Annotated in this window: 51 protein-coding genes and 1 tRNA gene (2 of these 52 cut by a window edge); 19 read left to right on the top strand and 33 right to left on the bottom strand. The window is 50.5% G+C overall.

The window, feature by feature from the left end; translation table 11 throughout:
• From IE054_RS15025 to IE054_RS15005, 5 genes are all read right to left on the bottom strand, one after another.
• A protein-coding gene (locus IE054_RS15025; RefSeq protein WP_189407858.1) for a TonB-dependent receptor crosses the window boundary here: on the bottom strand, window positions 1-262 show its start. It extends 1841 nt beyond the left edge of the window; only the first 262 of its 2103 coding nucleotides appear in the window; it begins with the start codon at window positions 260-262; the stop codon falls past the left edge of the window.
• 307 nt (window positions 263-569) lie between these two features.
• Window positions 570-1082, bottom strand: coding sequence for an Ig-like domain-containing protein (locus IE054_RS15020; RefSeq protein ID WP_189407856.1), 513 nt, complete (start codon window positions 1080-1082; stop codon window positions 570-572).
• A gap of 10 nt (window positions 1083-1092) precedes the next feature.
• Window positions 1093-2673 carry a DUF4331 domain-containing protein gene (locus tag IE054_RS15015; protein WP_189407855.1) on the bottom strand — a complete coding sequence of 527 codons (1581 nt, stop codon included), beginning with the start codon at window positions 2671-2673 and terminating at the stop codon, window positions 1093-1095.
• A 126-nt stretch (window positions 2674-2799) separates the two neighbouring features.
• Window positions 2800-3495 (bottom strand): anti-sigma factor, encoded by a 696-nt coding sequence (locus tag IE054_RS15010; protein ID WP_189407854.1) that lies wholly within the window; start codon window positions 3493-3495, stop codon window positions 2800-2802.
• The gene (locus tag IE054_RS15005; protein WP_189407853.1) at window positions 3492-4022 is read right to left on the bottom strand and encodes a sigma-70 family RNA polymerase sigma factor; all 531 of its coding nucleotides are present in this window, start codon (window positions 4020-4022) and stop codon (window positions 3492-3494) included. The genes IE054_RS15010 and IE054_RS15005 overlap by 4 nt, the downstream gene beginning before the upstream one ends.
• Before the next feature lie 369 nt (window positions 4023-4391).
• Between IE054_RS15005 and cspE the strand changes: the two genes are divergently transcribed.
• Window positions 4392-4601 carry a transcription antiterminator/RNA stability regulator CspE gene (gene cspE, locus IE054_RS15000; protein ID WP_189407851.1) on the top strand — a complete coding sequence of 70 codons (210 nt, stop codon included), beginning with the start codon at window positions 4392-4394 and terminating at the stop codon, window positions 4599-4601.
• A gap of 87 nt (window positions 4602-4688) precedes the next feature.
• Complete coding sequence (locus IE054_RS14995; protein ID WP_189407849.1) at window positions 4689-5996, top strand: DEAD/DEAH box helicase; 1308 nt, start codon at window positions 4689-4691, stop codon at window positions 5994-5996.
• A gap of 42 nt (window positions 5997-6038) precedes the next feature.
• Here IE054_RS14995 and IE054_RS14990 read toward each other — a convergent pair whose 3' ends face one another.
• The gene (locus tag IE054_RS14990) at window positions 6039-6836 is read right to left on the bottom strand and encodes a substrate-binding periplasmic protein (protein WP_189407847.1); all 798 of its coding nucleotides are present in this window, start codon (window positions 6834-6836) and stop codon (window positions 6039-6041) included.
• Between the two features lie 12 nt (window positions 6837-6848).
• Window positions 6849-7970, bottom strand: coding sequence for a porin (locus tag IE054_RS14985; RefSeq protein ID WP_189407845.1), 1122 nt, complete (start codon window positions 7968-7970; stop codon window positions 6849-6851).
• Window positions 7971-8598: 628 nt separating this feature from the next.
• Between IE054_RS14985 and IE054_RS14980 the strand changes: the two genes are divergently transcribed.
• A complete protein-coding gene (locus IE054_RS14980; protein ID WP_189407844.1) occupies window positions 8599-8979 on the top strand; it encodes a hypothetical protein in 381 nt (126 codons plus the stop codon).
• Here IE054_RS14980 and IE054_RS14975 read toward each other — a convergent pair.
• Together IE054_RS14975 and IE054_RS14970 are read right to left on the bottom strand one after the other, a co-directional pair.
• The gene (locus tag IE054_RS14975) at window positions 8976-9932 is read right to left on the bottom strand and encodes a GlxA family transcriptional regulator (RefSeq protein ID WP_189407843.1); all 957 of its coding nucleotides are present in this window, start codon (window positions 9930-9932) and stop codon (window positions 8976-8978) included. The two genes, IE054_RS14980 and IE054_RS14975, sit on opposite strands and share 4 nt — an antisense overlap.
• Window positions 9929-10951: a DJ-1/PfpI family protein gene (locus IE054_RS14970; RefSeq protein ID WP_189407841.1), complete on the bottom strand. Its 1023-nt coding sequence runs from the start codon at window positions 10949-10951 to the stop codon at window positions 9929-9931. The genes IE054_RS14975 and IE054_RS14970 overlap by 4 nt, the downstream gene beginning before the upstream one ends.
• A gap of 245 nt (window positions 10952-11196) precedes the next feature.
• On the opposite strand from IE054_RS14970, the gene IE054_RS14965 reads away from it, so the two are divergent.
• Window positions 11197-12714 carry a phage tail sheath family protein gene (locus IE054_RS14965; protein WP_189407839.1) on the top strand — a complete coding sequence of 506 codons (1518 nt, stop codon included), beginning with the start codon at window positions 11197-11199 and terminating at the stop codon, window positions 12712-12714.
• Window positions 12715-12787: 73 nt separating this feature from the next.
• On the opposite strand, the gene IE054_RS14960 is transcribed toward IE054_RS14965, so the two are convergent.
• On the bottom strand, window positions 12788-13225 hold the full coding sequence (locus IE054_RS14960) for a baeRF12 domain-containing protein (protein ID WP_189407837.1): 438 nt from the start codon (window positions 13223-13225) through the stop codon (window positions 12788-12790).
• A 523-nt stretch (window positions 13226-13748) separates the two neighbouring features.
• Between IE054_RS14960 and IE054_RS14955 the strand changes: the two genes are divergently transcribed.
• Window positions 13749-14864, top strand: coding sequence for a DUF748 domain-containing protein (locus IE054_RS14955; RefSeq protein ID WP_189407835.1), 1116 nt, complete (start codon window positions 13749-13751; stop codon window positions 14862-14864).
• 80 nt (window positions 14865-14944) lie between these two features.
• Here the strand turns inward: IE054_RS14955 and IE054_RS14950 are convergent, their stop codons facing one another.
• The 6 genes from IE054_RS14950 to IE054_RS14925 all read right to left on the bottom strand — a co-directional run bounded on the left by IE054_RS14950 (window position 14945) and on the right by IE054_RS14925 (window position 21904).
• Window positions 14945-15580, bottom strand: a complete 636-nt coding sequence (locus IE054_RS14950) for an SDR family oxidoreductase (RefSeq protein ID WP_189407834.1) — start codon at window positions 15578-15580, stop codon at window positions 14945-14947.
• Window positions 15581-15651: 71 nt separating this feature from the next.
• Window positions 15652-16392, bottom strand: a complete 741-nt coding sequence (locus IE054_RS14945) for an endonuclease/exonuclease/phosphatase family protein (RefSeq protein WP_189407832.1) — start codon at window positions 16390-16392, stop codon at window positions 15652-15654.
• Window positions 16380-18566 (bottom strand): VTT domain-containing protein, encoded by a 2187-nt coding sequence (locus IE054_RS14940; RefSeq protein WP_189407831.1) that lies wholly within the window; start codon window positions 18564-18566, stop codon window positions 16380-16382. The genes IE054_RS14945 and IE054_RS14940 overlap by 13 nt, the downstream gene beginning before the upstream one ends.
• A gap of 584 nt (window positions 18567-19150) precedes the next feature.
• Complete coding sequence (locus IE054_RS14935) at window positions 19151-20620, bottom strand: sensor domain-containing diguanylate cyclase (RefSeq protein ID WP_189407829.1); 1470 nt, start codon at window positions 20618-20620, stop codon at window positions 19151-19153.
• A 44-nt stretch (window positions 20621-20664) separates the two neighbouring features.
• Window positions 20665-21180 carry a hypothetical protein gene (locus IE054_RS14930; protein ID WP_189407825.1) on the bottom strand — a complete coding sequence of 172 codons (516 nt, stop codon included), beginning with the start codon at window positions 21178-21180 and terminating at the stop codon, window positions 20665-20667.
• Between the two features lie 217 nt (window positions 21181-21397).
• On the bottom strand, window positions 21398-21904 hold the full coding sequence (locus IE054_RS14925; RefSeq protein ID WP_189407824.1) for an NAD/FAD-utilizing enzyme: 507 nt from the start codon (window positions 21902-21904) through the stop codon (window positions 21398-21400).
• 235 nt (window positions 21905-22139) lie between these two features.
• Here IE054_RS14925 and IE054_RS14920 point away from each other — a divergent pair, with 235 nt between their 5' ends.
• Window positions 22140-22613 (top strand): DUF6314 family protein, encoded by a 474-nt coding sequence (locus tag IE054_RS14920; protein WP_229805193.1) that lies wholly within the window; start codon window positions 22140-22142, stop codon window positions 22611-22613.
• 47 nt (window positions 22614-22660) lie between these two features.
• Here IE054_RS14920 and IE054_RS14915 read toward each other — a convergent pair whose 3' ends face one another.
• Together IE054_RS14915 and IE054_RS14910 are read right to left on the bottom strand one after the other, a co-directional pair.
• Window positions 22661-23527 carry a DMT family transporter gene (locus IE054_RS14915; protein WP_189407822.1) on the bottom strand — a complete coding sequence of 289 codons (867 nt, stop codon included), beginning with the start codon at window positions 23525-23527 and terminating at the stop codon, window positions 22661-22663.
• Window positions 23528-23596: 69 nt separating this feature from the next.
• Window positions 23597-25753, bottom strand: a complete 2157-nt coding sequence (locus IE054_RS14910) for a TIR domain-containing protein (protein ID WP_189407821.1) — start codon at window positions 25751-25753, stop codon at window positions 23597-23599.
• 424 nt (window positions 25754-26177) lie between these two features.
• Between IE054_RS14910 and IE054_RS14905 the strand changes: the two genes are divergently transcribed.
• Together IE054_RS14905 and IE054_RS14900 are read left to right on the top strand one after the other, a co-directional pair.
• Complete coding sequence (locus tag IE054_RS14905) at window positions 26178-26912, top strand: sulfite exporter TauE/SafE family protein (RefSeq protein ID WP_189407819.1); 735 nt, start codon at window positions 26178-26180, stop codon at window positions 26910-26912.
• Between the two features lie 170 nt (window positions 26913-27082).
• Complete coding sequence (locus IE054_RS14900; RefSeq protein WP_229805192.1) at window positions 27083-28027, top strand: sialate O-acetylesterase; 945 nt, start codon at window positions 27083-27085, stop codon at window positions 28025-28027.
• Here IE054_RS14900 and IE054_RS14895 read toward each other — a convergent pair.
• Window positions 28024-28932, bottom strand: coding sequence for a LysR family transcriptional regulator (locus IE054_RS14895; RefSeq protein WP_189407816.1), 909 nt, complete (start codon window positions 28930-28932; stop codon window positions 28024-28026). The two genes, IE054_RS14900 and IE054_RS14895, sit on opposite strands and share 4 nt — an antisense overlap.
• A gap of 116 nt (window positions 28933-29048) precedes the next feature.
• Between IE054_RS14895 and IE054_RS14890 the strand changes: the two genes are divergently transcribed.
• Together IE054_RS14890 and IE054_RS14885 are read left to right on the top strand one after the other, a co-directional pair.
• On the top strand, window positions 29049-30035 hold the full coding sequence (locus IE054_RS14890; RefSeq protein ID WP_189407815.1) for a zinc-dependent alcohol dehydrogenase family protein: 987 nt from the start codon (window positions 29049-29051) through the stop codon (window positions 30033-30035).
• 81 nt (window positions 30036-30116) lie between these two features.
• Complete coding sequence (locus tag IE054_RS14885; protein ID WP_189407813.1) at window positions 30117-30941, top strand: DUF4437 domain-containing protein; 825 nt, start codon at window positions 30117-30119, stop codon at window positions 30939-30941.
• Between the two features lie 101 nt (window positions 30942-31042).
• Here IE054_RS14885 and IE054_RS14880 read toward each other — a convergent pair whose 3' ends face one another.
• From IE054_RS14880 to IE054_RS14870, 3 genes are read right to left on the bottom strand one after another with little or no spacing between them, the layout of a single operon-like run.
• Window positions 31043-32005: a carbohydrate kinase family protein gene (locus IE054_RS14880; RefSeq protein ID WP_189407812.1), complete on the bottom strand. Its 963-nt coding sequence runs from the start codon at window positions 32003-32005 to the stop codon at window positions 31043-31045.
• Entirely contained in the window at window positions 32002-33534 is a 1533-nt protein-coding gene (locus tag IE054_RS14875) for a mannitol dehydrogenase family protein (RefSeq protein ID WP_189407810.1), read from the bottom strand. The genes IE054_RS14880 and IE054_RS14875 overlap by 4 nt, the downstream gene beginning before the upstream one ends.
• Window positions 33509-35263, bottom strand: a complete 1755-nt coding sequence (locus IE054_RS14870) for a purine-cytosine permease family protein (RefSeq protein WP_189407809.1) — start codon at window positions 35261-35263, stop codon at window positions 33509-33511. The genes IE054_RS14875 and IE054_RS14870 overlap by 26 nt, the downstream gene beginning before the upstream one ends.
• 412 nt (window positions 35264-35675) lie before the next feature.
• Between IE054_RS14870 and IE054_RS14865 the strand changes: the two genes are divergently transcribed.
• Both IE054_RS14865 and IE054_RS14860 read left to right on the top strand, forming a co-directional pair.
• Entirely contained in the window at window positions 35676-36338 is a 663-nt protein-coding gene (locus IE054_RS14865; protein WP_189407808.1) for an HAD family hydrolase, read from the top strand.
• 5 nt (window positions 36339-36343) lie between these two features.
• Window positions 36344-37315: a sugar-binding transcriptional regulator gene (locus tag IE054_RS14860; protein WP_189407807.1), complete on the top strand. Its 972-nt coding sequence runs from the start codon at window positions 36344-36346 to the stop codon at window positions 37313-37315.
• Between the two features lie 92 nt (window positions 37316-37407).
• Here the strand turns inward: IE054_RS14860 and IE054_RS14855 are convergent, their stop codons facing one another.
• The 5 genes from IE054_RS14855 to IE054_RS14835 all read right to left on the bottom strand — a co-directional run bounded on the left by IE054_RS14855 (window position 37408) and on the right by IE054_RS14835 (window position 42756).
• Window positions 37408-38682, bottom strand: a complete 1275-nt coding sequence (locus IE054_RS14855) for a hypothetical protein (protein ID WP_189407900.1) — start codon at window positions 38680-38682, stop codon at window positions 37408-37410.
• A gap of 703 nt (window positions 38683-39385) precedes the next feature.
• On the bottom strand, window positions 39386-40321 hold the full coding sequence (locus tag IE054_RS14850; protein WP_189407805.1) for an alcohol dehydrogenase catalytic domain-containing protein: 936 nt from the start codon (window positions 40319-40321) through the stop codon (window positions 39386-39388).
• 78 nt (window positions 40322-40399) lie between these two features.
• Entirely contained in the window at window positions 40400-41224 is an 825-nt protein-coding gene (gene dkgB, locus IE054_RS14845; RefSeq protein ID WP_189407804.1) for a 2,5-didehydrogluconate reductase DkgB, read from the bottom strand.
• Between the two features lie 22 nt (window positions 41225-41246).
• Window positions 41247-41450 (bottom strand): LLM class oxidoreductase, encoded by a 204-nt coding sequence (locus tag IE054_RS14840; protein ID WP_229805191.1) that lies wholly within the window; start codon window positions 41448-41450, stop codon window positions 41247-41249.
• A 115-nt stretch (window positions 41451-41565) separates the two neighbouring features.
• Window positions 41566-42756, bottom strand: coding sequence for an MFS transporter (locus IE054_RS14835; protein ID WP_189407802.1), 1191 nt, complete (start codon window positions 42754-42756; stop codon window positions 41566-41568).
• Window positions 42757-42945: 189 nt separating this feature from the next.
• Between IE054_RS14835 and IE054_RS14830 the strand changes: the two genes are divergently transcribed.
• On the top strand, window positions 42946-43833 hold the full coding sequence (locus tag IE054_RS14830) for a LysR family transcriptional regulator (protein WP_189407801.1): 888 nt from the start codon (window positions 42946-42948) through the stop codon (window positions 43831-43833).
• 217 nt (window positions 43834-44050) lie between these two features.
• Here IE054_RS14830 and IE054_RS14825 read toward each other — a convergent pair whose 3' ends face one another.
• Entirely contained in the window at window positions 44051-44803 is a 753-nt protein-coding gene (locus IE054_RS14825) for a type 1 glutamine amidotransferase domain-containing protein (protein WP_189407800.1), read from the bottom strand.
• A 236-nt stretch (window positions 44804-45039) separates the two neighbouring features.
• Between IE054_RS14825 and IE054_RS14820 the strand changes: the two genes are divergently transcribed.
• The gene (locus tag IE054_RS14820; protein ID WP_229805189.1) at window positions 45040-45954 is read left to right on the top strand and encodes a LysR family transcriptional regulator; all 915 of its coding nucleotides are present in this window, start codon (window positions 45040-45042) and stop codon (window positions 45952-45954) included.
• Window positions 45955-46062: 108 nt separating this feature from the next.
• Here IE054_RS14820 and IE054_RS14815 read toward each other — a convergent pair whose 3' ends face one another.
• From IE054_RS14815 to IE054_RS14805, 3 genes are all read right to left on the bottom strand, one after another.
• Entirely contained in the window at window positions 46063-46782 is a 720-nt protein-coding gene (locus IE054_RS14815; protein WP_189407798.1) for a glutathione S-transferase family protein, read from the bottom strand.
• 87 nt (window positions 46783-46869) lie between these two features.
• Window positions 46870-47244: a hypothetical protein gene (locus IE054_RS14810; protein ID WP_189407797.1), complete on the bottom strand. Its 375-nt coding sequence runs from the start codon at window positions 47242-47244 to the stop codon at window positions 46870-46872.
• A 43-nt stretch (window positions 47245-47287) separates the two neighbouring features.
• Window positions 47288-47884 carry an NAD(P)H-dependent oxidoreductase gene (locus IE054_RS14805; RefSeq protein WP_189407795.1) on the bottom strand — a complete coding sequence of 199 codons (597 nt, stop codon included), beginning with the start codon at window positions 47882-47884 and terminating at the stop codon, window positions 47288-47290.
• Window positions 47885-48025: 141 nt separating this feature from the next.
• Between IE054_RS14805 and IE054_RS14800 the strand changes: the two genes are divergently transcribed.
• Entirely contained in the window at window positions 48026-48397 is a 372-nt protein-coding gene (locus tag IE054_RS14800) for a winged helix-turn-helix transcriptional regulator (protein WP_189407794.1), read from the top strand.
• 442 nt (window positions 48398-48839) lie between these two features.
• Window positions 48840-49346 carry an acyloxyacyl hydrolase gene (locus IE054_RS14795; RefSeq protein WP_189407793.1) on the top strand — a complete coding sequence of 169 codons (507 nt, stop codon included), beginning with the start codon at window positions 48840-48842 and terminating at the stop codon, window positions 49344-49346.
• Between the two features lie 95 nt (window positions 49347-49441).
• Here the strand turns inward: IE054_RS14795 and IE054_RS14790 are convergent, their stop codons facing one another.
• Window positions 49442-51289: a TonB-dependent receptor plug domain-containing protein gene (locus IE054_RS14790; RefSeq protein ID WP_189407792.1), complete on the bottom strand. Its 1848-nt coding sequence runs from the start codon at window positions 51287-51289 to the stop codon at window positions 49442-49444.
• Between the two features lie 572 nt (window positions 51290-51861).
• Between IE054_RS14790 and IE054_RS14785 the strand changes: the two genes are divergently transcribed.
• Window positions 51862-53559 carry a protein adenylyltransferase SelO gene (locus IE054_RS14785; protein ID WP_189407790.1) on the top strand — a complete coding sequence of 566 codons (1698 nt, stop codon included), beginning with the start codon at window positions 51862-51864 and terminating at the stop codon, window positions 53557-53559.
• A 271-nt stretch (window positions 53560-53830) separates the two neighbouring features.
• Window positions 53831-56389, top strand: coding sequence for an excinuclease ABC subunit UvrA (locus tag IE054_RS14780; protein WP_189407788.1), 2559 nt, complete (start codon window positions 53831-53833; stop codon window positions 56387-56389).
• A gap of 444 nt (window positions 56390-56833) precedes the next feature.
• Here IE054_RS14780 and IE054_RS14775 read toward each other — a convergent pair.
• Window positions 56834-56918 (bottom strand) — tRNA-Leu (locus IE054_RS14775).
• A 229-nt stretch (window positions 56919-57147) separates the two neighbouring features.
• Here IE054_RS14775 and IE054_RS14770 point away from each other — a divergent pair.
• Window positions 57148-57671, top strand: the start of a protein-coding gene (locus tag IE054_RS14770) for a hypothetical protein (protein ID WP_189407787.1). Its footprint extends 1672 nt past the window's final position; only the first 524 of its 2196 coding nucleotides appear in the window; it begins with the start codon at window positions 57148-57150; the stop codon falls past the right edge of the window.

Genomic DNA, 57671 nt, shown 5'->3' with positions numbered 1-57671 from the left:
GAGTCGCGCCATCAACTGAGACACTGATGCGGTCGCCCATTAGCCCGTTGATTACCGGTAGCGCCGACACGCCTCCAGCTTCAGAAAATGTTACGCCACGCTGGTTTAGCAGTTCATCGACAGCGCCATGCACTTCCTGCTCGTGCGCGTGACCAGTGATTTCGATATGCTCAAGCTCACTGTCAGCGATATTACTGGCGAGTACGGTGGGGACAGAAACCAATAGTGAAACGGGTAATAGCAATGGGAAACGTAACAGCATAACAACCTGACTAATAAGAATTTAATTCGGATAATAACAACCAAATTCAAAAGCCGGGATGCGGCAAATTGTCGCACCACTTAGTAACCCCGCACAAAGGCGCGTTTAATTAATGAAGGGGAGAGATTTTGGGTGATAGCAGAAATGATTGCCAGCCTGTCTGACTGCGCGACGACAACGTACAGGTGTCGATGTTGTGATGAACAGAAAAACAGCCACAGCCAGTCGTTGTGGAAACCAGGATCAGGGTTCTGCGCCTGGCTGTGGTCTGTTTTAAACTAAAAACACCGTCCCTGGCGAAAGTGGATTACTGATCCATCAGCAGATCGTCGAATGCACCATCATCAGCATCATCGGTAAACGTTCTGCCGTTCACCGGTAATGGCGTATCGGTTGCATCTTGCATAAACGCCTCCCGCGTATAGCTGGTCAGCGAGACCTGCTGGTCTTCGATGGTGATTGAGACCGTTGCGGTCACGGCAGCATTGGTGCCGTCAGATACCGAAAACACAAAGCTGTCCATGCCAGTCACCTGCGCCGCAGGCGTATAGGTGAACTCGCCGCTGTCCATGACCTCAACACTGCCCATCGTGGGCTCCTCTTCCAGTGCATAGGTCAGCGTATCACCATCCGGATCAGAAGCATCCAGCATCTCGGTAAAGGCGGTGTCTGCCTCGGTAGTGAATGACGCGTCCGTCGCAGTCGGCGCTGCATTTTGCATACCGTCCTGATTGTCGTTGTCGTCATCATCACTGTCGAAGCAGCCTGACAGTGAGCCTGCCAACCCTGCTACAAGCAGCAGTTTTATTGAATGGTTCATGTCAAACCTCCTATTCTGAGCCGGCAAGTGGCGTCTTCAGGTAAGGAAAGCTGCTGTCAACCATGGACGCATCCACGGGGGCACCATCTGTGAAGGGCACGTTGCCTACACTCGCATCCTCTTCTTCACAAAGACCCAGCGCGGTGTCTTCACCATTGATTGGAATGGGATAACACAGCCGACCCATGACAACGCGCAGGGCGATATCGACGACGTCATCACCTGGGCGACGTCCGTTAGGGAACCCGGCTAAATCGTCTCCTGCCACACCAAAGGCAGACTGTTGCTCTGCAGGGGTGGCGTCAATAGCTGTATTAAGACGCAGCATTTCCGACGCAGTAACCGAGCTTTGCTGGTTCACACCTTCAAAACCGGTCAAAAACGCCGTGACCAGATCGTTACGTGGGAAATTGGTGGGTGCCAGCGTATCAATAGATGTACCCAGCGTGTCATTGACGGCATCTCTGAACAGTACGTTCAGAAGCTCGGGCAACACCGGATGGGTTACATAATCAGCGAACTGACCATCTTCACTGGGGTGAGAGGTTGAAAAGGTGTCTTTATCACCAATACCAATAACCAGTTCGTTGACCAGTGGGTTACCCAGGCGTGATACCTGTGTCATGGCACCGCCATGCACCTCGGGTTTCTCAAACGTAGCGTCAGGGTTCAGGATGCGAGCCTGCGGTAAGCGAGCAGTTGTCCAGCTACCAATGACACCATTGCCATCACCGGTCACACAACTCGCGGGTACTTCAATGGCCAGCGATGTCACATTTTTATCTTTCAGGTCGTCATTGGCGCTGTCCTGTGTGATACCGCCGGGGAAACCGCCGCCATCACCGGCACCAGGTGCACTGTCACCCTCAACTGGCACATAATTGACCAGGTCGAAGGTTTCGCCCAGATTTACAACAAAGGGGTCTTTACGCTGGCCGACAAACACGCGTCCCATATCACTACAGCCCGGAACCGAGATGTCATAAACGAAGGTATCCGCGTAGCGCTGATATTCTTCGCTGCTGGTAAAGGTTTTGTTACCGATATAATCCAGCGGTTTTTTGAACATACCGCCTGCGGCAGGGGTTATTTCAGTGCGTGTACCACTTTGCATGTCGCCACTGACTACTTCCAGCGTATACATTTCAGAGAAGTTGGCGGCACTGCTGTCTTCTGCAGACACAGGCCCAACATTCTTAAGCGGCACTTTAATCATCTTCTGTGCGTCATCAGGGCCGACCGGCAATGCCACACCTTCATTATCCGAGGGCAGCATTTGCGAGAAATTAAACACAAAGCTCATGTCCTCGGTCGCATCGCCGTCGCTATCGATGTGAATAACGTATTCCGCATAGGGGTCCATCGCATAGTAATTGGGGCCACCGTAAGGATCTTGCAGTGGTATATAGTTGGCGATAAAGGTGACATACCCTTCGCGGCCAGGCTCATAACTACTGAACGCGTAAAAGTCGGTACTGTCCAGCGTAGGGTGACGCGTAATGTTGGGAGCTTCACGGTGACTTGATGCCATAACACTACTGGCAACAAGTGCAACCGAAGCGGTCAACAATGTCGATTTTTTCAAGAGCATGATGAATTCCTTGTGTTGTGTATTCATCAAGCCTTACGGCAGGGAAGTGCTGCTAGATGCAAAAAATGTAAAATATTTTTAAATTTAATGAAAAGCCGGCAGTGTTGCCGGCTTTGAGACGTGTGCTCAGACTTTAAACAATGGTGCGATATAGAGCACTTCAGACGGACTGCCGGTTGGCGAGCCACCTGGCGGTTCTTTACTGACGGCCAGTGCTTTAATGTTGTCACTGAACAAAAAGTCAGGTGCAGCGGCAAGCAGACTGCCCGATTCTGGTAGTAAACCCAGGGAAATCGGGGCGGCATCATTGGCCGGCACCATCCATAACTCATAATCTGTATCAGGCAACGGGGCGAGTGCATCCGTCACTCTGACCTTAATTGATTCACGGGATACTTCAACAATCCACAGTGGCTGGTTGTCATTGTCACTGACAATGGCCACCTGCGAGACCGGTAACTCAGCTGTTTTTTGTGGAACGATCAAAAACAACGCAACGATCACGGCCGCGGCTAACCCTGTCAGGGCTGTCCATTGCCATGGGTTACGCGATGGTTTGGCGGGTTGATCGGGAACCGCCTGCGGTGCATCAGCATGCCCTAAGCGTCGCTGAATTTCGGCCCACACTTTAGGTGGCGGGGTAACCGGTGCAACTGAATGGTTCAGGCCTTCAAGGTATTGCTCCCAAAGACAGGTTGCATCGTGTATTGCCTGATATTGCATCATCAGTTTTTGAAAGCGAATTCGGGCTTTGCCGCGCAATGTGCCAATCACGTATTCTGCGGCCAGCGCGTTATAGCGTTCTTCAATTAAATAATTCATAGTGACAAACACCGCTTCAGACTTTGCAGACCCCGGCGGATCCAGCTTTTAATTGTGCCAAGTGGCGAGGACAAATGATGCACCACTTCCTGATGCGACAGCCCGTTAACGTAGGCAAGCTGAATTGCCTGGCGCTGTGACTGATCGAGTTCATCCATGCACTCTTCGAGTTTTTGCTGCTCTGCACTAAAGCGCTGAGCGTTATCAGGTTTATCGGGAATGGCCTCGGCTTCGAGGTCAACTTCATTTCTGACTTTGTGGTAGCGCATTAAATCCAGTGCGCGATAGCGAACAATACTGACCATCCAGGTCAGCACGGTCCCTTTGGCGCGCTGATAGTGACCCGCGTTATGCCATATTTTCACAAATGCATCCTGGGTCGCTTCATCAGCGAGGTCCGGCTTTTTGAGCATTTTTAGCGCAACGGCGTAAAGTTGTGGGCTGGTTATCTGGTAAAGTTTCGCAAAAGCGTTCTTGTCACCGCTTGCAGTATTGCATAATAACGGAAACAGCGTTTCATGTTCCATGAGCACCTCTGGCATGTTGTGAACCAAAGAGTGCAACATCGATTACCTCTTCGGCAGTTATCCATCCTGCTACATAAACGACCCAATTAGCAATATGGATGCAATATCGATATTGGCGCAGAGAAAAAACAATGTGCAATGTGTGAAAAATAAACTGGCACATGTCAAATAAGGGTGATACACTGCGCTCGCCTTTTGAAGGTTCTATTTAACTTTGATCCATGCTACATCCGTTAGTCCCTTGTTAGTCACCTCGTGCGATTCTCATTTCGACCTTTACTGATTTAGACCTGTTCCCAAGATTCGATAGCCCTTCATCGCAAATCGGGTGCGTAACCGCGCTCATCTATTATTTTTTAGGAGTTATCCATGTCTACAACAACAGGCACAGTAAAATGGTTCGACGAAGCAAAAGGCTTCGGTTTTATTTCTCAGCCAGATGGCGGTAAAGATGTATTTGTACATTTCCGCGCCATTAAGTCTGACGGTTTCCGTACACTGACAGAAGGTCAGAATGTACAGTTCGTCGTCGAACAAGGTAACAAAGGCCCGCAAGCGGCAGACGTAGAAGTATTATAAGTACTTACCTTTCAGCGGGCACATCATCGGTGCCCGTTCATTACACTATTCCCATCCCGTCTATTTTTCTGACCACCCGAGGTTGCCATGTCTTTTTCTAAGTTGGGCTTATCCGCGTCCCTGCAAAATGCTGTTTCTGCGCAGGGGTATACAACGCCGTCACCGATTCAGGAGCAGGCCATACCCGCGGTGCTCACAGGCAAGGATGTGCTGGCTGCCGCACAGACTGGCACCGGCAAAACCGCAGGCTTTGCTTTGCCTTTATTGCAACGTCTGAGCGAAGGCAGAAAGCCTGCGTCGAACTGTGTTCGGGCACTGATCCTGACGCCAACCCGTGAACTGGCTGCGCAGGTTGAACAAAGTGTGAGTGAGTACAGTCGTGACTTGCCATTGTCCAGTGCTGTGGTTTTTGGTGGGGTAGGCATTAATCCGCAAATGAAACGTCTGCGTCGCGGTGTCGATGTGCTGGTGGCAACGCCAGGACGGCTGCTCGATCTGTATCAGCAAAACGCTGTGAAATTTCATCAGCTGGAAATTCTGGTGCTGGATGAAGCAGACAGAATGCTGGATATGGGCTTCATTCACGACATAAAACGCATTTTAAAGTTGCTGCCTGAACAGCGCCAGACGCTGTTGTTTTCAGCAACGTTTTCACCCACGGTTACAGCGCTGGCAGAAACCATCACAAAGCAGCCTGTAAAGATTTCTACTGCGCCTGAAAACTCGACGGTGGATTCAGTCACACAGACATTGGTACCACTGGATAAAAATCGCAAAATCCCAGCTCTGATTTCGCTGATAAAACAAAATAACTGGAAGCAGGCGCTGGTATTCAGCCGTACGAAACATGGTGCAAATCGTGTCTCGAAAAAGCTCGATGCTGCCGGAATCCCAAGTGCAGCAATCCATGGCAACAAAAGCCAGGGCGCACGGACTAAAGCACTAAGTGCATTCAAGAGCGGCGATATTGATGTCATGGTCGCCACCGATATTGCTGCGCGCGGTATCGATATTAGTCAGTTACCGATTGTAGTTAACCTGGATCTGCCAAATACCGCCGCGGACTATGTTCACCGGATTGGCCGTACCGGTCGTGCCGGGGCGGAAGGCGAAGCCTGGTCGCTGGTTAGTGCCGATGAGCTGTCCCAGCTCAAGGACATTGAAACTCTGATCCAAAAGTTGCTGCCACGTCAGCACCTGGCTGGGTTTGAGCCAGCATTATCACTGGCTCCGACAAGTTTGTCTGCGCCCAAAAAGCCCAAGAAGCCTAAAAAACCAAAAGCGAATAGAACAAACGACGCGGGTCAAAAAGCATCACCGTCACGGCGTTCACGTCCGCGCCGTAACAATAAGCCTGATGCAGGGCGTAATTCGGGACAGGCCTACACACAGTAGTCCTGTGGTTTGCAGGCCGGGTTGGCCTGCAAAAAGGTGACGCTAGCGGCGGTCGTAGTTGATTTGCTCGCCAGGATGCTGGTAGAAGCCGTCACGCAGTAATTGCTTAAAGCGCTTCATTTCACCCTGCAATGTGAGTTGCTCAAGCCCTTTATTGAAGAGTGCCAGCACCAGTCTGTCATCGCCTTTGCCTTTCGGCACCAGCAGGTGCGTGGTAACTGTAGAAATGCGAGGTTCGAGTAATGAAACCTCCTCGCGTTCACCGCTGGAAAAGTTCTGCTGTAACAGATACCAGCCGGTAAGTTCATCAATGGGGAAGATATCGGTTTCACCCTCAATGAGCGCCTCTAAGTTAGCGTTATCGCTCTCGTAAGTTTTCGTGGTTGACGTATTTTTTATATAATCCGCCAGCTCATCTGAATAGAGATACTGCTCGGTGACACCCATTTTGTATTCTTTCAACTCTGACAGCGACGACCAGCGTTTGGGGCCTGATGATTTATTAACATAAAACACCAGGTTTTCGGCAGAGATAGGATCGCTGTGCCAGAACTCGTCTTCTCGTGAGCGGACAAAGTTACCATACGATACCGCATCGTATTCACCTGAACTTGCCGCCTCAATCGCGTCTTCCCATGACATGGACGTAAACTCTACGATGACACCGGTCTCCAGAAATGCCCGGCTGATTATATGGTTAATATAGCCATTGTGCTCCATGTCGGTTGAGGTATATGGAGCATACTCGGTGGTGGCAATCTTAAGTTTCAGCCAGGCATGAGCCAGCGCCTGGCCCGGTGAAAGCATTAAAAATAATCCAATAAATAATAATGTGCGCATAATGACTCTTATTTAGAAGTAAACACCAAGACTAATGTTCAGTCGCTTTGTTGTCTGTTGTCGGCCACCCAGATCGAGCCCCAGGCCCGGTCCGCCGGAAAACCACATGTTCTTACCCTGTATGGTATCAATGTAAACGTACAATTTGCTCCAGCCAAAACTACATCCGTTAACCCATTGTGAGGAGGGCCGTGACTGGGGGCCATCAGGATCAATTTTGCTGTATTCGCTGTAGCATTTTATTGGGGTGAGTTCTTTAAACTTGTACGGCAACGTATAAACAAAATTGCCAATATAACTGCGGCCTTCGCTGGCCATCATCACCGGCGAGCCGAAACCAGAAAATGCCAGCCTGTCCCGGCGCTGGCCGCTTGGTGCCTTCAAATCGTAGTCATAATCGGTGTACTGTAGTTCAACTTTAACGTCGCCCTGCTGATGCCGCAGGTGTACTGCCCAGGCGCGCATGTCGCCCTCATCGACGGTGTCGAGGTTCAGCACCTCAGTTTGTTGCAACGACATCCCAATGTCTGTTGTCGCGCCACGGATGATGTTATCGGAGTAATTGACCCTGAGGTTATACTGGCCATCTTCTTTATTTCGAAATTCGCCGTCATCCGCCACATCAAAGGAGTAGCGGTCAAATTCGGCGGCGTCGTTATACTCGTCGTTTAAAAAGTAACCGCCGTGTATGCTCCAGTTACCACGCTCGTAATTCACTACCGCGCCTGCGTCATAATCATCTTCGAAGCCAATATAGTAGTTAGCGGAAAACCAAAAATTATTGGATGCAAAGGGAAGGAGTCCAAACGGGACTTTGGTGATGCCGCCCGTCACCTGCCAGTATTCATCATGGGTGTAGGTCACATCTGCGTAGCGAACGGTATTAAAACTGACATTCTCATACCAGCGATATTCCGCCTTATAGCTGAATTTTCCGTAGTCACCGGAAAGGTTGAGTCGTAAAGATTCGAACTCAAGGCCGTCCCGAAAAGCAGACTCCTGCCAGTCAATGTAACTGTAATTGGCGCGAACATGGCCGCCAATTTCAACCGGCTTGTCTTCCTGGGCGAGTGCGGGGCTGGCAATCATAATGGGGATCACCAAATGAAAGGGTATGAAGCGCGTTCTGTTCATCCAGCCTTCCTTATATGTAAATGGCTTAGAAAAGGGGCGGGCATTGATTTTGCTTTTAAATCCATCACATATACCGAGACGGACCTGAACATTATCGGCCCCAATTAGCCCTCTTGTACCATCGCTGCCAGTGTATGGATCAGTGTGTGACCGCGACAGTGGGAGACTGTGTTTCATTTATAACACAGTTCGGCAAGGTTATGGACGATGCGCACGGGAGGAGGGCGGGATGAGCCAGCCGTAATAAAGAGAGAACAGAAGGCGTTTATGGCTTTTTTATGAGGTAACGTTGCACTTCAATATTGCCAGTAACTAAAGTAATATCAATGGTATTGCCTGAAAATTGCACAGATGCACCTGCTAAGCTACCTTAAGAAGAAGTGGATGCAGCAATCAGCGCGCTAACGGTAAAATTGTACGCTGAAAAAACCGGATTGCGTGCAGAAGAACAGGCAGTAATTGATTACAGGTAACTAAGTACCTCTGCTGAAGTGTTTACGTTGAAAACAGAGTGTCGTTCAAACTATTTTGCGCAGTACTAGTTGAGTATGTGTTTTGTGAACAGGCGGCAATGCCGGCCTACAGTAGACGGGAGAAGACGAAGCTAAATAGAAGAGGTCTGAGACTCATGGGAAGGCTTATAGGCGTATTGTCAGTATGTGTCGGCGCAGCACTCGCTGCGGCACTTTGCGTTTTTCTGCTACAGGGGATGCAGGAAAAATCTACACCCGCAAAAACGACTCAGGTTAATGTAGCACCTGAAGTGGTGCCTGATGAAACTGAGGACGTGGACGCGAAAGCAATGAGTCCGGAAGAGCGAGAGGTGCTTATTGAGCAGACCCGTGTACAGATTGACGCACTGATGGAAGACTACGAGAACCACCTGAAAAACCGTGAAAAGCGGCAGGAACTCAAGCAACAAATTGATATTCTGGTCAATAAGTATAACAAACTTATACTGCCGGTCGCGCTGACTGATGTGACCATTCGCGCGCGAGGAAGACGCTAACGGGTAAAGCGCAATCGGTATGCGTTTGGTGAAAGGCCAAAGCGCCGCGCGAAGGCCCGTCGAAACATGTCCGGGTTGCTATAGCCACAAGCACCACTTATCTGGCTCAGTGGCCAGCTATGCGCCACCAGTAGCTCCCGGGCATAGTCCAGTCTGAGATGCTCAACATAGCGCCCGGGTGAAGTACCGACCCGTTGCTGGAAACGACGGCAAAAATTGCGTTCACTCATTCCACAGTGGTTCGCCAGATGCCGGATACTCAGTTCACTGCTTAGATTATTCAGGATCCAACCGGTCAGGTCAGCAAACGGGCTCCCGGCCTTTATCTGATACTGCAGCGGCACAGAAAATTGTGCCTGGTCACCGGCGCGTCGCAAATGGACGACCAGGTACCGGGCTACGTCGGTCGCGACGGTCGTGCCCAGGTCGTCGTCAATCAGTTTCAGCGCTAAATCGATACCGGAAGTGATACCGGCTGAAGTAGCTATATTGCCGGTATCGACATACAGCGCATCGGCGGCCAGTGTTATTGAAGGGTATGTTCTCACCAGTTCATCAGTAAAGGCCCAGTGAGTGGTGGCTTTTTTGCCATTTAACAAACCACAGGAAGCCAGCAAAAATGCCCCCGTACAAATACTGACCATACGTCTGGTGCTTGTGCTGATCGCTGCCAGCCACGGACTTAGCAGGCGCTGATTTTCTGTGCTGCGTGAGCCACTGCCTCCCGGTATGATCAGCGTATCCAGTTTGCCGCACGCATTCAGGCCGACCCCTGCTGTCATTTGCAGACCTGATTCAGATGTAAACGTACTGGCGTCAGGTCCGATAAAGACCAGCTCATAAGGCGAGTGTGGGCAGACATCCGCGACAGTATGAAACGTTTCCATCGGACCTGTGAGATCAAGCGCATTCATTCCCTCAAACAATAAAAAGCCGATCTGTCGGGTGATCATAAAGCGGCCTTATTCTGGTGCTGTTCGATGATCAGGGAGATATGATAGGTATTATTGTGTTCTGATGCCTCGATGCGTACCGCATGCAGCCAGCCTTTATGGTCACCACCGCCGACCCATCTTAGCGTGTTGGGAGCTTCGGCTTGGGCAGGCTGCCAGTCGTTGTGGGCCGACATGGCGGCTTTGTACACGGCCAGCAGGTCGGCCGCGGAGGCGTCAGTACGGGCTCTGTAAACGGTTTTCCAGGCAGACTCATCGCCCACAGAACTTAGCTGGTTAAACAGAATTCCTTCAGGCCATTGGTATGTGTTATCCGGAAAGTGCCGATCTGCCATGGCGGCCCGAACAAAATTGCCTTGAGGATCCCAGTCATATTCGATGTGCAGCGCGACCGACCGGGCTTTGTTAATCCCGCGTATTTTACTTACCAGGTGCAGTGAGGCATCAATACCGGATGACAGACCGGCAGACGTGATAATCTGGCCATTATCCACAAAACGCTTATCGGCCTTTACGGTTATATCAGGGTAATCAGCGGCGAACCCCTCCAGCGCATTGTGAAAGGTTGTTGCCGCGAGCGAGTCCAGTAAACCTGACTCAGCAACGATGTGAGACCCGGTGCAGACCGACAGAATGTGATCCACCTGTTGCTGTTGTGCTTTGAGCCAGGTCAGTATGGTTTCATTGTGCATGGCGTCGTGGACGTCGCCTCCGGGGACCAGAATCGCATCGGCCTCAGGCATTGTTGTAAAGGCGTGGGCCGGGTTAACCGAAAGCCCCATGGCTGTGGTCACGGTTTTTCCATCCTGGGACACGGTGAAAACATCAAAATCAGCCTGACCAAACACTTCATACGGCGCAGCAAAGTCGATAATCTGCACATCATCAAACAACAAAATTGCGACCGTGAAAGGCTTTTCCCGGGGCGTTTCAGCAAAGGCTATGGTGCTTGTAAAAACAAGAGCAATAAGGCTTATCAAGGTGGTAAACAATCCGTAACGTTGCGCGTTCGCTGGCATAAAGGGTCCTTGTTTGTGAATGACAGCGATAGCATAGTCTACCGAAGGAATTGGCAAAATGACAAAGAAGCGTCAAATCTTGCCAGTTAGTGACATGTCTATGAACGAGCTGGCGCTACAGTCATCTTGCAAATCGCCATTAGAGACTTGCCGAGTTTCCCGTCTCTGCTATGTTAATAACGGCGTGGTAAGGGCAATTTCATTCACTTTTGATGCTTGTGCATCCCGTTTACAGGGCAATGCTGATGCCTACCTATAAAGCACCCGGCGTTTATATTAAAGAAAATGCAGCGTTGCCGACATCGGTCGCTGCGGTCGAAACTGCGATTCCTGCCTTCATTGGCTATACCGAAAAGGCCGTGAAAGGCGGACAGTCTGTGACGGGGTTACCTGTTCGCCTTACCAGTCTGACAGAGTTTGAGCATATCTTTGGTGGTCCCCCGGTATTGCAATTTGGCCTTACTCAGTCAGCAACGAGCCAGAATACCGGGTTTGCGCATGCGGGGAATCACTTTGGCTTGATCAGGCCCTCGCCTTATTTTCGGCTTTACCGCAGCATGCAGCTTTATTTTAGTAACGGTGGCGGCGCCTGCTATGTTATCTCTGCCGGTACATACAGCGAGAAAGAAATAGCACGGGCTTCACTGCAAAACGCACTTGACCGGCTACTTACAGAGCCCCTGCCTGCAATGCTGGTGATCCCTGAGGCAGTCAGTCTGAAAGAGCCTGATTGCCTGACACTCCAGCAGTCTATGCTTGAGCATTGTGCAATTCAGACGCAACGCCGAATAGCGATTTTGGATATTTTCAATGGCTTTGAACCTATCACTCACAGTGTGGCTGCATTTCGTAATCAAATTAATACCGCCACGACGGGGGGATTTGGCGCGGCGTATTATCCCTGGTTAAATACAGTGCTACTTCGCAGTGACAGACTCACTTATACCATTTTTGATGCGCCTGCCAGAGCGTTGCTGCAGCGTATTATTGCGCACGAACTGGGCAGGCTTGATCGGCAAACCCGCGCACTGCTTGATGCGCTCACTGAAGACAGCACGTCATATCACACAAAGCAAAAGCGGCCACCGCGACAGCACAGGCGAAGTCCAGACACTGTCGACAAAGCGTTTCGTTCGTTAAGTCAGGTCTATGTTTCGGCAATTAACGCCTGTGCACAGGAGGTTAACCTGCTGCCCCCGTCTGCCGCATTGGCCGGAATATATGCAAAAACGGACATGACGCGTGGCGTATGGAAAGCGCCGGCCAATGTCAGCATCAACGGGGTTGTCGCGCCTGCCGAAACGGTATCAGAAGGAGAGCAGCAAATACTGAATGATGATCCTGACGGTAAGTCGGTGAACACAATTCGTGCGTTTGCCGGTAAAGGGACGCTGGTGTGGGGGGCTCGAACCCTTTGGGGAAACGATCTTCAATGGCGCTATATCAGCGTACGCCGCACCTGTATCATGCTGGAACAAAGCATTCAAAAGGCGTTGAATGCGTCGGTGTTTGAGCCAAATGATGAACAGGTATGGATGGCAGTCGAACACATGATCGGGCAATTTCTGAGCGGGTTGTGGCGACAGGGCGCGTTAGCCGGGAACACGCCAGATGAAGCGTTTTATGTCAGCTGCGGGCTGGGAAAGTCCATGACGCAGGCTGACCTGAATGCTGACAGACTAGTTGTACAGCTTGGCGTGGCGGTAACAAAACCCGCGGAGTTTATCGTGCTGACAATACGTCGCGACATGCATCAGCCGTAAGCATCATGCACTGTTTGCTGGCCCGGCACCAGCGTACTGGTGACGGGAAGAAACGGGGCTCAGCCCCCACGCTTTAGTCTTTGAGATACGCCAGAAGGCGATCTTCATCTGCATTTACAACGTCTTTGTCGACGACTTTTTCGACCAGCTCTTCCAGCTGCTTATTCATCTTGCCACGCAGTTTGCCTAAAAAACCGGACTCAGCAATGATATCAATATGATAAATTTTGCTGGTTTTGCGTTTATTATCAAGCCAGTCAATCACATCTCCTGCGAAACGCTCCGCCTCCTGCTCTGTGGCATCTTTACGGGGCATGCTGTCTCCCACGTGACCCTGTGCAGATGGGGCGGGCTGTCGACCGGGTTTATCCGTATAAATATCCTGGTCACTGGAATGCCCAAACCGGTTCGACCAGCTTTTCTCAAATTCCAGTGCGGTTCCCTTCTCCTGCAGGACAAAAACTTTGGCTTCACTGCGGTTTGCTACAAGTAAAAACGATTGACCAACCATACGTTTCCCCCTTGTTATTACTGGTAAGTTATTCCGGCTGTCACCCGGATGATTACGAGGCAATGTAATGCAAAACTACAACCCGTTATATTCATTATAAAAGCAAAATCGGCGCCAGCAATGCACCCACAGCCCAATGTATTGCGCAGGACAGGTCGTTGATGCGCAGGGGCTGGTTGTGAAATATTCGTGTGCGCCAGACGTGCATCACAAAACGCGCAACATTTTCTTAGTAGACTGAAAATTTTGCTGCCGAATGTGAGTGCCGACTGTCAGTGTAAATACCCCGGGGGCGAGCATTGCCTGTTGTTATTCAGTCTAACTGTCAGAGACAAAAGCAAATTAGAGGCGGTATGCGAGCACCGATACAGGTGAAGGGCAGCCTGGCGTGCTTGTTGCTGCAGTAAAGGTTACCCAACCGACTGTTAAGGAAACGGAATCATGCTACTTCGCCCGCTGCTTCCGATTATTATACTGTTTATCATTGGTTGTTACGCCTTGCGGCTATTGCTAGAGCGTTAACATGATGAGGCTTCCACGTTTACCGCGCTGGGCCATTGTAAGCCTGGCTCTGGTGGCCACCACAGGCTTTGCGGCCCGAATGTACGCGCCAACTTTTTTGCAACGTCAGATCAATCAGGCGATTGAGGAGGCGCCCGGTGTGGAAGGGCAGGTTGGTAATATTGACATCGCCTTATGGCGGGGCGCTTATCAAATCCATGAGATACAACTCTACAGCATTGGCGTGGATGAAAAAGTCCCGTTGCTGATTACCGATAAGCTGGATCTCTCCGTGCTGTGGTCTGCGCTTTTTCGTGGTCAGATTGTGAGTGAGATGCACTTTGTTCGCCCCCAGATCCATCTACGTGATACACCAGACAGAGCACCGATTGAAAATGAAGACGTCAAAGAGAAGGAAACCTGGATAGATCTGGCGCATAAACTGGTGCCCTTTGAAATCGATAAAGTTGATATTGAAAGTGGGGTTATAAAATTTGAACTGGCCGCCGGCAAAGAACGGAATCTACTGAGCCTGACAGGCGTTAATGGCAGCGTTAAAAATATTACAAATATCCGTGAGAAACGTCGCGAAGATTTCGCAACCGCGGACTTCGAAGGCACGATCCAGAATGAGGCCAAAATTGTTTTTCATGGTAGCTACAATCCATTTGAAGCATCGCCGACATTTGATACCGATGTCGAAATGCAGCGGCTGGATGTACGCTATCTGGATGCGTTTATTAAACACTATTTGCCTGTGGACTTCGAAGCTGGCGAGCTGGATATGGCCATGGAACTTAAGGCGAATAAGGGAAACGTCGAAGGGTATGTCAAGGTGGGGGTCTATGATCTGGATGTGTTCAGCTGGAAGCAGGACGTGGCCAAAGACGGCGACAACCCATTTAACCTCTTGTTTGAAGCGCTCACAGGCGGCCTGTCTGGGTTTCTTGAGAACGATAATACCGACATGGTGGCAACACGAATACCGGTTAACGGTGAGATAAACGATCCGCAGGTACCGACGTTAGATGCCATCGCCGGGTTATTCAGAAATGCACTTATTGAAGCCTATGACATGGACGTAGAAGAATTGTTTTCATTTAGTGACAGCGCCCCGGCCAACAAGGAGGATAAGTAACAACAATGCGCTGACAAGGGCATTCTCGTCGCAGCGCCAGGCGGCGATGAATACAGACATCGCCGCCTGGCAGACAGGTGTTATTCAACTAACTGCGAAACAGGTGTCTCACCTTTAAACAGGTAGGTGACGAGATTACTGCTGCTGGCGCGACTAACACTTTCAACAATGGCCGTTGCCACATCTTCGCGGGGAATAACCGCATCATCCATATTGGCGGGCATATCGCCGCTGACCAGGTGGGTGCCGGGCTCATTCAGCAGGCTGCCGGGTCGTAAAATGACATGAGAAAGGCCGCTGTGGATAAGGTGCTGGTCGGCCATATGCTTGGCAACCAGGTAGGGCTTGATGGCCGAGTCCACAGCATCAGGATCATCGGCGCCAATAGAACTGACCATGATAAAACGCGGCACCTGTGCTGCTTTGGCATATTCAACGGCATTTCTGGCGGCCCATAGATCAATCAGCAATGTTTTGTCCGGGCCGGTACCCGCTCCGGAGCCGGCGGTAAATACAACACAATCAACACCATCAAAATGTTCAGAAAAATCCTTTTCGTAATCCTGTTGCATAACCGCCAGATTCTGGTGCTCGATATCATCAAGTTTGTCAGGGTTTCTGACGGGGGCGCGCACATGGTGCCCGGCATCAAGAAGCTTTTTTGTCGCTTGCTTACCGATCTGGCCGGATGCGCCAATAATAAGAATGGTCGCCATAATTACTCTCCTGTGACATTGGGGTTAAAATAAAATCATCATAATGGGGGCGGTATTGCGTCAGGCTTCTGTCAGCGTGTTTGGTCCAGTAAGTCAAACTCAGAACTGCTTCGTGGCAGCGCAATATCGATTTGTACCGGCAAATGGTCAGACAGGACACGTGTCTGCGCATTTTTGAGCTTTTTAACCCCGCGCACCTGCACATCATTGGTGGTCCAGAGCCGGTCTAGTGAAAAAAGCGGGAAACGGCTGGGGAATGTTGGCCCAAGCCGGTACTGGATTAACGTGTCATTAAGGTGTTTGAAGGCAGAGGTAAAAAACTGCCATTCGTTGAAGTCGCCGCCTAACACCAGTGGCGTGGGCTGTTTTGCCAGTTGCGATTCAATATATTCGTGAAGCAGGGCAAACTGAGAACGGCGCTCATGCTTCTTTAGCCCTTTATGGGTATTAATGACTGTCAGCGGACCGCCGGGCGTGTCCAGCATCACCGCCTGAATATTTCGCGGCTGAAAGCCATGCTGGCTGACATCTACCGTTTCTTTGTGCAGAACCGGGTAGCGGGTTAATACGGCGTTTCCATACCAGCCCGTTTTCTCATACAGCGCTGGAGAAGACACCAGCTGATAGCAGTCTGCGGCACAGATGGCCGCGATATCCTGCTCAACGGTGCGCTCTGCAGGACGGGTATCCATTTCCTGTAACAGTACAATATCCGCTCCGCATTGTTTTAAAAACGAACCAATGCGTTGATAATCCTGCTTTTTATCGGTTCCAACACCGCTGTGAATGTTGTAACTGACTATGCGGCACATTCTTCGGACTCAGCCCTGCCTTTTTCTTTACGCTCCTGATACCAGTAAGCAAATTTCTGTGAGCCCCAAATCATAAGCCCCCACAATACAATACCACCCACCAGATAGGAGATGGTTTCAGGTGAGGGATTCTGAAAGATTTTGGTTATTGAGTCGCCCACCAGCCCTTTGGCGATCATCGGCGGAAACATGCCGAGAAACGTACCCATCAGAAACTGAAAGATACCTATAGACGAAATACCTGCGACTAAGTTGACCAGACTAAACGGGGCAATGGGCAGCATTCGAATGGCTGCCACGCCAACAATACCACTGCGTTTAAGCTTCTGGTCAACGGCCTCAACTTTCGGTCCGCCCACTTTTTTCAGACCGGCATTGCCGAGTAGCTTACCAATGCCAAACAACGTCGCGGAACTGAGCAACGCCCCCATAATGCCGTAAATGGGGCCCCATACAGGGCCGAACACGGCAGCGACGGCAATAGATAAGACGGTAACCGGGAAGAACAAAATACCTGCGACAAAATACACCAGCAGCACTGTCGGTAAGGCAAAGTACGTTCCGCGGCTCTCTTTTAAAAATGCGTCGATACTGTCAGCGCTTAACCATGAAATGGACTGACTCGCCCAAAACATCAGGCCACCGAGCAGCGCAATGACAAACACGCCAAGACCAACCATAATGGTGCGTCTGCGTGGATTTTTCACCGGCACGGATGTGCCCTCAAGCGTTGGGACTGCCACAAGCGGTTCCTCCGGATCGGAAAGTGAGCGAAACACATTGTCAGATGACGGATCGGTAAAGACTTCGTCATTGACCTGCGTCAGCATGTAACGGTGCGCCAACTGGCCTTCCATAATGGCGCGTGCGGGCTTCTCCGTTACCGTGAGTTTCGCCGTTTCGTCTACCTCCCTACCGCTGTGTTCTGCAAGCAAGTCATCGCGAACGCGCGCGATTTGGCTGCGATTGTGCTCGGAGTTGCCGTAGTAGATGGTATCAACTTCGGTATCGAGGGCCATTGAGCGGTTGCTGAGATTAGATGAGCCAATCACCAGGTATTTTTCATCAATGGTCATGACTTTTGAATGGAAGCGCTTGTAAGCCGTGCGGCCATTTTCATCGATGATGGACGAGTACGTCATGATAACGCGGTCGGGATCGATGCCCTCAAACAGCGCGTTCTTAAATTCGATGCGGCTTGCCCAGAATGCCTCGCACTCAAACCGGCCTTTCGGTTCGTAAGAGCTGACAATAATCACGTTAAGGTCCGGACAGGCTTTGAGCTGGCGATTCAGTGCTTCGGCAATCTCCAGACGACTGGTGAACTGGTTTTCAATGTAAATCAGTCGTTCTGCCTGAGCAATGAGATCCAGCAGCATATGCCTGACTTCCTGAACAGGCTCAACGTCATCCATCATCGGAATGGTTCGCGCCAGTGCACAATCAACGTTTTCAAACCAGGGCGGGTAGTCGTCAGGCCAGGCATCAGGAAGCCCGTCATCAAGTGCAATCTTGGCGTCTTCGCGAATATCGATGGGGTTGGATTCAGATGCACGCAGCCAGCGCCAGCGCACCAGATTGCCAAACTCTTTTACAACCGGGCCTGCATACACCGCATGTACATCATGCAGTGGGCCATACTCGCCATTAGGGCCATTTCGCTCTTCAGAGACAACCGGGTGATCACGCGTATCCCAGCGATTCACTGAAATATCCATACCGCCAGAGAACACCACTTCGTCATCAACGATGATCACTTTCTGATGCTGACTGCCGCCAACGGGAATGGTGTCATCAAGAATGGTTTCTACGTTGTCTGGAGTTTTTTCATCCCACACTTCCTTGGCCCACATTTCCCGCAGTGAAAAGAACGCAAGTGATGAGTCCCAGCGCAATAAATACACCTTAAGATCGGGGTTTTGTTCTGCTTTCCACGCCAACAACTCACTGATTACGGAGGGCGCTTCTGATTGCTCTTCGTCTTCCCCATGAAGCAGGCGAATACGGCTGTCTATATCCCAGCCCACAATAAAAATCGAATGCTTGGCCTTAACCAGAGAAGAGTGAAGCGCTTTATAGTAGTTTGCACAGTCAATGAGTGGGGCGGCATAGCTGGCTTTACTACTTACCCAGCAATTCTCTCCCTGCTGAAAAATCGATGCTGTTTCAGACATAGTGTCTCCTGACATTCAACGCGCCACAATTACAAATATTGATTACTATCGTTTACTACTGCAAAAAACGCTCCATGGATGACTTTACGTCCATGTTTGTTAACTCACGGAATTTATTTATGTTTTTATCAGATGCCTATTCACGCTCGGCGCCATGTACAAAAAGTGTGTGGATTTGGCCGACTGACTCTGTAGTTTTTTCCCAATCCGTAGTGTCCGCGAAGCAAAGGCAGGTCAGTGAACTGTGTCAGACAGCGGCTTACTAATTTCACATTGAGAATGTGGACTGAACCATACTAAAGCACTACCTCACGGTTGAAAGCTGCTTACTATACACTTGCTGAGCCCATCGCCGCTGATCTGCGAAAGCAGGCCGATGGTCGTCTGGTCAAGCTAAAACTCATTTGTAGATTCACTGGGCTCTCCCTTTATACCTTGGTTCAGCAGATAAGTTTTCCAGTGCGCGTCAGGATTGCCAGAAGGGCATGACAATACTGAACGATACGATGAGGCCCAATGCGGCATTTACACAACAGCTACAGGCAGTGTGTGATGATATTTATGCACACCAGTGAAGGACGTAACTACAGACAGGCTACCTGATTACGGCCTCCAGCTTTGGCCTGATAGAGGGCTTTGTCCGCCTGCGTGATAAGCTGACTGACCGTCAGAGACGGGCAACACACCGCGGTGGCGATGCCTATGCTTATGGTTAGCGGTACATTGTCTGCACTGTCTCCAAAGGTTATTCCAAGGCTGGCGACCGCTTGCATGACTTCATCGGCAACCTGCTGCGCCTGAGCTGCACTGGTTTCTGCAAGGATCACGGCAAATTCCTCTCCGCCGTATCGCGCGGCCAGATCATCACATCGTTTGCAACATCCGTCGATTGCCCGGGCAACCTCTTTCAGCGCGTTGTCACCGACTAAGTGGCCGAGCGTGTCATTAAACCGTTTAAAATAATCCACATCAATAAGCAGTAAACTCACTGGCTTACTGGCTCTGATACCCCGCGAAATAGTCCCGGAAAGGTGCTCATCAAACTGCCGGCGGTTGGCGATGCCAGTTAGTCCATCAGAGTTAGCCAGGTACGCGAGTTGTTGATTGGCTTCTTCTAGCCGACTTTTCATTGTCTGCAGTGATAAGCGGTTGGCGACGTTCTCCAGCGAATTACTGAGCATCTCGCCAATCAGTCTCAGGTAACGAATATCGTGCTCACGCCAGGCATAGGGACTGCCTATAATATCGCAGCCGACAAAACCAAACAGGTCATCATTGATGTGGACTGCAACACACAACACTGCCTGAATCCGTTCACGTTCGAACTCCTGCTTTTCCAGCGCAGCGTCGTCCGGTAAGTGCGCGACATTATCTATTTTAAATACATGCTCATGCTTGATGATTTTTCCGAAGTAAGGAAGATCGGACACATCCATGTGTTGCAAGTCATCTTTATAGGGCGCAATGCCAGGTGCGACCCACTCATGCGTGTTACTCATGCTGCGTTTATCGTCTGAAAACTGAAAAAGGTAACACCGGTCAACGCCACAAAAATCGCCAAACGCTCCCAGGCTTCGCTCAATCAGGCTATCTAAATGGTCAGTGCTAACATTAATCAGTTGCGAGGAGATCGCCGATAACAACCGGCTGAATGCGAGATGGTTTGCAAGTGGCGAATTGTCTGACTGAAAAATAGTGACGTCATTATCCTGGATATTGGTGATATGCAGTGTCACCCAGCGCTCGCCGTTCACTTTGATGAGTCGGCCGCTTACCGAGCAGTTCAGGCTTCTCGCTCTGCTCTTTATCCTGACAACAAGCCTTTGTGTAGTATCACTGGCGCACTGAGCGAACGGATGCTCGTCGCCTGCCAGCCGTTCCCGGGAATCAATATCGTAAAAAGACAGACTCGAGAAAAACTCAGAGAACTCTTCGCTGACTCCAAAAAGGGTCAGACAGGCTGGATTGGCGTAAATATCATCGTGATCTACGCGCTTACAAAGCAGGCTGACCGGTAGCTGATTGAACAGCTCCTCACATTCATTATTGCTCAAAACACATCCCTATATGCACCTTTGTAAACAATAGCATATCTTCGCTAGTGATGTTTTTTGAGAAAGTACTGCCATGCCATATGCTGTGCGCCTCTGAATACAAGGTAGGTGATCACGACAAAGAGCGCGCACTGCCAGATAGGGAAATGCGAGACATAATAGGCGGGCCACGACACTGCCTCTGCAAAATTGATATACTGTGCAACGAAAAAATTGACAAACATATTGATAAGACCGTTTAAGCCCGGGTGAGGTAAAACGGTGTCGATGCCCGGCCAGTGGGTAGCGAGTTCATGGGCCTGTGACAGTTCAATAGTGATAAGTTTCGCAAACGCGGTGATGCCATAGTAGCCACCGCCAAAGGTCAGCCACTTTTCGATCAGTGGGTGCGACGCTTCATCGTTTGATTCGTCCTCCTGCTCAGACGATAACGCGTGCTGCCCGGTGTCTTCGTCCCACTGTGACAACACCCCTTTCCGAAAAGCTAGGTAGTGCAGCAACGCACTGCCAATAAATATCAGGCAGCTATAAACAACTATTTCCCACAATATAGAGTGCATTCCCTGCTCCGGTTTTACCATGCTGCTTCAGGCAGCCCTTATTAGACTGTTTATTTTATACAATGAAAGCGGACAGTGGGGAAGAGGGTTGTAAAACCGGTCTGAGCCCAAAGACGTACTCGTCTCAGACACAGTCATGCCGTTTCAGTGACCAATATCGATAGTCAGTGAGCAGTGCCGCGTCAGTACGACAAGGCACCATAGACTGATAGCCTGGTCAGACTGGTGACGCCTGCTCGTTGCTAATTTCGCGCAAGCGGGGGTGCCGCGCTACAATACTTGCCAGGCTGGCTTCCTGCTCATCGCGCGTATCGACAAAGAATATGTGCTTGCCTTTTTTAAGTAGCTTCTGAAACCGTTTAAATTTCTGGTTTGGCACCTGTAGCCCAATCAGACCGCCTTCCCAGACGCAAAAGCCCAGAATGACAAGTGAACCAAAGACAAAAGGCAACCAGCCAACGGCTGTGCTATGCAGGTCCAGTACATATACAGCCCCCAGCAGTACACCAGCAATCACAACGCCAATAAACGCGCCTAATTCCGATGAGTGCACGACGTCCTGTTTTAAAAAAGGTGTGATAGCATGCAAATGATGCTGTTCGACCTCGGTATCATTGTCGCTTAATACGTGGATCTGACTTCTGGCCATGCCCTGTTGTTCCAGTTCTTTTTCGAGGGCTTCCAAATCATTAAGGTCATCACTGATGTAGTAATGTCGTGACATAACAACCTCCCGCTCGTCTTGTAAGTAAACGATACAGTGCCTGATACTGCGCAGGGATCGTTTCAGAAGTATAGAACAACTGGCTGAAAATGCGCCCGGCTACGCGTGCGGGTAAGTCAGAAAATAATCTGCTGATGAGTTCAGAGAATAGTGATAGCAGCCAGCGCCACAGTTGAAGCTTGCGTCGTAAAGGGCATACTTTTATAGTCCACACCCTTTGACGGTTAATAAAATCATGGTGAATACCTCCAGCAATCTCAACCAGATGACCAGCGCCGCAGGCGAATCGTCAAACAAAGTGAAACCTGAGCTTGCTGACTTTGCGGGCAAATGGCGCCTTATGCGTAAAATTGTGCAGCACAATGGCGACGTCTTTGAGTTCGCAGGAGACGCGGCCTTTTGCTGGCGCGAGGGACTGTTAATTTACAAAGAAACCGGGTTGGTGACCGCGCCTAATGGCACAAAAATGGATGCAGAGCGGTCCTATCTCTGGCGACGTGGAGCAGATAGCAAGATTGACGTCTTTTTCGATGACAACCGTTTTTTTCACAGCTTTTCACGACACCAGCCAGTCGCCCATCATCATTGTGGCGATGATCACTACAGGGTAAATTATACCTTTGACACGTGGCCAGTATGGCAATCCATATGGAAGGTAGACGGGCCCAGAAAAGACTACAAAATGACCAGTCATTATTATCCAGTCTGAGTCATGGGCTCAGGCTGCTGGCCATTCACCACCGGTGCCATAAATGTTCATATTGTCCGTTGCGCTTGTTTACTGCGTCTGTGAGATAACCATAACGCGCCTGCGATAATCCCGCCCCCCAATGCCAGCCGGCCAAAATCGGTGTCTTTTTGCCAGAGCACGAGGTTCACCAGCAGGCCGGCAGGGATAAGCGCATTGTTCATAATGGCGAGTGTGCCCGCCGTGACTTGCAATGCGCCCTGGTTCCAAAAATAATACCCCAGTCCGGAAGCGACGACACCCAGCCATACAAGTACTCCCCATTGCAGGGATGTAGCAGGAAGCTGACCGCTGTCACCGAACAGGAAAAAGGCGGGCAAGGCTACCGCCAGGGCGCCAAGGTAAAACCAGCCAAACACCTGATGGTGCGAGACTGACAATTGCATTGATGCTATCAGCTTTCGATAGCCTACCTGGCCCAGTGCAAAACAGAAATTAGCACCCTGAACAATAAAAAAACCCTCCCAAAAATCCGGGCTTACGCCCTGAAAACGGATCACGGCTGCCCCCGCCATCGCAAGACAGGCACAGACGATATGAAAAGGCGTGAACCGCCGGAACAGGGCGTCATTTAAAATAGCAACATACAGCGGTGTGATGATGGTGAATAGCAGCACTTCGGAGACAGACAAGTACAAAAATGAATGATAGAAAAAGATATACATCACACCTAACTGTATTGCGCCAAGAGCGGCAAGAATGAGTTTTTGTGGACCGGTTAGCACGGAGAACTTCAGTAGCGGAAGAAATACCAGCGCAGCAAGCAAAACGCGGGTGAGTACGGCGAAATAACTGTCGACATTCCCTGCCAGATATTCACCAATCAGTGAGAACGAAAACGCCCATAGCAGGGTCACGGCCACCAGTTTAATCACGTCACTACTCTCTTGTTTGTCAGGTGCGCCGTAACCTAGTGCATTTGACGTGTTGAATCAACCGCCTCCTCAGAGCGCCGATGCAGCCTGCCACTGCTGACATGCAGTCTGCATCGACATGTAGCGGGAGCAGGATTCTAAAGCACGGTATTGCGGCATGATAGCGATCGCCAGAAAACTGGCCGGGCCAAAGATGGTGGTTAGTTTTTCCAGGTAGGTCAGTGCACTGTCTGTGTCATTACAAAACAGGAACGCTGTACTGATGCTGTGGTAGTGGTATAGCGTAGCAAACTGATCCTGCTTTGCATGCGCATGATAGGTCTCCACCGCGGCACGCACGTCTTCCAGGTTGCCCATTAATCCCGGCAGCGTAACGGGGTAGTAGGCTGCTTCGGGAAGCCAGCCGCCAGGGTAGGGCTCATCCAGTGTGGCAAGGCGCTGCTGAATTTTGGGTAGGATAGTCTCCAGTTCGCGCTGCTGACCAAGTACTTTGTACGCCATCGCCCGATACAAACTGTAGGTTTCAGGAAACATAGGCGTACTCCGGAACTGCACTGGCCAGGTGGTAAACGATGACGCGATAAGCTGCGGGTCAGCCGTGTTCAGTGCGTGAAATGACCGGCGGTAATAATAAATAAAATCTTCGCGGTCTACCTTACTGCTGGCCGCCTCCCAGGCACGCTGCGCCTGGCCGGTTAAGTGAAACACATCGGCCGTGACAATGGCGGTAAAGTTAGCGTTGGGCGCCAGTTTTTGCACCCGATCTACCATGTCCAGCGCCTGCACGGTGTGACCAATGGCCCCCAGAGTGTTAGAGAGCTCCATTGGCAAATCGACAAGCATGGGATCTAAACGCATGGCTTTTTTCAGGGCAAATATCGATTCGGCAAAGCGCCCGGAGCGACGAATAACATAACTCTTGCATGCCCAGGCCTCGGTGTTTTGCGGGGCAGTCGTCAGCACCCGATTGAGAACCTGCTCCGCCCGCTCCAAATTTAACTCGCCCCAGTAGCAGTAATAGGCCTGCGCGAGAAGTGTTTCAATTGCGTTGGGAGCGAGCATAGCCGCCCGCTCAACCGAACGCTTTGCCATGGGTAGCCAGCGCCTGTCCCAGCCAAAAAACCAGTACAGCGTTAAGTAAGCGCGGGCCTTGTTGGCGTGAGGTTCTGCAAAATGCGGATCCACCGCAATTGCCTGGTCGAACTCCTCGATTGCCTGATGGAAATCGTCTTCTCCAGAGGCTTCCGAGCGCATCTTTTGCTTGCCCCGTAAAAAGGCATCGTATGCTGTCAGATTATTAGTTGGTGCGTCGGCGCTCAGCAGCAACTCATCTTCCGGCGACAGCGCGGCCTGCATAGCATCGGCGATCTCCCGGGTGATATCACTTTGAATGTCGAATATATTTTCAGGCGAGAGTTGCCGATCGTAGGTATCAGCCCAAACATTGGTATCGGTTTTGCCATCGATTAGTTGCACGTTGATGCGAACACGGTGACCCGCGCGTTGTACCGCACCTTCAAGAATCGCCACGGCGCCGAGTTCTCTGGCGATATCGGGAATGCTTTTAGTGCTGTCCCGGTAGCCCATTACCGACGTACGCGAAATGGCCTGAACAGCGGTTAGCCTGGAGATTTGGGTAAGCAGTTCGCCATGCACCCCGTCAGCGAAAAAAGCATCGTCAGGCTCAGGGCTACGATTCGTAAACGGTAATACGGCAATCACTTTTGCCAGTGATGGGACTGGATAGCTTGTCAGTGCGCTATCGGTTGAGCGACGGTGTCTGGTTGTCACAGTTGGTTGCGCGGACGCAGGCATGTTGGTGTGAACCGGCGGGAGGGGCGCAAGTCTGGCCTTGATGGCACGGGTAACATCGACGAAAGCCGGATCGTCTGTCTGTCCCTGCCAGTTTGAAAAGTCGACACAATGAAACTGCCTGAAACCAATGGGCGGATTGGAGCCATCAGTGGAAATGGCAATCAGTGTGCCCGCATCGGCCGCCACTGACGCTTCATCTCTTACCCACCGACTTTTTGAGCCGGACTGAGACCAGCCCACGATCACGGCTCTGGCGGCCATTAATTCCCGCTCGATATCATCGGCAAAGTTATCTCCGCTTAATAATTCGCGATCCCACCACACAGAAAAACCCTGGCTTTCCAGTGCCTGGGAAAGTCGCTTTATGAAAGGTTGATCAATGCGCGAGTAGGAAATGAAGATATCGGCCAACTGCGCTCTCCTGATAGTGCGGGACACGTCAAAGCTGTTGAGAAAGCGTAGCACAAAAAATAGTCAGCTTCAGAGGCGAGCCAAAACGGCATCTTCCCTAGTTAACACACCAGATTAGAGAAACCGGGTTTAAACGGGGGGTTGCAGATGTTGTGTCTGCCTCTTCAAAAGGAAACCGTAGTGGAAGCAAGAGTCTCAGCCTATGTGGTCTTTGAGTGAGTCGCGCCTGCAAGTCTTCAGACGTTTCATAAGGGGGGGGGAAGACATAATTTTCAACAATTTTATCGGTACGCTGTTACAGTGGTGGATATAACGCATTTTTCGATTCTGTGCCACGGTGTAGTACAGAGCGTGTGTCGCCACGTTTACTGAACAACGATTTTACTGATGGATAACTAACTTCATTCAGCCTTGTGAGCATGACATGTTTCTGGATTTTTCACTTATTCAACTGGCCGTGTTAACCCTTTGCGTGCTCATCACCGGCATTTCAAAATCTGGATTTGCCGGGGGCTTGGGTGTTATGACAGTGCCTTTACTGACGCTGGTTATGTCACCCACTATCGCCGTATCACTGATGCTTCCTGTGCTGTTGGTGATGGATATGATGAGTCTGCGAGTATGGTTTGGCAAACAGCACAACCGGTCACTATTGTTTCTTGTGCCTGCTGGCATACTGGGAGTAATAGTCGGTTACCAGACCTTTGCCGCGGTCAACGAAGACCATATCCGGATGATGCTGGGGATATTGTGTATTGCCTTTAGCGTAAACGGCCTGTCAGGTATCGTTAAGGTTAAGTCGTGCAGTAATATCTGGGGGGCGCTACTTGGCGGTCTTTCCGGCTTTACCAGTTTTGTTGCGCATGCGGGCGGTCCTCCGGTTAATGTCTACCTGCTTAGCAAAGGGTTGAGTAAACAAACCTATCTGAGTACCGCCGTGGTATTCTTTGCTGCCATTAACCTTGCAAAGGTTCCGCCCTACATCGCACTGGGGCAGTTTACTCAACAAAACATAATAACAGCGTTATTGCTGGTGCCGCTTTCATTGCTTGGTATCAGGCTTGGCGTAGTGGCGCAGCACCATTTAGATGAGAGAAAATTTTTCTTTATTATCTATAGTTTACTCTTACTCCTTGGCTTTTACCTGCTTCTGAAATGACCGGGTGTGAAGCAAGAAGTGAGGAAATACGGGATGCAGCCATACATTCTTTGTGTAAACCGGGTCCGAGGTACGGCATGTTGCAAACGTATTCACGTTGGCATTCTGGCAGTGATTGACGATACTGAAATTAACCGCCATTCGAGTATTTGATATCAATGAAATCCTGTTTGTTCGCCATCGTATTATTTTATCTGATAACACCGGCCTGCTATGGGGCTGAGTACCTCACCGTCTTTCTGGGCGGCCAGTCCAACATGGATGGTTATGGGTATGTCGGCGACCTGCCTGACAGGTTGAAAGGCGAGCAGAATGTGATGATCTTTCATGGCAACGGTGTCTTTGACAATAAACCCGGTGGTGGTGTGGGGATCTGGGCGCCATTGCAGCCCGGTCATGGTGTTGGATTTAAGTCCAATGGCAAGGCCAATGCTTACTCCGATCGCTTTGGTCCCGAGCTTAGCTTCGCGCATACTCTCGCAAACGCCTTGCCTGATAAAAAAATAGCCTTGATCAAGTACGCCGTTGGCGGCACAGGACTGCATGTGAACACGGGGTTTAGCAATTGGTCACCAGACTTTACCGACGGCATGGCGATGAATCAGTATGACTATGCGCTTAACACGTTACGGAATGCCTATGCCACCTCAGACATTGACAATGACGGTGAGCCAGACACCCTGATACCAGCTGCCATTATCTGGATGCAGGGAGAAGCGGATGCGCATGCCAGTGAGGTATCCGCGAATGCCTATCATCACAACCTTACCCGCCTGATGAATCTGCTCAGAGCGGCGCTGAGAAAAGATGATATTCCGGTCGTGATTGGCAGGATCACCGATTCAGAACAGGGTGACGAAGATATTATGCCGTATATCCACAGGGTGCATCTCGCGCAACAGCAGTTTGTTGCTCAGGATCCCTGCGCAGCCTATATGACACAAACCAATGCTTACCCGTACAACCCCACAGATGCCTGGCATTATGCCAGTGATGGCTATGTCCGCATGGGCAAAGATTTCGCCAACGCACTCATGCCGCTTTTAACAAAATCAGCAAAATGTGCGCCTCAAACCGGACAGTCCCTCACAACCGCTGCTGATAACAGCGACTAGCGAAGTGTCAGCGCAGAAAGGTGCTCCAGCTTTTCAACGAGAAAGTCTATCAACACACGCACCTTTGCCGTGAGCACATTGGATTTAGGGTAAACCAGCCATATGGCCGAGTTGTCTTCGATATGGTAATCCGGCAGGACACGCACCAGCCGCTTCTGTCTGAGCTCTGTCTCGATATTCCACAGTGAGCTCATACAAATGCCAACGCCCGCCTCTGCCGCGAGTCGCATACTTGCCCCGTCATCACAGGTGACCCTGGGATGGTTATTCGGCGGGAACACGGCATTATGCTGCCCATTTTGCCTGACCAGCTTTCGCGCTTTAGTGTGACCAAATACAATAAGCTGATGATCACGCAGATCAGCGGGACTGGACGGACAGCCAAACGTTTTAAGGTATTGAGGCGCAGCGCAAAGCACGCGAACATCATTGGCCAGCTTTCTTCCGATAAGGCTGCTGTCCTGTGCGGGATAGTTCCTCAGGGCTAAATCAAAGCCGCCTTCAATGAGGTTCGTCTGCGTGTCTGACAATGTAAGATCAATATTAATTTTTGGGTAACGAGCGAGAAACTCTGGCAAAAGTGGGGCAATATAGCGCTGCGCAAAGGTACTGGATGCGGCAAACCTCAGCGTCCCACTGGGCTCTACCTGCCCCTTGCCCAGTGCCGCGAGAGCCGCATTTTCCTGTGCAATGATTTCCCGTGCATAGGGCAGGAAAGCCTGCCCTTCAACGGATAAGCGTATCTTGCGTGTCGAGCGGTGAAACAGATCGGCCCCTACCATTCTTTCTAATTTGGCGAGTCGTGCGCTTGCAACGGATGCTGAGAGTCCCAGTGTCTGACCTGCAGCACCAATGTTGAGCTGCTCTGCAGCCAGTATAAATAAACGAACGGCGCTCGTATCCATTTATTATCCTTAAAATCAGAATTCTGATTGCTTATTTTATTCATTTATTTCGATTATCCAAACTACTAACCTTGTGTCACTGACGTCAATTAGTCAATGCAAAAGAGGAAAGCGTGATGAAAGCAATGATGATCAATGCCTATGGGGGCACAGATGCATTTGAACCGGCACAGCTACCGAAACCGCAGGTGAAGCCAGGTCATGTGCTGGTAAAAATCAAGGCCACCAGTGTGAATACAGTCGATACCATGATCCGCAGTATGGGGGCTGACCTGCCTTTTTCCCCTGCCACGCCTGCGTTACTGGGCATGGATTTCGCCGGTGTGGTGGAAGAGGTCGGTGAAGGTGTTACCCGCTTTACGGTGGGTGATGAGGTGTACGGATGTGCCGGCGGTCTCGGCGATTTACCCGGTACACTGGCAGAATATATCGTTGCAGATGCAGACCTGACAGCGCTGAAACCAACGAACCTTTCAATGCGCGAAGCCGCTGCGTTGCCGCTGGTGGGGATCACTGCTTACGAAGGGTTAAAAAGAGCCCAGGTTAAAAACGGGCAGCAAGTGCTGGTGCATGGTGGCTCGGGCGGGGTGGGGCATATTGCCATCCAGCTGGCGAGACACCTTGGGGCTGACGTGTACTCCACAGGCGGGGGCGAAGCGCAACGCGATCTGATCCGTACCCTGGGAGCGACGCCCATAAACTATAAAACCGAAGCGGTTGAACACTACGTTGATACACACACTCAGGGTGCTGGATTTGACGTAGTGTTTGACTCTGTCGGCGGCGAGAACATGGTGAATTCGTTTAACGCAGCGAAGCTCAATGGCCAGGTTGCCTCCACGGTGTCGTTAGTCGAGCTGGACCTGTCAGTGGCACACATGAAAGGGCTGTCTGTTCACGTCATCTTTATGCTTATTCAGATGATCCACGACACCCGTCGCAAAGAGCATGCGGATATTCTGGATGCGCTCACACAGATCGCTGAGGCCGGTGCGCTTAAGCCGGTTTTAGATGACAACCATTATACGCTTGAGCAGATTGGCAGCGCTCACGCCCGACTGGAGAGTGGTAAAGGGCTGGGTAAAGTGGTGGTCAGTATCTAGCAGCCATGCTGTCACCTGCTCTGGATGATGAAGCAAAGCCAGAGGCAGGTGACAGACGTTAACGACGAATCGGGAGGAACAATGAAATACTACAGAATACTTATTATTGTGCTTGGCGCGCTGATAACGATGACGGCTGCCTGTGCAAAGGAAGGTGCGTCGCAGTCTCAGGTTATTCAGGCCGAAAACGTCAACTGGGGGTATTTAAACCCGCTGCGTGGCGACAAGAGTCCGGCAGCCGCCGATCTTTGGGGAGACAGAACAAAGGATAAAGCGACAGGGATGCTTGTACGTTTTAATGACGGCTTTTCCTCACCGCCGCACATCCACAACATCAGCTACCGGGGCATTGTGATCCAGGGAGAAATGCATAATGACGACCCGCACGCGAGTCCAATGTGGCTGCCCGCTGGTTCATTCTGGACGCAGCCCGCTGGTGCATCGCACATCACTGCTGCGAATGCCCCGGCAAACATGATTTATCTTGAAATTGATTCAGGCCCTTATATGGTCAAGCCTGTGGAGGCGGAATTTGACAACGGCCAGCACCCTATCAATGTTCATGCCTCAAACCTGGTATGGTTAGATGCAAAAGCAAGCGAACTGATTGAAGGGGCGGGCATTAGCATTGCGCACCTTTGGCAAAAGAAAGACAGGACCCAGGGAGAAATGATCAGGCTTGCGGCAGACACCAGCGTTGCACTGAATACCGACACTGACACGCTCAAGCTGGTGGTAATCGCCGGACGTCCGGAATATCGCTCTGCGCAGGAGCAGGACGGTATCATGCTGGATCCCGGAAGCTTTGTGAGCTCCCAGGGTAAGGTCGAACACACGTTTACCACTGACAGCAAAACCATTTTATATGTCAGGAGCCAGGGGAATATTCGGGTCAAGGCGAAGTAACTTCGCCTTTAAGCATTTGTTTGCACAGGGCCGAATCGTGTCCGGGGCCTCGCAAGCGGTGTCAGCGTTGACCTGACCCCCTTGTTTTTGCTCTGAGCCAGTTATTCAGCGCTCCCCTGAAGCTGGGATAAGCGTGCTAATGCATGCTGTACCTCGTCCTGCGAGGGCGGGTGGCAGCCGACTTGCGCCACATTCAGACTCGCGGCCATAGCGCCATACTCAAGTGCCTCTGACAACGTTTCACGCGACGAGGTGTGGGAAAGGCCGCCGCGCTGCAATAAATAGGCAACCAGAGCAGAGAAATAAGTGTCGCCTGCGCCAACAGTGTCACCCATGATGTCTGGTGAAATCACAGGCTGTGTGAGGTGCATGTCATTGGTAAAAAGATGCGAGCCACCTTCACCCAGTGTCAGTACGACAATACCATCGGTCATGCGTTCGAGCATTGCCCGGGCATGAAATTCTGGCTTGCCGGTCAGGCCTTTAAGCTCAAGATCTTCATCACTTACTTTGACAATGTCGGCAAATTCCACAAACCGCCAGATGGCGGCAATGTACTGTTGATGATTTTCTTCCACTCCCTTTCGGACATTCACATCAATACTGATTTTAACGCCCTGGGATTTTAACTGCTTGATAACTGGTATCAGGGTATCCAGCATTTCCGGAACGAGTGCCAGAGAGCCGGTATGGAATAACGAAATATCAGAAGGCAATACAGACAATAATTGTGACGCGGTTGCATCCAGATCGGCGACGCCTTTGCGATACAGGCGGTAGCTGGGTTTACCCTGCGGGTCCTTGTACACCAATGCCAGTGAGGTGTTTTTCTTTGAACGGAAATCAGCCGGTATGCGGATCCCATCGTCCAGTGCAGACTGATATAGCGCGTCACCGAAATCATCGGTAGAAAACGGCGACAGATAGTGACTGACAAGGCCCTGACGCACAAAGCTGCGAGCCACGTTATATGGTGAGCCACCAATGTACGGCTGAAACAAACCGTCTTCAGTCTGGATCATATCAAATAACGACTCGCCAAATACGGCGACTGAGGGGGTCATGCTGTCGACTCCTTTTTTTCACTCACTGTCTCTGTCCCAGCGGGGACACTTGCCTGCTGCATAAGCCGGCTAACCGGTTCGCCGGCAAAAAGTGCGCTGACAAAGGTTTCAAATAACCGGGTAAAATCAGGCTGCTGCGCCAGATCGGCAAAGATGTCGGCCTGGTGTAAAAAAGCCAGCGGCTGCTGCCCGGATTGTCTGCCGGCCTGCTGTAACTGATCTTTAAGTGCGTCAATCACCTCTAACGCCTCGCCGCTTTGCGAGGTGTGGGTGGCACTGTAATAACACCATGCCGCGACCACCAGCGCACTTATTTCAAATGCGCCGTCCTGCTTGACATTCTCGCGAATGGTGGGTACCAGAAACGTCGCCACTTTCGATGAGCTCTCAGAGCAGATGCGGGTAAGGCTGTCTTTGATATTCGGGTTGGCAAATCGTTGCAGCAGTGTTTGTTTGTACACACCGAGATCAATACCTTTAACGGGCGCTAGTACCGGTGTCACTTCACTGTCCATAAAGACACGTAATGTATCAGTAAATACCGGGTCGCTGACCGCTTCATCGATGGTGCGATATCCAGCCAGAGAGCCCAGGACGCCCAGCACCGTGTGGCTGGCATTAAGCAAACGTATTTTCATGGTTTCGTAGGGGGTGACATCGGCAACAAACTGCACGCCACATTTTTCCCACTGGGGACGGTCACTGCTGAAAGTGTCTTCAATCACCCATTGATGAAACGATTCACAGGTGACAGGCCATTGATCAGTCAGCCCTGTCATTGTCTGCACGGCATGTATATCGGTAGACGTCGTCGCCGGGGTTATGCGGTCCACCATGGCATTCGGGAACGCCACCTCACTGGCGACCCACGTGGCCAGGTCTGGGTCGGCAGCGCGGATATAGGCTAACAGCATGTTACGGGTGACATCGCCGTTATGCTGAATATTGTCGCACGACTGCACAGTAAAAGGCGGCAGTCCGCTGTCGCGTCGCTGTTTGAGTGCTCTGGCGAGATACCCAAATACCAGGCGAGGCGCGTCGGGGTTAGCCAGATCATGCTGGACATCCGGGTTGTTAAAATCAAACTCGCCGGTCGACGGATTAAAATTGTAGCCGCCTTCGGTGATGGTCAGAGACACGATGTGGGTGTCCGGGTCCGCCATTTTACGTATAACTGCGCCCGGATCATCGCATCCCAGCAGGAAATCCGTCATGCAGCCGATCACCTGAGCGGACGCCGAGCCATCGGCTTTTCGCTCCAGGACGGTATACAGGAAGTCCTGCTCGGCAAGCAGTTGCTGCATCTTTCTGTCATTTTCGCGTAGTCCGACACCACAGACCCCCCAGCGAGTATCGCCGGTCGCGCTCATGTACGCATCGGTATAGACGGCCTGATGTGCGCGGTGAAAGCCGCCCACGCCCACATGCACGATGCCTGTTTTTAGCGATTGACGGGCATACCCTGGTTTAATGACGGATGCAGGTAAATCGCTTAAACGCTGATTACTTAGCATTTGAGTGTGTTGCATACTCTGGCTCCTGAACAGAAGAATTGGCGAGGTATTTTTTGCGTTGCATCGCCCAGTAAGCGGTGGCGAAGTAAAGCACTGTGCACGCAAAGCCAACATTGAAGAAGAATGAGCGATTTGCCTCATAATCACTCATGTTTACGGAGAAAAACATGGCATTGAGCGCGGCCGACAAACTGACCACCAGACTGCCAAACGCGGCTATACGTAGGAGCCGCGTGAACGCGGATGTGTCATCCTGCAGCACGGGTTCACGGGCAGCCTGTTTAGCCTGATGCGTTTCAACGCGCGACTCAAAAGCGGCAAGCTCAGCTTTTTCACGGGTAAAGTCTTCGCTCGCGCCGTACTTTTTAGCCAGCAGGGTATAAACCCCCATTGTGACTACCCAGGTCGGTAAAAACAGGTAGTAAAAAGAGATGACATCCAGCGCGTTCAGACCAAAGCCGAAGATAAGCCCGACTGCCCATGAAGCCACCGCCGGCGTGCTGTGAGATAAATTCTTGTAGCTTAACCAGTAGCGGCTCATCCCCAGGCGCGGAAACAGGAAATGCTCGGCAAACACGATGGCGCCTACCGGTACCACCAGTAATCCAGCGTAGGTCAGAAGTGGCAATAGTTTAGTAAAAACGAACGGGAAACAGGCAATCAGCACCGTAAACAGGCCCACGATAAAGGTTGTCCGGTTTCTCGAATGGTTGGTAAAGATAGCCTGTGCGGCCAGACCCGCGCGGTACAGATTCGCGTTCGCGGTAGTCCAGCCTGCAACAATAACAATCACCAGACCGGAGAGACCGAGCGCATGAAACGCCACATCACCAGGATCCAGCTCTACAATGGATTTCTCCACCAGCACCGCGGTGCCCGCCCCCATGATCCCGGCTGAAATCCAGGCGATATAATGACCGAATAACATACCGGCAGACGTGCACAGTCCGTAGCGCCGTTTTTTTGCGAAGCGCAGCAGTGCCATATCAATCAGACCGAAGTGCGTGATGGTATTGGCCGCCCACGAAAAGCCAATTACCTCGAGCAAGCCAATACCGGGTTCACCGCTGGCATCAAGGCCTGTCCACACGGAGGCGCTGCCAATTTGCATAAATTCCGACCAGCTGGAGATGCCCGTCTGGCCAATCACTGCATTAGCCAGCTCCGGCATCAACACCAGCGGGCCACATAAAAACATGGTAAACAGCCAGGGGGCACAGATACCTGAGAAATTCGACACTGCGTTAAAGCCGTACATGGCAACCAGCACAACAATGATCCCTACAGCCAGCACCACCAGCACGAATAATGCGTTGGTTGGGTACCAGTTCAGTTGTGCAGGTATATCAAGCGCAAACCTCACCGCTGTTGCAGATACCGTGATCATGGCAGCGGAAATGACAGTAAAAATTATCACGTTGGCCCAGTTGTATAACCGGGTCATCGAATCACCGGCTATTTTTTGCAGGTAGGTGTAAAGACTGAGCCGTGTTTCAACCGCAATCGGCGTCGTTATCAGTGTCCAGCTTAATACTGCAAGGATGTTACCTATCAACAAACCAATCAGAATGTCAGTCATTGAGGCACCCAGTGCGACAAACGTTGCGCCAAAAACAAACTCAGTGGCAGCGACATGTTCGCCGGCGTACAAACCAAGAAAATGACGCCAGCCTTTCAGTTTATGCTTTGCGACAGGAAGCTGCTCTTCTTCTACCTGATGAAGATCGACATTGGGATTGTGCATAATTTTTCGTCCACGTTTTCAACCTGCGAACTCTTCCATGGTTGGGCAGTTGTTCTGTTAGTTCTTCACATAGCGACTCACTACGACATTGTCTGTCTATGCGTGTGAGCATTGGCTCATGATGTTGGCAAATGCCAAGGCTGTGGGCATATTCTCAGTCATTGAGTGAAAAGTCAACAGTTCGTTAACAATATGCCGTGTCGTACGCTAAAAATTTTTGAAGTCATTTTAAAATATAAATAATATTCATATAAATCAGTGGTATAGGTGTTTGTGCTGGCTTCTGAATAAAACAACCTGTTTACATCGGCAGGCATTATGAGAGTTTGCTTAATGCTTGTTTAATTGCTCAGGGTGGTTATAGTGAGCAGTCTCAACCTGCATTATTGCCTGAACGTCAATGGAGTCTGAGGTGTCTGGTACCGATCATATAATTTTCGACTGCGATGGTGTTTTGATCGACAGCGAAGTCTTAAGTCTGCAGGTCTGGCAAGAGCTACTCGCCAGACATGCCATCACCCTTGACGCAGATTATTTTAGTCAACATTTTCTTGGGCGTAGTTTTGAATATGTAAAACACCGGGTTAAGCAGGATTTTGCACTGGATGTCAGCCCCGAGCTGGCAGCAGCATTCGCAGAGCGGCTTAAAGAGGTTTTCACCAGTGAACTGACAGTCACGCCTTTCTTATTAGACGTTCTTCCTAACCTGGCCGTGCCTTACTCACTGGCTACCAGCAGCAGCCCCGAACGAACCCGAAATGCGCTGGCCGTAACCGGCCTGGATGCGTTTTTTGGTGACGATCAGGTGTTCACATCGTCACTGGTAAAGCACGGGAAACCGGCGCCGGATTTGTTTTTGTATGTGGCTGCAACCCGCGATCTGGCCCCTGAAAACTGTCTGGTTATCGAAGACTCGAAACCAGGACTGCAAGCTGCGCAGCGGGCCAACATGCAATGGCTGCACTATACCGGTGGCAGTCATCTGCACGGTATAAAAAGTGACGATAGTCAATCGCTTAGTGACTGGCGCGAATTTGCCCGCGCCTTTCCACACTTACTCAACTCAACGGATTAATTTGTATGCCTACATTGCCTGCCAGTGAAGAACGAAAACTGGAAGATGCCGCCCGTGCCGGCTGGCTGTATTATGTTGCGGGTAAAACGCAGGACGAAATTGCCCGTCAGTTACACACCTCCAGACAATCCGCGCAGCGTCTCGTGGCGTTATCCATTTCTGCCGGGCTTATCAGAGTGCGGGTCGAGCACCCCATCCGCAAATGCATGGAGCTGGCAACTCAGTTGCAGGACAAGTTTGGCCTTAGTCATTGTGAAGTAGTACCTAGCGATGACAGTAACCCATCCTCAACAGCGGGTCTCGCCCAGGCGGGCGCGGCAGAAATAGAACGGCGTCTGAAGCAAAGCGAGCCACAAACCATTGCGCTGGGGACCGGGCGTGTACTGCGCGCCTGCGCTGATGAGTTACGATCGTTGCATTGCCCGCATCATCAAATCGTGTCGCTGGTGGGCAACATTGCCGATGATGGATCGGCGAGCCGTTACGATGTCGCCGTCCATGTGGCCGAGCGTGCTGGGGCTCCGTATTTCCCAATGCCGCTACCCGTAATAGCCCGTTCGACCGACAGTAAGGCGCAGTGGCACGCGCTGCCGCATGTTAAAAATGTTCAGCAGCTTGCAATGGATGCTACGGTCGCTTTTGTGGGTATTGGGAACCTTGGCACCGTATCACCGCTTCATGATGATGGGTTTATCGGTGATGCTGAGCTGGCAACATTGCAGGAGCAGGGGGCCACTGGGGAAGTCATCAGTTGGATCTACGACAAGCAGGGCCATATTATTGACTGCGAAATCAATCAGCGCGTAACCAGCGTGCCCATTTCGGGCTTTACGCGTACGCCGGTCATTGGTATCGCGGCCGGTGAAGAAAAAGTGGCCGCCATCCGTGGCGCATTGTTGTCCGGTTTGATCACTGGGCTTATTACCAACGAGTACACGGCAGGCAGGTTACTTGAGGGGGAGTCGTCAGGCGCATAAGCGCCGAGTCGCAGCATACCTGAAGGTTATAGCCCTGCCAGCCAGTGCGGTGTAATGCGGTGGTTCGGCATCATGTTGGTAGGGCATACCGCTTAAAAGCGGACGGAAATTTCCGACGTAATGCCGCTGAATCCCTGGCCAATCTGTCCCCCTGAATTGACTCCCTCATCCTGATCGACATATTCCACTTTCAGCAGTGTACGATTGTTTATCCAGTAACCCGCCGCGATCTGAAGCCGGGTTACCTCATTGTCGGTGTCGGCGATCAAGTCAGAGGTGTTCTTCGCTACCGCATAGCGGGTGGCCAGGAACAGTGTATCTGCCACAATATACCGCTGTGCTTCCACCGCCCAGTAGTCTACGGCGGCGTCCGCCCTTATCACCTGATTTGAGTCAAAGCTGGTACCGGCCGGATCCCGGACACCCTCAGTACCAAAATAGGTGATACCGGCAACAGCATTGCCCTGTGTGTCAGCAAAGGTGAAATCGTCAGTTGAACGTCCCAGCATCAGAATAATGCTGGTCTGGTCGCTGGGCTGCCACGCCAGGTTAGCCTGTAACACGGTCTGATTCAGTCCGGGTAGTGCACCTACATGCGTGTCACGCTCACTGGAGGGCGACGCTGAAAAGTTGTAGTTTTCGCCATCGCCGAACCGATAGTTGGTTGTGGTGACCCCTGCCAGACTGGCAATACCGTTTTCAAACACCAGTTGCTCGCCCTGATTGGCCTTCATCATACTCAGCCCAGCCTTAAAGCCCCCGTGAAATTCCAGCGCGCCCTGCAACCGGTAGTTATAGCCCCTGTCAGCCTGGAATGCTTCACCAAAACTGGAGGTAGTAATGTGGCCGGTTACCCGGTAGGCGCTGAGCAACCCGGCATCGTAGCGTTGCCCATAACTTAACTGAATACCGTTTTCGGCGGTGGCATAATCGGTAATGCCATTACCGATAAGCGCATTGCCCTGATTATCTGCGCCGTCCTGAAACCCCTTAAACTGAAAGGGGGCCGCGCCGATATTGCCTACCCGAAGTACCAGACTGTTATTGTGCTTTTGTGTTCCGGTTAAGCCCAGCAGGTCGAACTCAATACCAGCAAAGTCCTGATGAAACGAAAAGTCGCGATCACCATTGTTACCAAAGTCGTTCGGCTCTTCAGCAATATCGATATCCGCGGTGATATGTTCAGTGATTCTGAATTTAAACATCAGATTAACCCGCAACCGGCCGAAGCCATCTGACTGCACTTCATCTTCAGGTCTGAATGCGCTCTCTTTGGCCTGAATAGCCTGATAATTCTGCAGTGCCAGAAAGTTCACCTGAACCCTGCCATCCAAAAATTCATTAGGCTGACTAGGCGGTGTGTACATTGGCCTGGGGTTGCTTAGTTCATCGGCGAATACGCCGGGAGCAACCGACGCTGCAATCATTCCTCCAGCGATAATCTTACGCATTGTTTTTATCGGCGGTGACGTAATTGGCTCGTTGAAATCGACTATCCACATACTTTACTCCTGATATTCCTGTCATCGGTCAGTTACAGCGCTGACGAGTTGAAAATAAACCCGGTTACACCCGGAAAAGGGCACCTTTGTATATATGATGGTCATATGCCCAAAGTGTGAGCATATGACCATGCGGTAACAGAATAGTCAACACTTTGTTAACAAGTGGTTGGCAGGTGTCAGACACAGGAAAGAATAAAAGTAAATTAAATCATATAATTAGTGCTGTAATGACAATGTAAACTGAATGGCGGGGTGTACTCATTCTGTTTGCTAATGGTGAGCAAGTTAACTGCGCCGGGCGACGCACCTTGCTTTACTCAGGCTGGGAGTGCTGTTTTAGCAGGCAGTTTTGCACGCTTGTAAGGTTGTAGCATTACTAGCATTATCACTGCTGAGTCTTTCGATACTGGCCTGGAGTCAGTGGCAGCTTCATCATTGGCGCTGTTGTTGGCGGCGCCTGGCGACAGAGCACCTCGGGTAACCCCAGAGTAGTCTGTCGCTGGCGCGAAAGGTAATACAAACCGGCTAACACTAAATCACGGTATTAACGTCGGCCATTGCTGGCTTATGACACAGTGACAACCGCCTTACGTTTATCTTCTTTAGAAAAACGAAGGGCGTTGTTTAAATTATCAAAATCGAAAAGGTGCGGGGCTTCTACAACCAAATCCTGCGCAGCAACCTGATTAAGCAGGGCTTCACCGTCTTTCATGAGACGCTGCCATTGCGATGCGTCACCGTAATCGTGAAGTGCGCCAAGCGCAATTTCGTGATAAGAAATTGTGCGGGTAAAGGGAGCGTCTACAGGCTCTTCAATACGACCCAGAATACTCACGACATGGCCGTTGGCGTCGAGCAGCGGTACCAGTGACGCGGCATAGTCAGGGCCATTTGCATCAAACACCGCATAGAACGTGTGTCCTTCAGGTCTGGCCCGGTGAATAGCTTTTACGCCCATGTCGTCAGCCTGGTTCTGTGTGAAGCTGCCGGATATGACATGAACATCGAAACCGGCTTTGGCCAGCATCTGAACAAGCAGCTTATTGACTGCGCCCATACCACTGACTAATACGCTCGCCCCTTTTCTTAGCGGCACTTTACTGAACGCCTGCCACGCGGTCAGCAAGGGGCAGGGAAGCGCCGCGGCTAACGCAAAATCAACGCTATCGGGAATAGCCATTACACGGCCGGCGTACACTTCACTGTGTTCGGCAAAGCTGCCGTTTTCGCCCAGGCTATGATGATAAACAACATGCTTCCCCATCAGTTCCGGATCAACACCTTCACCCAGCGCAACAACGACACCCGCGCCATCGACACCGGGTACATGACCGGTTTGCCAGTCACGTGGGTTGTCATCAATAAATTTCCAGTCGACCGGATTGATACCAATTGCATAATTGCGCACAACAATGCGGCCTGTGCCTGGTGCATTAAGGGCTCGCTCGTCCTGCGACAGCGCGCTGCCGGCGTGTTCAAACTGCCATACGTTGGTCTGCATATAAGCTCCTGCATATTACATCAGATATTTTGCCAGGTACGAAGGAAGCCAGCGCTTTGCAGCGCGTGGCTTCCTGGACTAGTCCCAGGCAGGTGAAAAGTCCGGATCCGCCTGACGATCACCGCGGTCTAATGCGTCTATTCTGGCGATATCGTCTGCATCAAGTGTCAGCGTCTGTGCTTTGAAATTGGTTTCAAGGTTTTTGCGTTTGGTTGATGAAGGAATCGTCACCAGACCATGCGCCAGCTCCCATGCCACGACAACTTCTGCGGCGCTGACGCCGTGCTTGTCTGCAATGTTGATAATGGTGTCATCTTTTAACACCTTTCCGACGGCAAATGGCATATACCCTGTCACCACAATGCCGTGCTTGTCACATGCGGCCCGCACTTTTTCATTGGTGAGGTAAGGGTGGACTTCTACCTGGTTGGTCGATATCACACCTTCACCTAAAATGCTGACGGCTTCTTCAATCTGAGCAACCGTAAAGTTAGAAATACCGATCTCTTTAGTCAGTCCCATTTCTTTAACACGCAGCAATTCGCCTAAGTACTCTTCCATGCTTTCACCGTTCTCTGGTGACGGCCAGTGAATGAGCAATAGATCGACATACGACAGTTGAAGCTTAGTCAGACTCTCTTGCACGCTATCAACAAAATTCGCTTTATTCAGCTTGTCGTTCCACACTTTGGTGGTAACGAATAAGTCTTCGCGTGCGACCTCGCTGTCTTTAATTGCACGACCAACGGCGTCTTCGTTGCCGTAAATTTGCGCCGTATCGATATGCCGGAAACCGACGTTAAGCGCCATGGTTACACTGTCATAGGCCTCATCGTCTTTTAAGCGAAAGGTGCCTACACCCAGCGATGGAATGTTGGATGCTGACTGATTTGTCGTCGTCATAATTTCTCCAGGTTGGTTTTGGTTACTTGTGAAAATGAGGCAGTACATACGCGGCGATGTGTTGCATTGCCTGTTCTACGGGTTGTGTGTTACGTCTGAAGTGCAACCCAATATGGTCGACACCGGCTTTCTTCATTGCGCTGAGTTCTTCGATAAGTCCATTGACACCTGTTTCAACCCCGAACCGGTGGCGTTTTATCGGCGCTTCATCGTCTTTACACGCCAAACGGCGTACCTTTGGTTGTGTCTAAGCGGGCCCAGTCATTATCCAAAGGGAGCTCAACACCAATAGAGAAAGTATGGTGCGCCAACCTATTAAACGTTGTGCTCATCGTGTTCTCCTATGCGCTGGCGGTGTCAGCTGTGTTTTTCAGCGCACGTTTATCAAGGTGTCCGCTGTAGCGTGTCGCCATCAGTGCGGCAACAGAAATCAGCGCACCAATCCAGGCGGTATCAGATAACTGCATACCATCGACAATGGCGCCGCCGACAACTGAGCCCACAGCAATACCAATGTTGAATGCAGCGATATTCAGGCCGGAGGCAACATCAACCGCATTTGGCGTAAACTTCTCGGCAAGCTGCACCACATAGACTTGCAGACCTGGCACGTTACCGAAGGCGAAGGCGCCCCACACCAGCACGGTGATGACTGCGGCAACTTTACTCTCCATGGCAAAGGTCAGGGCAAACAAAATGACAGCTAATGCGGAGAAAATAATACTGAGCGCACGAATGGGGCCTTTTTTGTCAGCCAGTTTACCGCCATAAATATTCCCCACGGCAACAGACGCGCCGTAAACCAGCATGATCAAGCTAATAGCGGAGGGCGCGAATCCGGCTTCCTGTTGTAAGATGGGGGCAAGGTAGGTAAACGCGGTAAATGTCCCACCATAGCCAAGGATGGTCATGAGGTACACCAACACCAAACGCGGCTGAACCAACACCTTCACCTGCTCACCAAGCGTTGCTGGCTTACTTTGCTTTAAGTTGTTCGGTACCAGCAGCGCGCTTCCGATAAGCGCAATTGTGCCGAGTGCCGATACCACCAGAAACGTGGCACGCCAGCCAAAGTTCTGGCCAATCCACGTGCCCAGAGGGACACCTGTAACCAGTGCGACGGTGAGGCCGGTAAACATGATGGCAATCGCGCTGGCTTCTTTTTCTTTCGCCACTAAACCGGTGGCAATTGTAGAACCAATAGAAAAGAACACACCGTGCGCCAGACCAGTAAGAATGCGCGCCAGTATTAAGCTCTCATAGCTAGGGGCCTGCCATGCCAGCAGGTTGCCGGCAACAAACAGCGCCATAAGGCTCAGCAGTACGTGCTTTCTGTTCCATTTTCCGGTTAAGGCCGTTAAAACAGGCGCGCCCACCGCCACACCAACGGCATACAGGCTTACCAGTAAGCCCGCGCTGGGCAATGTAACGCCAAGATCGGTCGCAATAGTCGGGACCAGCCCAACAATAACAAACTCAGTCGTGCCAATAGCGAACGCACTGAGGGTTAACGCAAATAATGCAATAGGCATATCGTTTGTCCTCGTAATAATAAGTAACGTTGTGGGCGGCTATAGCAGTGCCCAGACCTGGCCTAAGAGCCAACACCTCGCTCCTGGCGGTCGTTAATACAGTGCATACAGTTTGACGATATTGTTGTTTGCGAAAAACAGTATTAATGACAAAATACTTTTGTAATTATTGAAAATGTAAGGTGTGTGATGCCCGTTTCATCCAAAACAGAAGATCTAGAAGCGTTTCTCACCGTGGTGGACACGGGCAGTTTTTCGAGTGCGGCTAATCTGTTAAATCAGCAGGTCGCTAAGATAAGCCGGGCAGTGACGCGACTGGAAGCAACGCTCGATGTAACGCTGCTAAACCGCACCACCCGCCGGCTCGAGCTTACTGAAGAAGGGGCATTGTTTCTGCAGCATGCCAGAGACGGATTAAATGTTCTGGAAAAGGGCGAGGAAGCCCTGCGCCTGCTTAAGCGTGCGCCTTCGGGTAAGCTTCGGGTTGATGCCGCCAGCCCGTTTGTTTTTCATCAGCTAGCACCGTTAGTTGCGGAATTTAGTGAAGCCTTTCCCGATGTTTCCCTCGATCTCACATCGCATGACAGTATTATTGATCTTCTGGAGCACAAAACAGACATTGCTATACGCATTGGCGATTTAAGCGACTCAAATTTACACGCACGAAACCTTGGTAAGAGTAGGCTGCATATCGTGGCAAGTCCGCAATACCTTAAGAAATACCCGGTTTCAGGTGACGCCGACACCTTGAACAGCCACAAATTGATTGGCTTTAGTGACTCACCTGGTTTAAATACATGGCCACTCAGGCAAGACATAGATTTGCGTTACAGCCTTCGTGCATCAAGCGGTGAAACAATCAGGCAGCTTTGCATCGCGGGGCAGGGCCTGGCGTTGCTTTCCAACTTTATGGTGCAAAAAGACATTAACGAAGGCACGTTAATTCCGGTTTTTGCCGATGATATTGTCAGTCCCAACCGCCGGGAGCCGGTGCATGCTGTGTACTATAAAAACAGCGCCGTTTCGTCGCGTATATCTGCATTTTTAGACTTTATTCAGCCACGGCTTACGCTTTGAGCTAAAGATTGGCGCCCACGGTTCGGCGTGTTCTAAAGTTGTTCATTTTCACCGTTGACCACAGTCCGTTAAAAATCTGGCCGGGTCAGATGCACAATACCGCTGGTATCCATTGTCTGAGGCGCGTTGATAGCGTAGAGGCTACCCGCCCATGGGCCGGGCGGGCCAATTTAGACGCGGTTTGTCAAAACTCTGCGTTAATGTGGTGATAGTGTGATCAGCTTTTATCAGTCAGCGATGCTGCCAGTTTCCTGCCCAGCTCCATCGCTGATTGCGGGTTCTGACCTGTGATCAAACGTCCGTCCTGTACAACAAAGCTTTTAAACATCTTGCCTTCGCGATAGCCGGCACCCGATTTTTCAAGTTCGTCCTGAAGCAGGTATGGAACCACGTCGGTAAGCCCGACCGCCTGTTCCTCGGCGTTACTGAAGCCAGCAACCTGTTTACCGTCGATAATAAGATTGCCCTTGGTGTCACGAATGTTTAGCAGAGCAGCTGGCCCGTGGCACACTGCAGCTACAATCCCGCCGTGCTCATAAATGGCATAGCCGATGTCATTGACAGCCTGACTCTCGGAGAAATCCCAAACCGTGCCGTGCCCTCCGGCGAACACAATAGCCTGGTAGCGGCTGGGGTCTACATTTGCCAGCTTCTTTGTGTTGTCCAGTAATGAACGGGTTGCCGGGTTAGCCATAAACGTCTTGTTGATCTGGTCGTCTTCACCGAGGCTACGCGGGTCAACAGGCGCTGCACCCCCCTGAATACTAGCAAGCTCCACATCTATCCCCGCGTTGGTCAGCTCATGATAAGGGTGAGTCATTTCAGACAACCAGAGCCCGGTCCGCTCATCGGTGTCACCCATTTTGTCATGACTGGTCACGACAATCAGGGCGCGGGGCTCGGCGCTGGCAACGGTCGCCGTTATGGTGAGTAAAAGACCCGCAAACGCTTTAACGAGGGCTTTCATCATGTATATCTCCTCTTTCAGATTGGCTAATCAGGACGTATCGTCGTGAATAGCATGTGTTGACATAAATTGATGTTGATAACCTGTTTAGTAAGAGCCGTGGACCTGCAAAAGCGGTCGTGGTTGATCTGTGCCTGTTGCATCACGAACTCATCAGGTTCTTGTCACTGTGGGTGGCTATGTTAGGCGCACTTTTGGTATAAAATAAATTTAACGTTTATATATCTGGAATTCGAAAATTGAATATCAGCAGCAAGAACCTGAATCTTCTTAAAATATTTCAGGTCCTGTACGAAGAACGCAGTGTGTCGGGCGCGGCTGAAAGGCTTAATTTGAGTCAGCCGGCGTTGAGTCATAAGCTTGCGAAGTTGAGAGAGGACTTTGACGACACACTGTTTGCCCGCGCACCCAGAGGACTGACTCCCACGCCAAGGGCCCATCAACTGGCCTCGCGGGTTCAGCAGTTGGTGCGTTCGCTTGAAACGTTTTACGATTATTGCGACGAAGAAAGCTTTTTGCTGCGAACAGATCGAATTCATATTTTTGCGACAGACTATATCGAACAGCTATTGCTCCCAAAACTGCTTCCGATTCTCAGAGAGCAGGCACCCAATACCCAGTTGGTGTTTCACAACACGCGGGGCAGGTTGCCAAGGAGCGAGCTGGAAACGGGGGCTTGCGATATCGCCATTGCCGGATTTTTTGAGGATCTGCCGGATACGTTCTATCAGCAAAAAGTTTTCCAGGAGGAATTCGTGGTGCTGGCAAGCCGAAACAATACACGGATCGGCGATACACTCACGTTGACGGCCTTTCAGGAATGTGATCATCTGGTAACCACGCTGACCGGCGATCTGGATGGAATTGTCGATAAGCAGCTGCAGCGTTCTGGTCATCGCCGCAACGTGGTGGCGGGTGTGTCCAGCTTTTTGTCACCGGCCTCGGTGATCGAAGGAACAGACCTGATCATCACCTGCCTTGGCACCGTTGCCGACCATGCCTGTCGACAACATTCCGGACTAATGAGTTTTCAGCCACCGATCGATCTGCCGAAGGTAGAAATTCTCCAGACCTGGCACCAGCGCACGCACGACGATCCGCTCAGGGCTGGGTACGTCAGCAGATCAAACAGCTACTGCGCTCAGCGGAGCTAACCGGTTCCGCAATGTCTGAGCAGTAAATGTCGCATATCAGTTAAAGACACGTCGACTATTTGTCCTCCGATTGCGCATCCAGCGACTATGCTTCGGTAGCGTTCATCGTTACTTCTTCACATCCTGTTTGAAGCGATCAGCGTTTTCACGTTCCTGCGCTTCAACATCACCTTTACCAAAGAAAGCCCAGAACGGTTTGGGAATTTCAAGCGCGCGTTGTGTAGCGGGTCTGTCATCAATTCTGTCGAACCAGGCTTGCAAATGCGGCAGGCCGTCAACGCTAACATTCGCCCAATAATAGGCGCGCGCCCACGTGTAGGTCGCCATATCTGCGATGGTGTACTCGTTGTTTACGAGAAAGTCTTTACCTTCCAAATGTGTATCAAGGACTTCCATCAGTCGGCGACTTTCGTCAACGTAACGTTTAATAGCGAACGGATCTTCGTTGCCGTTTTTAGCCGCAATACGCTGGAAGTACATGGCCTGGCCCATCATTGGTCCAACACCGCCCATCTGGAACATCAGCCACTGTAGTGTTCTTGATTTTTCATCAGGGTCGGATGGCAGAAATTTCCCGTACTTTTCGGCGAGATACCAAAGAATGGCCCCTGATTCAAACACAACAAAGTCGTTGTTCGCGCGATCGACAATCGTAGGGATGCGGCCATTTGGATTGAGCTTCACGTAGTCCGGCGCTTTTTGCTCGTTCTTTGAAAAATCAATGTGTGTCAGATCGTACTCGACACCGGCTTCTTCGAGAAATACCACGGGCTTCCAGCCATTCATCGTGGATGCGGTATAAAGGTGTATGTCTTTTTGTAAACTCATTGTCATATTCTCCTTCGCAGTTCAGTAAGCAATAACGAGCCAAAGCATAGCTTCAGGATGATCAGTCAATAACATTGAAAACCTCTGCTATTTTTCTTCTACAATAATAGCGACAGCCGTCTGCTCACCGAGATTTGTCACTTTGTGGGTCCACGCTTCATGCCACATGACATGCTCGTCGGGAACATCAGCAACAATCGGTTCGCCACCGAGCGGTTCAATTTTTAGCTTGCTGCCTTTTTCAAAATAAACCGTTTCGTTGTTGTGACGATGAAACGAATCGCTTTCGCCAGGTTTTAACGTCATTTTTAAAACAAGCACGAGGTCGTTCTCGAGTAACAGTTCATACTGCTTCGGCGACGCAGTGTGTCCTGATCCGTACTGGCTGTTAGCAAAGGCACCGGACGCTACGGTTAGTAAAAAGAACAGTCCGCAAATCAATACAGCGCGTAAAATAAGCATAGAAACTCCTGAGACGTTTTTAATACGCCGTGTTGGTTCATCGTTAAAAGTGTCTGTTAATATGAGCTTCAAAGCGTTTGAAGTCGTTTTCAATGTCGCCATTTTTCATCACGTCGAAGCAGGCAAAGGTTTCCATTGGCGTCATGCCAAAGAACTTAAAATTCATATGCATTGGGAACATCAAATCGTCGACTGACTTGCCCTCGAAAAACTCATCACTGACGCTGAATGATTCTTCAGGTGCATTGAAGGTAATTGACATCATGTATTTAACGTCTGTTAAGGTGCCGCCCGTGCCATAATTTTCTTTTGGCGCATCCTCGGTACGGCCATCTCCTGCGCATAAGGCACCGCCCATCCCAGCGGTGTACACCTCATCCATATATTTTTTAAATGACCAGGGCACCCCCATCCAGTTACACGGTGTCTGGAGAATGACAATGTCTGCCCACTGGTGATGTGCTAACTGCTCATCTACATCGTATTCTTCTGCCATCGTCACTACGCGGGTGTTATAGCCTTTGCCCTCAAGCAGAGTGATGGCCTTATCTGCCAAGGCGGCGTTCAGCTTCCCCTCAGAGAATGGGTAATACTGGTGGGCATTAATAATTAGAACATTGCCTGAATGTGTAGTGCTCATTGAAAAACTCCTGTCTCGATTTAGGGTGACTCGTTGAAGCAAGCATATTTTCTTGCTTTATCTTGTGATATATTTTAGTAACCTCTAAACCTTAATCAATCAGTATACTTTTAGTAACCTTGTGAAAATGAGAGGGATAAAGTGGAAAGTTCAATAAAAACAGACAGTAAAGGGCGAAAAAAAGTTTACAACGCCTGTATGGAGCCCTGCGCGATAGAAAAAGGCATGCGTTTGATAGGCGGCAAGTGGAAAGGCTCGATCATTTATCATTTGAAAGATGAGCCGGTCAGGTTCAACGATCTTGTCCGGATGCTAGGTGGCGCAAGTAAAAAAATGGTTGATCAGCGTCTTAAAGAGCTTGAAGACGAAGGCATGGTGATTCGAAAGGTGATCAGTGACCGGCCGGTCGCCGTTACCTATGAACTGACCGAGTTTGGGCGAACAGCTTTGCATATTTTAGAGGAACTCAGAGTGTGGTCTGAAACCCATGATGTACAGTTAAACGCAAAGTAGTGAACCCAGCTTCACATTGTTTTGGAACCGCATCTGATAGCAAGTATATAAGCTGTTTGCGTATGCGAATAGCTGCCACGTACTGAGCTTTCCCCCTGCGCCAGCAGCAACCTGTCGAAGAGGTTATTCATATCCTGCTGCCCGTTTTGCATACTCAACTGGCGATAAACAAGTCAGTGAGCTATGTGGCCGGGCATGACTGTGCTGTTCTCTACAGGTCTGTTTCGTAACGTGCCTTGTCAATTTAGTGCCGGTGCCCGCCAGGTTACGGGTATTTGTCTACTGAAGACTGCAGTTCACCGCAACGGCATCGGGTTACCATTTGGTGACCAGTTGATATGTTGCTCCGACGACCTATTTAGTCGAATCACAGAAAAGAGCCTCGGCTGAGGCTGACTAAAACTTATTCACGTTGATGAAACTAACATTTAAGACAAGAACCATGAAAAAAAAGCACACATATGCTGTAGGTAGTTTTGCTCTGATTACTGCACTGACAGCCTTACCATCTTATGCTCAGAGTCAGTCGCAGGATAAGTTTGGAGAACTGAAAGTCGGTGCTGCAATCTGGAATGTCATGGATGACGCCGACAGAAGTGCTGCGCACGTCGCTTATATTCACAAACCTCTAAAGCGTTTTTATGGCATTCAACCCAGTGCCCTGGTGATCTGGGCAGATGAAGGCCAGCATTATTATTCCTTAGGCGCTCATAAAGAGCTTTATCGAAATGGACGTTTTTTCACCTCTATTGCGTTTCATGCCGGCCTGGTGGACTCACCCGAAGAACTGGGCGACAACGTGGAGTTTTACTCTGCGCTTAGCGCTCATTATCAGCTCACTGAACGCTGGGCAGTTGAAGCAGAAATCGGCCACATCTCAAACGGTGGCCTGGGCGAAACCAATCCGGGATCCGAAGGAATTACCCTTAGCCTGAGGTACAAGCTTTAGTCGTTCACCATGCCCCATCAGCAGGAGGCATCCGCAAGGCAGGGAATGCCATTATCGCTTGTTATACCACTCCCCTCCAAAACGTCAGACAGCGCTTACCACACATAGGTAAGCGTTGCGGAAAACTGATCTGAGCGCCCTGGCGTACCGGGGATCTCTTCAAACGCCTCATCCCACAGATTATCCGCCGCCAGCACCAGGCTCAAATTGGCCAGCTGGGGTGGGGTGTAGGTAACCGTCAGATGGGTAAAAAACGCGGTACTCCCGCTACGTCGTAGCGCGTTGTCGGCCTGTTTTCGCCATTCATTATCTATCTTCACTGTTACCGCATCAGTCGGGTACCAGGTTGCGCCGAGGGTTAGCCGGTGCGGCGGGTAGTTCAGCGCATAAAAGCTGGCATCAATACTGGCATCCCTATAATCTTCGGATTTATCTAAGTATGTGTAGCTGGCGACCAGGTCGGCACTGTCCAGGCGCGTCACCGCTATCACCTCTACTCCCAGTGTGTCTATATCTACTGGGTTGGCCGCCCGGGCGGACGTAGCATCAAACGAATAGGTCCAATCGGTTAGCGTCTGATCCCAGCGATAAAAAATCGCCGAGTCCAGGCGCCAGGCGTGCTGGTCGAGGGATAACGCAAGCTCGAGGTTTTTGCTGACCTCGCGCTGCAGCATGTTGTTGCTTCTGAACAGACCGCTGTCGGTACTGCCACCAATGGCGGTATAACCTGCCACCTGCGTGGCCTCGGCGTATGACAATATAATTGTGCGAGTGCCATTGTTGGCGGTTTCAGAGGTAAGCGTCGCATCGCCAAGCACCGACAGCCGAGACGCATCACGGTTAGTATCATCAAACGCGGCACCAACGCGCAGCGTCAGCTGGTGCGCCGGGGCCAGGCTAGTTTGATATTCGGGCACCACACTGACCTTGTAATAATTGCGCTCAGTAAAAGTATTTTCCAGCGTGGTGGAGGTTATAGCGTCCACCATAAACTGGCCGGCGTAGTTGACCGCCCATTGCGGGTGCAACACATGGTGGCCTGACCAGGCAGCCGCATACACATCGGTTTCGTGAAAAGACTGAAAGGCATCAGGGTTTTCTCTGGAGAACACATAATGGTCGGTGTTGTTGCGTGAGTAAGCGGTAAGCTCAAACCCGCTGTCCTGACCATAACGCTGCTGGTGGTTAAACATAACTAGCCGGGTGTCCAGCGCTTCGGTTTCATTGACGTTAAAAGGCGTGTACATATTTGGCCAGCCAAAAAACTTGTTTTGCGCGCCATAAAACACATCGGTTTGCGAAGACACTCCGGTGAGTTGTAGCCGGGCATTGATGCGCTCAAAGTCATGATCGCCGTTTGCGATAGTGCCATCGCTTTGTGAATGGGCAAACTCGCCTTCTATACCCAGCTGCCATTGGCCTGCGTCGTCCAGGGGGCTCGCATGTGCAGCATGCAGGCGCTGCAACCGAAAGTCATTGGTGCCGAGACCCAACGAGACACTGCCGCCCGTTCGAACCGGGCGCCAGCTATAGGCAATGGTGCCCACCGAACTGTTTACGCCGTACAGGGCGTTATCGACGCCGGTGAGTACCGCTGGCGCGGTTAACATCTCCGGTGCGATGGGGATCTCTGCAAAATAATGGCCGGTTTGTGGGTCGAACAGGGTAGCGGCACCCACCCGAAAGCCGGTGTTTTCAAAAATTCCGCCGCGAATGGTGACATCAGCCTGAGCTTCAGCCATGTTGCGTGACTGCAGATCGACGCGCGGATCATACTCTAGGTTCGAGACGGGCGAATTAAAGGTGCCCACCGGTTTATCATTGGCCGTGGTAGCGCCTTCTATCACAACTTTCTCGATGTCCTGGTCAGTGAGCGGAGCACTGTGGGATGCTGCCGATACAATAAGTATGCCGCCAAAAGCGGTTACTGCAACGCGTGTCATTTAAATTCCTGTCATAACTATGAGGCTGGACAGTACGTTAGGGGACTGTCGCTATAAGGGTGATTGGCGCAGGATTGTAGCGGATTGTGGTAACTCTGCCTATCGTACCAGCTGAACAGGCATGGCCAGGCCCACAGCCAGAAGGAAAGGGAGCAAAAGGAACATTATTTGTAACGGACAAGCAGAAATTAAAAAGTAAAAGGTACTATTAACTGATAGCTATGGTCATGTTGCGGGGGGCAAAACAACGGGTAATACCCAGATTTTACGGACACATCCATAAAGAGGCATAATGGGCCAGGGATGGCGCTGCGTTGTTGTCTCAGTTTACCGCGTCAGCGCAGGCACACTGGGCGCAGGCTAACGGGAGTACGCGCACTATGGATCCTGCTGCCGTATGAATGCCTTATGTGTTTTACCGGGGTAACCACATCGGCCACTGCGGTACCTAACAGCTTCCAGTTAATTCAATCTGCTCAGGGCTGGAAAATACACTCGCTAATCGATAACGTCTTCGAGGGGGGCTGTTCCGTATTAAACCAGCAACATGCAGAGCATAAAGAGTATCCACGATGACCCAGACACAATCAGACACAGCTGAGATATCTGAACTTCATGACTTTGCGCGCCTAACAGATTATTCCCTGTTAACAGCGTTAAGCCCCGATCCTCAGTCTACCGGGGACGGCGCTGACCACAGTCCAAGACAGGTGTTTTCTGGCCACTATGTTCCGGTAACGCCGACTCCTCTGAATAATCCGGTCTACCTTTCTCACAGCCAAACTTTGTTTGATGAACTGGGGCTAAGCAATGAACTGGCACATTCCGATGCATTTATCCGGCTTTTTTCGGGGGATATGACGCGACTACCTGAGCCAATGAAACGTGTGGGCTGGGCAACTGGCTATGCGTTGTCAATTTATGGGACAGAGTACGTTCAGCAGTGTCCGTTTCAGACCGGTAATGGCTATGGTGATGGCCGCGCGATGTCGGTTGTAGAACTGGTGGCTAATGGACAGCGCTGGGAAATGCAGCTTAAAGGCGGCGGACGCACACCCTATTGCCGCGGTGCCGACGGTCGCGCGGTATTACGCTCCAGCGTGCGCGAATTTCTGGCCCAGGAGTTTATGCATGCGCTTGGAGTACCCACTTCGCGTTCACTGAGCTTGATCATGTCAACAACCGACACCGTGGAGCGGCCCTGGTATCTGGAAGGCTCAACATCTGTTGATCCTGAAATTCTGGTGTCGAATCCGGTTGCCATTACAACCCGAGTCGCACCTTCATTTTTACGGGTAGGGCAACTAGAGCTGTTTGGCCGTCGCGCTCGCAGTCATGCGCATCCTGATGCTATGAAAGAGCTTGAACAGATTGTCTGTCATGTTATCGCACGCGAGTACACCAATGAGATTGATACTACCCAACCTTTAGCAACACAGGTTCTGCAACTGGCCGAGGCCTTTTGTGAGCGCCTGACGTCGCTGGTCACTAACTGGATCCGCGTAGGGTATTGCCAGGGTAATTTCAACAGTGATAACTGTGCTGTGGGTGGATTTACGCTGGATTACGGCCCGTTTGGTTTTTGTGAAATCTTTGACCCGAAATTTCAGCCATGGACCGGTGGTGGTCAGCATTTTTCGTTTTTCAATCAACCTGCCGCAGCTTTTAAAAATTTTGAGATGTTCTGCCGAGCGGTGGCGCCACTATTGTCGAAATCTCATGAAGACATATCAGTGCTTGAGACGGTGCTAAATGGGTTTCCAGCTATCATGGAAGATAAGCTTAATACCATGTGGGCAGCGAAACTGGGACTCGCTGAATACGATAGCGAATTGCTGATGTCTCTTTGGCAACTGATGGCGCGCACGCCTGTAGATTACACGATGTTCTTTCGTGAACTGTCCCAACTGCCCGACGACATCGCAGCTATCAGCAAGAGTTTTTACAAACCGGCCAGCGAAGCGCTTCTTAGTGACTGGAATGGCTGGTTAGCAACCTGGCGCAAACGCGCTCTTGATACCTCAGACAGCAACAGTGTTGCTACGAAAATGAAGCGTGTAAATCCTAAATACACCTTGCGAGAGTGGCTGGTGGTACCCGCTTATCAGCAGGCAGAAAAGCAGGATACATCGCTACTTAGTGAATTACAGCAGGTGCTTAGTGCACCTTATGATGAACAATCTCCAGCCATGGAAGAAAAATACTGCAGCTTGCGGCCTGATGAATTAATGCACGCAGGGGGTGTTGCGCATTATAGCTGTTCTTCTTAAGTAACGAGCATGACTTCGAAAAGGTGGCCTATCGCCGAGATAGCCGCATTGAAATCATCAGTACCAAACCACTGGACTGGGAGCACATCGAAGGCGAAATGTGGAAGTGTTTAGCACCATAAATAATATCGCTTCAAGAGTGAAGCCTGTCGCAGCGGCAATAAGTGATCGAAAAAAAAGCCATGGTACCTACATATTGATATATCCCATGGCTTTCTATGCAATAAGGTAGGGCTACTAATTGCAATCGCAAAACGAAACAGGAGAGTAGGTGCAAAATAGTGATAAGCAACAGAATCAAGGGCAAGAAAACGAAGGATGTATTCAGGTACGCGGAGCTCGTGTACACAACTTAAAAAACATCAATATTGATATACCTCGAAATGAAGTGGTGGTCTTTACGGGTGTGTCTGGTTCCGGTAAGTCTTCGCTGGCTTTCGGTACGCTATATGCGGAAGCTCAGCATCGCTATTTAGATTCTATATCTCCCTATGCAAGGCGCTTAATAGAGCAGGTAGAAAAGCCTGATGTAGATGCTATTAATGGTCTCCCTCCCGCAGTAGGTCTTCACCAACGCCGCGGTGCCCCTTCTGTCCGCTCGTCAGTTGGAAGTATCACTACGCTTTCCAACAGTTTGCGCATGCTGTATTCACGTGCCGGCGATTATCCCGAAGGTCAAAGTATTGTCTATGCAGACGGATTTTCTCCTAATACGCCTGACGGTGCATGCAAGCACTGTGACGGTATTGGCAAAGTTTTTGACACGCAAGCCCATCGCTTAGTGCCCGACGCGAACCTTACTATACGTGAAGGAGCTGTAGCTGCGTGGCCTGGAGCGTGGCAGGGGAAAAACCTCGTTAGGGTGCTGCTTTCCCTTGATATCGACGTCGATATTCCGTGGCGAGAGCTACCGAAAAAAACACAGGATTGGATCTTATTTACCGACGAAATGCCACAGGTGCCGGCATATCGAAATTATAATCTAGAGCAAACTCGTAAAGCACGAAAAGAGAACGAACCTGCAAGCTACAATGGCAAGTTTATAAGTGCACGACGTCATGTACTCGATACGTTCAAATCGTCTCAAAAAGAGAAAATGAAGCAGCGAATAGCCCCCTTCATTTCTGTTGAAACATGCCCGGTTTGTCGCGGTAAAAAGCTTAAGCAAAAGGCTCTGGCTGTTAAAATTGATGGCTTGGATATTATCGATTTTTCAAGGCTGTCACTACAAAGCGTTTATGAAAAGCTTAAGGCGTTGCAACACTCGGTCGAAGGCGATACCTCAGAGCGGGGCAAAGTTATACAAAGTATAACGGGCGACATTGTTGAAAGACTAAAGCCGATAATTGCGTTAGGTCTTCATTACCTTTCGTTAGATAGAAGCACTACAAGTACCTCAGTAGGTGAGCTGCAGCGACTGCGCCTAGCAACCCAGCTAAAATCAAACCTGTTTGGCGTAGTTTTTGTCATGGATGAACCTTCATCAGGTCTTCATCCTCGCGATGTAGAAGCACTTATCGACGCGCTTCACAATATTACTGCTACTGGAAATTCGCTGCTTGTTGTTGAGCACAACCCTTACGTCATCAAAGGCGCGAATTGGGTAGTGGACGTTGGACCTGGAGCAGGTGTTAACGGAGGAGAGCTTGTTTTCAGTGGTCCAGCTAAAAAATTGGTAAACGAGAAAAGCTCAGCCACTGCAGAATACGTATTCAATAACAGAGCACTTTGTACTCGCTCTAAGCGTAAGCCAACTGAGTTATTGCGCCTTAACGATGTGTCGATAAATAATGTCAATCATGTCTCTGTGGATATTCCTCTTGGTGTGATGACGTGTGTAACTGGCGTTTCTGGTTCGGGAAAATCGAGCTTGATTAGCCAAGCGCTGGTTGAACTAGTTAAGGGCGGTCTGCACACTGCTGTAAAAAAAGGGGAAGGAGCCAAAGAAACAATAGAAGCTAAAGAGGTGCTCAATGACGCCAGTTCGCTTTTTGCACAAGACTCTACACCGCAACAAGGTTTTATCGATGCCGGGCTTGATCAGTTAAGCCGAATAGTTGTAGTAGATCAATCGCCCATAGGTAGAACCCCACGTTCAACGCTGGCAACCTATACCGGAATATACGACCAGATCAGAAGCTTATTTGCATCATCACCGGAAGCAAAGACGCGTGGATACGATGCAGGTCACTTCTCATTCAACGTCGCAAAAGGACGGTGCTCTAATTGTGAAGGGGTGGGTGTGGTATCAGTAGAACTACTGTTTATGCCAAGCGTTTATTCACCCTGCACCGTTTGTAACGGTAAGCGTTATAACAATGAAGTATTGGAAGTTCGTTACAATGAACGCTCCATCGCCGATGTATTGTCGCTTACAGTTGAACAGGCAATACCTGTATTTGAAACTAACCAGGTTATTACGCGAGGACTTCAAACGCTAATGAACGTAGGGCTTGGTTATCTGACCTTGGGTCAAAGTGCTACTGAGTTGTCGGGCGGTGAGGCGCAGCGAATTAAACTGGCGTCAGAACTAAAACGCGCTCAGAACGCCAACACCCTTTACGTGCTCGATGAGCCTACAACAGGTTTGCACCTTTCAGACACAGCGTTACTTATGCAGCATTTAGCGAAGTTAGTTGAAGGTGGAAACACGGTTGTGATGGTTGAGCATAATATGCAGGTGGCTGCAGCTTGCGACCACATTATAGACATGGGGCCGGGCGCGGGCCATGAGGGAGGCCGGATAGTTGCTCAAGGTACACCAGAGAAAATTGCTAATGCTAAGGACAGTGCCACAGCTGCATTTTTAAAAGCGAGCTTAGGCGCTTAGTTTTTTTAGGTAAAAACTATCGCGGTAGAGGTCGGGCAATTGAGCACCTACAAAGGAATACAGGGTTCTTAGACGTTCGTAAACGAAACCGTTGGTCACGGAAATCAGAACTTTTACCTTAGAAAGGGCGGTCGCTGACAAGTGCAAGTAAACAAAAGACAATGAAAGCCCGCTTAACACAGAGCGGTTTCTTTACACTGAAGTGGTCAAGGCATTTTTGCCATATCGTTATAGCTTTTCCAGTAACGTAGGCGATGTTGACAAAACTGGTAAGGCACGACTTACCTAAACACTTTCTTTGTCCTTAAAATACTGCATACTGAATCGCCATCTTCTGGCCCGACACTCGGACACCCCGCCTGGGCGGTGCATTTTCAGTATTCCAGACACAAAAAAACCGACTTGCGTCGGCTTATTTTCTCTTTTCTGTAGACTTGAAAAGAGTGGTACCAGTGGGCGGACTTGAACCGCCACGCCCGAAGGCAACGGATTTTGAATCCGTCATGTCTACCAATTCCATCACACTGGCACAGCATAGAAACTTTCATGTTCCGGCAATAGAACCCGCAACACCGGGTGATTATAAGTATCCCGCTTTGCCATGCAAGCTTTTTATCTTCAAGTCATGGTGAGTGGCGAAGCTTTAACCAGTTGCATTCTGGTCTACAACCGGGCAGGGTGGAGTGACGCATTCGCATTGAGCGAAATATGACCTATATTTATTGAGCGGATATGCGGACGATGTAAGGACATACAACATGCAAAGCAAGCAATCAGATAGTAAAGCCACAGCCCGTAAGGGTGATACCGCTTCTAAAAAAGAAATGACACGCGACAGCGACGTTATTCTCAAGGAACGAGCCTCGAAGTCATCAATGACGCACATGGAAGCGGACAGATATTTTACAGAATCTGATATTGCGCAAATACTGGGTAACCTGGACGGATTACGCAATGATGTTTATCCGGCAGAAGCACCAGAAACGCCACATACATCTACCGCGCCACATTTTCCGTCAGTATGCCTGATTGGTCTGGGACGGTGCGGCTCGAATATCGCCCTGGATGTGTCGTCGCTGGTTTACAACGCAAGAAAATATTACCTGAATGAGCTGTGGGACGAGCAAAACCGGGTTCATGAAAAGGAAAGCCGTCCCATTCGCTGGATCCACCGAAACCTGAGTCTTGCCTCAAAAGAGACGGTAAGGCCGGTGTTTCTGATTGAGCCGATGGTGGTGCTCGGTGATCTGGACAAAGACATTGAAGGGCGCATCCGGTTCTC

This window comes from Alteromonas halophila (assembly GCF_014651815.1).
Lineage (GTDB): Bacteria > Pseudomonadota > Gammaproteobacteria > Enterobacterales > Alteromonadaceae > Alteromonas > Alteromonas halophila.
This window is presented reverse-complemented; position numbering and strand designations above follow the sequence as displayed.

What these genes read in the sequence shown, in the direction of transcription:
- IE054_RS14980 (WP_189407844.1), top strand. Translation starts at nt 8,599, where the DNA reads ATGGGAAGGCTTATAGGCGTATTGTCAGTATGTGTCGGCGCAGCACTC.
- IE054_RS15010 (WP_189407854.1), bottom strand. Translation starts at nt 3,495, where the DNA reads ATGAATTATTTAATTGAAGAACGCTATAACGCGCTGGCCGCAGAATAC.
- IE054_RS14985 (WP_189407845.1), bottom strand. Translation starts at nt 7,970, where the DNA reads ATGAACAGAACGCGCTTCATACCCTTTCATTTGGTGATCCCCATTATG.
- IE054_RS14805 (WP_189407795.1), bottom strand. Translation starts at nt 47,884, where the DNA reads ATGAGCACTACACATTCAGGCAATGTTCTAATTATTAATGCCCACCAG.
- IE054_RS14810 (WP_189407797.1), bottom strand. Translation starts at nt 47,244, where the DNA reads ATGCTTATTTTACGCGCTGTATTGATTTGCGGACTGTTCTTTTTACTA.
- IE054_RS14875 (WP_189407810.1), bottom strand. Translation starts at nt 33,534, where the DNA reads ATGCAACACACTCAAATGCTAAGTAATCAGCGTTTAAGCGATTTACCT.
- IE054_RS14960 (WP_189407837.1), bottom strand. Translation starts at nt 13,225, where the DNA reads ATGGTTGGTCAATCGTTTTTACTTGTAGCAAACCGCAGTGAAGCCAAA.
- IE054_RS14905 (WP_189407819.1), top strand. Translation starts at nt 26,178, where the DNA reads ATGTTTCTGGATTTTTCACTTATTCAACTGGCCGTGTTAACCCTTTGC.
- IE054_RS14880 (WP_189407812.1), bottom strand. Translation starts at nt 32,005, where the DNA reads ATGACCCCCTCAGTCGCCGTATTTGGCGAGTCGTTATTTGATATGATC.
- IE054_RS14945 (WP_189407832.1), bottom strand. Translation starts at nt 16,392, where the DNA reads ATGTGCCGCATAGTCAGTTACAACATTCACAGCGGTGTTGGAACCGAT.
- IE054_RS14860 (WP_189407807.1), top strand. Translation starts at nt 36,344, where the DNA reads ATGCCTACATTGCCTGCCAGTGAAGAACGAAAACTGGAAGATGCCGCC.
- IE054_RS14830 (WP_189407801.1), top strand. Translation starts at nt 42,946, where the DNA reads ATGCCCGTTTCATCCAAAACAGAAGATCTAGAAGCGTTTCTCACCGTG.
- IE054_RS14990 (WP_189407847.1), bottom strand. Translation starts at nt 6,836, where the DNA reads ATGCGCACATTATTATTTATTGGATTATTTTTAATGCTTTCACCGGGC.
- IE054_RS14855 (WP_189407900.1), bottom strand. Translation starts at nt 38,682, where the DNA reads ATGTACACACCGCCTAGTCAGCCTAATGAATTTTTGGATGGCAGGGTT.
- IE054_RS14835 (WP_189407802.1), bottom strand. Translation starts at nt 42,756, where the DNA reads ATGCCTATTGCATTATTTGCGTTAACCCTCAGTGCGTTCGCTATTGGC.
- IE054_RS14790 (WP_189407792.1), bottom strand. Translation starts at nt 51,289, where the DNA reads ATGACACGCGTTGCAGTAACCGCTTTTGGCGGCATACTTATTGTATCG.
- IE054_RS14995 (WP_189407849.1), top strand. Translation starts at nt 4,689, where the DNA reads ATGTCTTTTTCTAAGTTGGGCTTATCCGCGTCCCTGCAAAATGCTGTT.
- IE054_RS14965 (WP_189407839.1), top strand. Translation starts at nt 11,197, where the DNA reads ATGCCTACCTATAAAGCACCCGGCGTTTATATTAAAGAAAATGCAGCG.
- IE054_RS14815 (WP_189407798.1), bottom strand. Translation starts at nt 46,782, where the DNA reads ATGAGTTTACAAAAAGACATACACCTTTATACCGCATCCACGATGAAT.
- IE054_RS14925 (WP_189407824.1), bottom strand. Translation starts at nt 21,904, where the DNA reads ATGTCACGACATTACTACATCAGTGATGACCTTAATGATTTGGAAGCC.
- IE054_RS14850 (WP_189407805.1), bottom strand. Translation starts at nt 40,321, where the DNA reads ATGCAGACCAACGTATGGCAGTTTGAACACGCCGGCAGCGCGCTGTCG.
- IE054_RS15020 (WP_189407856.1), bottom strand. Translation starts at nt 1,082, where the DNA reads ATGAACCATTCAATAAAACTGCTGCTTGTAGCAGGGTTGGCAGGCTCA.
- IE054_RS14795 (WP_189407793.1), top strand. Translation starts at nt 48,840, where the DNA reads ATGAAAAAAAAGCACACATATGCTGTAGGTAGTTTTGCTCTGATTACT.
- IE054_RS14890 (WP_189407815.1), top strand. Translation starts at nt 29,049, where the DNA reads ATGAAAGCAATGATGATCAATGCCTATGGGGGCACAGATGCATTTGAA.
- IE054_RS15015 (WP_189407855.1), bottom strand. Translation starts at nt 2,673, where the DNA reads ATGCTCTTGAAAAAATCGACATTGTTGACCGCTTCGGTTGCACTTGTT.
- IE054_RS14895 (WP_189407816.1), bottom strand. Translation starts at nt 28,932, where the DNA reads ATGGATACGAGCGCCGTTCGTTTATTTATACTGGCTGCAGAGCAGCTC.
- IE054_RS14870 (WP_189407809.1), bottom strand. Translation starts at nt 35,263, where the DNA reads ATGCACAATCCCAATGTCGATCTTCATCAGGTAGAAGAAGAGCAGCTT.
- IE054_RS14825 (WP_189407800.1), bottom strand. Translation starts at nt 44,803, where the DNA reads ATGATGAAAGCCCTCGTTAAAGCGTTTGCGGGTCTTTTACTCACCATA.
- IE054_RS14885 (WP_189407813.1), top strand. Translation starts at nt 30,117, where the DNA reads ATGAAATACTACAGAATACTTATTATTGTGCTTGGCGCGCTGATAACG.
- IE054_RS14920 (WP_229805193.1), top strand. Translation starts at nt 22,140, where the DNA reads ATGGTGAATACCTCCAGCAATCTCAACCAGATGACCAGCGCCGCAGGC.
- IE054_RS14970 (WP_189407841.1), bottom strand. Translation starts at nt 10,951, where the DNA reads ATGCCAGCGAACGCGCAACGTTACGGATTGTTTACCACCTTGATAAGC.
- IE054_RS14930 (WP_189407825.1), bottom strand. Translation starts at nt 21,180, where the DNA reads ATGCACTCTATATTGTGGGAAATAGTTGTTTATAGCTGCCTGATATTT.
- IE054_RS14955 (WP_189407835.1), top strand. Translation starts at nt 13,749, where the DNA reads ATGATGAGGCTTCCACGTTTACCGCGCTGGGCCATTGTAAGCCTGGCT.
- cspE (WP_189407851.1), top strand. Translation starts at nt 4,392, where the DNA reads ATGTCTACAACAACAGGCACAGTAAAATGGTTCGACGAAGCAAAAGGC.
- IE054_RS14785 (WP_189407790.1), top strand. Translation starts at nt 51,862, where the DNA reads ATGACCCAGACACAATCAGACACAGCTGAGATATCTGAACTTCATGAC.
- IE054_RS14975 (WP_189407843.1), bottom strand. Translation starts at nt 9,932, where the DNA reads ATGATCACCCGACAGATCGGCTTTTTATTGTTTGAGGGAATGAATGCG.
- IE054_RS14940 (WP_189407831.1), bottom strand. Translation starts at nt 18,566, where the DNA reads ATGTCTGAAACAGCATCGATTTTTCAGCAGGGAGAGAATTGCTGGGTA.
- IE054_RS15005 (WP_189407853.1), bottom strand. Translation starts at nt 4,022, where the DNA reads ATGGAACATGAAACGCTGTTTCCGTTATTATGCAATACTGCAAGCGGT.
- IE054_RS14950 (WP_189407834.1), bottom strand. Translation starts at nt 15,580, where the DNA reads ATGGCGACCATTCTTATTATTGGCGCATCCGGCCAGATCGGTAAGCAA.
- dkgB (WP_189407804.1), bottom strand. Translation starts at nt 41,224, where the DNA reads ATGACGACGACAAATCAGTCAGCATCCAACATTCCATCGCTGGGTGTA.